Genomic DNA, 41699 nt, shown 5'->3' with positions numbered 1-41699 from the left:
ACATCTATCAGCTCTAAACCTATAAAAACATTGTATAGATATACTAGTTAGAGCACTTTTAAGGCTTCATCTGCCTATTAAAAGAATTATATGGTGAAAATAAGTTTATGTTTTGAATGCTAAATTAAGTATATGTTGGTGAATAAAACGTAACTTATTTTTGACTGTGTGAGAGAGTGTAAACGGGTAGGCATCTTCTAATCCCATACTACGATTTAAGGCATTTAAGTTAAAGGTAAGGGTAATCCAGCTGTTTAAAATTTTCTCAAAATCTTTTGCACCAATTGGACATTCATCTATAGTAAGATCGGCAAGTTGCCCTTGCGAAGCATTGACTGCAATGCCGGCATAAAATGCTGTTTCTAATGTTTCCATCATATGTAAATAATGTGCCCAAGTTTCGGCCCAATCTTCCCATGGGTGTGCTGTAGCATAGGTGCTAATATAATCTTGCTGCCAATTTAAAGGCGGGCCATTTTCATAATGGTATTTGAGTGCTGTGCTATAGTCTTGGCGTTCATCACCAAATATCTGTCTAAATTCATTAATTAGTTTTGGATGCAATATCTCAATCAAGTGCAAATAATAATGACCACTCTCATGGCGAAAATGCCCCAATAGGGTTCGGTAATTTTCACCCATATTTATTCGTGTGGTTTCCCGATAAATCACATTGGCTTCTTGTGCATTTAAAGTAATTGTGCCACGACTATGACCTGTTATCACATGTTGATCATTGAATGGTACGAGAAAGTTAAATCGTAAGCCAATCAGATCGTTATTGTGGTTTTTAGGTCTAGGCATAATATTCAGGCGTTGTGCGAGATACAAAAAGCGCTGTTTGGCTTGTTCCAACTGGCGCCAATACTCAATATTTTCAGCTTGATTTAATGGGGGGATAATATGAGTCAGTTGGCAAGATTCACAGTAAATTTGTTCACTTTTTATATCTAAGATCCAGTTGCAAATTTGATAATTTTTATTGTTATAGCAAGGTTTAAATTGTTGTTGGTTAAAGAATCTATCTTGATGTTTTACCTGCCAAAATTCATGGGTAATTTCATCTAAACATAATAATTCTTGGTGCTGTGCAGAATAGCCAATTCGGCAATGACATGTATCACAATGGGTTTTTGCATAGAAGATTTGATGATGACATTGACTGCATGAAAAATAGCGCATGGCTGATCCAGAATAATGTGAAAAACTGCATGATTTATTGTGGTGTAAAGTCATGCATAATTCACTTAATTTTTTGTGGTTAAATTGCATAAATCTCTATTTAAGCTGTTATTGTTGATTCAATGGGTATTTTTAATCTATATCTGAGTTGAAGGTGGTTATTTATAGTGGTATTTTTATTGGTTAATTATTTCAATTAATTTATAAATATTTTTTTAATTATCAATGGTTTACATTTTTATATGATGCGCTATATACGCATCATATAAAATACATACTACTTAAATATTAAGGTTGTTTGTATATTCTAACCTATGCTGAATAAAAAAATATTTTTAAATTTTTAGCCTTTAGGTTGATGGGTTCTTTTGATTAAAAAACTAATATTAATAAAAGGGATTTAATTAGTAATGGATTTACTGGCTTATGAGTAAATAATAGATTTTTCTTAAGGGGAATTTTGAGTTTGCTTCAATAGGTAACTCTTAAAGCTTTTTGATAAACATTGGAATAATGGTTTTATTTTTCCATGATCTTTCACCAACCAATATATCGCCCAAAGGGTGTATACTTCTCTTATGCTCACTATTTAACATAATGCACATTATACGAAATTCTGTTGTTAGAACCCAATCAAAGTGTCTATATCCTCACCAATCAAAATGTGTAGTTTATGATGGTTTCACCATCATGGACTGGATATGAAATATAGATACTGATCACTATGTCTGACAAAGAAATTCAATACCTTGCCATTCTACAACACGTTTTAGATCGTCTGTGCTGCAGAAATTCTTAATCTTTCAACCTGGTCATTGGCGCCATGATGAATCCTTAAAGTCCAAATTCCTTTTTATTATCTCTAAATACTTAGTGGGATTTGGTTCATGAGAAGCTTAGAAGCATGTTTGGTTTAAATATTCCTGTTGAAACGTTGGACGCTGGATAACAGCCAATGAACTCTGGATTTCGAGATCGAATCGCCTGAAAAGCCCAGATCAGCCGCGCTATAATCGTGATTGTTTCGGTGAGTTGATTCATATTATGATTGGTTTGAAGGTCAAGCCTCTAAATGCTGTTTACTGGTTTTATATTGATGATGCCCCCCTTTGACTACATGCTTTCGACCAGAACCTATATTGAGCAATGCGGTAAGCCTTTAGTATTTTATAGTCATAAACATTCAGTCTTCAGAGTAAACCAGAAATTCGCCAAGTGTGCGAGAAACCTAAAGAACTTGCATCGCTCTTTAACGGGATCTGATGCTGAGCTAGATGATATTTTTACCTGGCAGGAATCGCGTAAAGTCATGAAGAACCTGACCATCACCTATGACAAGTGCATTTATATGCTTGAGCCAATAGCATTGAATCATAAGCTTGTTGGGCAATACATTTTATTTCTAGAGTATCCAGATGGCACTGTGGCCATCATGTACGAAGGACGGAAGATCAACTATAGTATTTTCAATAAATTAGCAGGACTACAGCAAAATGCAGTGGTTGAGAATAAAAGATTAACTTCGGTTCTGGCCCATATGCAGCAACAGCATGAAGAGTTGGAACAACAGAATAAACGTTCCCGTCTCAAGAAAAGTATGCCGAGTCGTAAAGCTCAAAAAGCAATCATTGAACAAAGAAATTTAAACCCAGTTCTTGACTCTTGTGGTTAAAAAACAGGACATTTTAAATGGTTTTTCGCATAGACATTTTAAGTAGTGAATAACACCATCAAAAATCCAAAATATTTTAGAAACCAAGTTGCCTATATAAAAGCTCTATAAAATTTTATAGAGCTTTTATATAGGTGTTCAGAATGATACTTAATATGATGATTTAAGCTTATTGAATTGCCAAGTAAGTTTGGATTTCATCTAAAACCTGCTGCGGCTTTTCACCATGTAACCAATGACCTGCATCCTCAATCATAGAAATTCTGGCTTGTGGAAACTGTTGCTCAATTACCATAAAGTGCTCAGGTTTAGCAATATAGTCGGAAAGCTCACCACGCAAAAATAGTATTGGTTTATGCCATGCTGCTTGCTGTCGCCAATCCAAAATATTGGCATAGTTATTTTGTAGCGACAATACATTAAACAACCACTGCCCTTTATTAAAAGATTTTAATAAAAACTGAATCACCATAGGTTCATCAATAAATGTCTGCATAATTTCTGTGGCTTGTTGTCGTGTTGTAATATTCGCTTGCTCTACTGCTATTAGCGCTTTAAAAATTTCACTATGATGATAGTCTCTTGATGCAATTGGTGTGATGTCCAAAACCACAAGTTTATCCAAACGCTCTGCCGCTAAATCTGCCAAACGCATGGCTACTTTTCCGCCCATAGAATGACCAATCACATGAAAGTTTTTAATATTTAAGTGATTTAATGTGTCCAAAACATCTTGCGCTAACACATCATAATCATGCTGATCTGAATGTGCTGACAAACCATGATTTCTTAAATCAATTTGCAAAGTGGCATATTGATCTTGTAAAACACGCGCCAACATTCCTAAATTACTTAAACTACCAAATAATCCATGGATAAAAACCAGAGTTTCGGTCTGCGCCTCTTGGGTGTGATATTGATAATGAAGTTGCATATTTTTGATTAACTTATAAAAACAAAATATATAGTGGTTGGATTTGTAAATTTAAGCAAGTGCCTTAAATATCCGACATGTGCGCATTTGGTGATTTTATATAAATTGTTTTGGCAGATTTGATGGTGTACTCCCTTAAGCAAAAAAGTGAACATATTGGTCACTCCCCTGTTCTTTTTTTAGCGCGAATTATTAATAGCTAGATAATCTTATTTTTTGTCTTAGCAAGGTTTTTTCTAATTTTTTGATCTTATTTCTTTAATAAGTTGACTGTTTTTAAATCATTTATAAAAGAATGACATATCTTGCCATAGTATTCATAGCATTAAAAGTTTATAAATACTGCCAAAATACCAAGCTAAGTATAAATAAAATATAGTTTTTTGACCTCAAAAAAATGAATATTTTTGTCTATTTATAGATGTAATTTAACCTGCGTATAGCAAAAAAATGCACAGAACCAAGACGAAAAAAATTAAAAAATGGAAGTTTTTAACATTGTTAAATACCGGCAAAATTTACAATATATGACCTGTAAAACGCACTCAGTATTTTTCCAAAAATTAACAAGTTAAATACTAGGTGTCTTAAAATATGCAATAATATCGCAAACTTTGTAGCGATCTTACATAAACATATTGCAGATTTAATCTTGGAGTAATTTGAATGAGTTCAACCATTTTGGTCATTCACGGCCCAAATCTAAATTTACTTGGACAACGTGAACCAGAGGTTTATGGTTACTTAACATTAGAAGACATTAACCAACAACTTATTCAGCAAGCTCAACAACACAACATTCAATTAGAGACTTTTCAAAGCAATTGGGAAGGTGCCATTGTAGATCGCATTCATGCCGCAAAACAGCAAGGGGTGGCTTTTATTGTGATTAACCCTGCAGCTTTGACGCATACCTCTGTGGCATTAAGAGATGCCTTATTAGGTGTGGATCTTCCATTTATTGAAGTGCACTTGTCTAACGTACATGCACGTGAAAGTTTTAGACATCATTCTTATTTATCAGACAAAGCAGTGGGCGTAATTTGTGGTTTAGGTGCCAAAGGTTACTCTGCTGCTGTCGATTTTGTTATTCAACATCTTCAACCATCTCATTAATACTCAGGAACTTGAACCATGGATATTCGTAAAATTAAAAAACTCATCGACCTGATGATTGAATCTGATCTCCAAGCTATTGAAGTAAAAGAAGGTGATCAATCAATCGCGTTAACACGCCGCGTACCTGTGGTTGCAGCCCCTGTTGCTGCAATGCCAACTCCGGGCGCTGTAGCTCCTGCAGCAGCAAAATCTGCACCACGCGGTGCTGTTGAAACTTCACCTATGGTAGGTGTGTTTTATGCAGCATCAAGCCCAGGCGAAGCACCTTTTGTAAAAGTGGGCCAAACTGTTACTGCGGGTGAAACTTTGGGTATTATTGAAGCCATGAAAATCATGAACCCGATTGAAGCCACTCAAAGCGGTGTCGTTGAAGAAATCTTAGTCAAAAATGGTGAAGTGATTCAGTTTGGTCAACCACTTTTCCGTTATCGCGCTTAAGTCATCACCACGAGGAACGATAATGTTGCAAAAAGTATTAATTGCAAACCGTGGTGAGATTGCGCTTCGCATCACCCGCGCATGCAAATCATTGGGCATTAAAACGGTTGGTATCTATTCAGATGCCGACAAAGATTTAATGCACTTACGCTTTTGTGATGAAGCCGTGTGTATTGGTCCGGGTGCAAGTAGTGAAAGCTATTTAAATATTCCCGCCATTATTACTGCAGCAGAAATTACAGGTGCTGATGCGATTCATCCAGGTTATGGCTTTTTATCTGAAAATGCTGAGTTTGCGGAAATTGTAGAAAACTCAGGTTTTATCTTTATTGGCCCACGTCCTGAACACATTCGCTTGATGGGGAATAAAGTTTCTGCTATCACTGCAATGCGTAAAGCCGGCGTACCTACTGTACCGGGTTCAGCACATGCTGTGACCACGCAAAATGCTTTAGACGAAGCCAAAAAAATCGGTTTTCCGCTGATTGTCAAAGCAGCTTCTGGTGGCGGCGGTCGTGGTATGCGTATTGTTGAGCGTGTAGATACATTGCTTGAATCAGTACAAGCGGCACAGCGTGATGCAGAAATGTGGTTTGGTGATGATACAGTCTACATGGAACGTTTCTTACAAAAGCCACGCCATGTTGAAGTGCAAGTTTTAGCGGATGGTCATGGCCATGCGATTCACCTATTTGATCGTGACTGCTCATTGCAACGTCGTCATCAAAAAGTATTAGAAGAAGCTCCAGCACCCAACCTGCCTGAAGAAGCACGCGCAGATATTTTACAAGCATGTGTGAATGCCTGTCAGTTAATGCAGTATCGTGGTGCAGGTACATTCGAATTTTTATTTGAAGATGGCGAATTCTTCTTTATTGAGATGAATACCCGCGTTCAAGTTGAACATCCTGTGACAGAACAAGTGACCGGTATTGATATCATTGAACAGCAGTTACGTATTGCGGCAGGCTTAGGTCTAGACATTCAACAAGAAGATGTGATCTGTAAAGGTCACGCCATTGAATGTCGTATCAATGCTGAAGATCCAACCACCTTTATTCCATCACCAGGTAAAATTGAGCAATTTTATGCCCCAGGTGGTGCAGGTATTCGTCTAGATTCACATATCTATCAAGGTTATAGCATTCCACCTTATTATGATTCAATGATTGCCAAAATCATTTCACATGGTAAGGATCGTGACACAGCGATTGCACGTATGAAGCAAGCCTTAGACGAAACCATTTTAAGTGGTATTAAAACTAACATTCCACTACATCGCGAGTTGATTTTAGAAGATGAAAACTTCTGTAAACAAGCGATGGATATTCACTATCTTGAAAAACATTTACTCAAAAAACTTGAAGCTTACGCTGAAAAAGTGGTGTAAATGCTAAAAAAGCCGCTCAAATGAGCGGCTTTTTTATGTTTATGGTAGAACCCGTTTTAAACTTGCAAAACATTGTTTAGGTTGGTCTTCTGCACAAAAGGAGATTTGATTGGAGTTTTTCCATGTCACGGCAAAACGTGAGATGTCACCGCTTTGATCTTCTTGTATACCTGAACAGTCGGCTTGATTATTGTCGTAGAGAATATGTAGCATCAATAAAGCAGGTGCAGCATCTTGATCAAGGCTCGGTTGATAATTGTAATTACCATAAGACCACTCCTTGGCACTTTGAATCAAGACTGAATGATTGCTTCTGAAATTGTAGTATTCATGACATTTTTTATTCTCAGGAATTTGCATCGCCCATAGTCCCACCAAAGCATTGCGATTTTTAATCTGAATGGTATTTTCGCTTATGGGGGCTGTGTGAGCTAGGGTTAAGCCAAATAAACTTAAAATAGTAATAAGGACTTTGATTTTCATAAATTTTTAAGCTTTATTTCTCTTATACAACATCATACTCACAATTATTTGGCTAAACTAGTCTTTCTTTATTACGCTTAAGTGCTGAGGTAACCTGCGAACCCATAATAAGCCTAACAATGTAGCAAAGCCTGCAATTATAAAAATGATCTCACCACCTAACACTTGCCAATATTGACCTGCCAAAATACTGCCCAAAGCCACCCCAATTCCCCACATGGTACTATATAAAGCCTGTGCTCTACCTTGTTGTTGTTGTGAGAAATAATGAAAAATAATACGCATGGCAATTAAATGAAATAAACCAAAACTAAAAGCATGAATACATTGTGCCAATGCCTGTGCAATAAAAGAATCAGCGAATAACCCAACCACAATCCAACGGATCGCCGTGAGGATTAAACAGCAACTGACTAAGGTGCGTATCCCCCAACGACCAAAGAAAAATTTTGCGCAAGCAAACATAATAATTTCAGCAATAACCCCAATAGCCCACAAGCCACCAATAATCGTGGTGCTAAAACCATATAGTTGTAAGTAATTACTATAAAAGCTATAAAAAGGTGCATGCGAGAAGAGCAAAATTAATTCGATACAGAAAAATGCGCTGACTACAGGATGCTTTAAGATCGGCCAAATCGATTCAAGTTTTTTTTGTGCGCTAGGTGCATGTGTAGGTTCTTGAATGCTAAATGACCAAATAAATGCCAACAATGCAATACACAACAATAAAATCGGTAAATGTTGAATATGAATAAAATCTAATAGCGCACCAATCCCAAATACAGCCACAATAAAACCAATAGATCCCCATTGGCGCACTTTTCCATATAACTCGGCACGTTTATCTCCCAACCAAAACAAAGTTACACCTTCAAACTGTGCAAGAATTGCATTTTGGAAAAAGCTAAAAATTAGCATCAATAAGGCAATTGATTGGAAATCATTAGGAATAATAAAAATAATAAGCCAAATAAAGGCTTCCACCCAAGTGGCAATACGTACTAGGAGCATACGCTTGCCTGATTTGTCTGCAATCCAACCCCAAATAAAAGGCGCAAAGAATCGAGTAATAATCGCCACGGAAGCTAAATAGCCAATTTCGGCATAACTAAAACCTTGATCTTCTAAATACAGACTCCAATATGGCATGAATGTGCCAACAATCGCATAGTAAAAAAAGTAAAATCCAGCTAGACGATTTTGAATTTGCATCATGCCACTACATATACACAGGTGTAACTATGATATGTTGAAAATGAACGTTCTGTTGAGAGAATTTCAATAAATGATGCAAAAATGAGCTTTATTGGGGGTTAATTAAATAAAAATAAACCAACAACAATACTAAAAAGAGCGTGGATAAAAACAAATATGTTGTTAAGTTATTGAAACTTAAGATGAATCTTCTAATTTCCATAGAACAAAAAACTCAATACGATTTTGGTTTGTTTAGTTATTATAAATAATAGTCAAGGCAATTTTATAAAAATTCAACATAAAATAAAAAAATTATGATTTATGTCACATTTTTTCATCAATTTTTTACACTCAGATACATTATTGTAGCTAAGACGACAAATACAACATACTTTCAATTCACAAAAAAGGTATTGCATAAACAATACCTTTTTCTTAGTCAATTTATGAATTACTGCAGTGGTAGATGCTGTAATTCATTCAACTCTTTACGGCTATAGCCACGAGATGCTAAAACTTTCTTAATGCCAAGAATCACATCTTCATCAGTTGCCTGAGTTAATGCTTGGATGAGTTGCTCATTTGATTTACATGCACAATCATTTTCCACACAAGCAGTCTGATTTTTATGTACGTTCAGCTGTTGATCAGCGAACAGTTTTTGCCAAAAACTCATAGAGCCTTCATTGATAACCTAACATAGTTCGAAATATAGCCAATATTTAAAATAAAGCAAGGGGTGGTCAGTGATAAAAGCAGCACTTACGCTACCCTTTTTTTCGATCAAGACTGCCTATATAAACGATATAATTAAGATAATAGCACTTGCTTTTTTATAACTGTTTATTTTAATTATAAATAAAGGGGGCTCTATAAGAGCCCCCTTTGTAAATCAAATTATCTAGCCTGTATAGCGCTGTGATTATTTTTGCTCCAACAATACCCCAGATTCTACATGATGGGTATATGGGAACTGATCAAACAAGGCAAATTGAGTGACTTGATGAGTGAGGCCTAATGTCTGTAAGTTTTCATATAAAGTGTCGGGATTACATGAAATATAAATAATGCGTTTAAAACGTTGTAGTAATTTTAAGGTTTCATCGTCAATACCAGCGCGTGGTGGATCCACAAATACTGTATCAAAGTCGTAGCTTGTAATATCAATATTGGCTTCTTGCAAGCGACGGAATTCACGCTCGCCATTGTATGCTTGGGTAAATTCTTCAGCAGATAAACGCGCCACCTGAATATTGTCAATGTGGTTTTGTTCAATATTCCACTGTGCAGCATATACTGATGATTTGGCTAATTCTGTAGCTAAAACACGACGAAAACGGGTTGAAAGTGGCAAAGTAAAGTTGCCATTACCACAATATAGCTCAAGTAAGTCTTTTTCAGACTCACCTGCTACATCACATGCCCACTGCAACATTTTTTGGCACACTTTAGCATTGGGCTGAGTAAAACTACTTTCAATTTGTTTGTAGATATATTGACGGTCAAACACGTTGAGTTTTTCAACCACAAATTCATTGTCTAAAACAAATTTTTGTCCGCGGCAACGTCCAACCAATTGCACATTTAATTTTTGAGCTAAGGCTTGAGCTGCAGGCAGCCAATCTTGTTCTAATTTACGATGGTAGATTAAAGACACCAACACTTCACCACTGAGCGTGGCTAAGAAATGCACTTCAAATAAACGCTGTGACAAAATAGGATCAGCTTTCATTTCTGCCAAAAGTTTTGGCATGAGTTGATTGATACTTTGATCGGCTACTTCAAATTGGTCAATGCGAATGACTTTTTTCTGCCCTTCTGCATCACGTTCAAACATGGCATAAAACATGTCATCTTCAGTATGCCAAACACGAAACTCAGCACGCATACGATAATGTTGTTCTGGTGAGGCGAACACCGTTAAGGCAGGCGGATTAAATTCTGCAAATTGCGCCGTGATACGAGCAACTTTGGCATCGAGTTGTTGTTGATAAGATGAAGTCATATGCAAATATGTAAACAGCTATGAAAGGTGCTTCATAGTAACAAAATTTGTAGTTGTTACCTAAAAAACTTGAATATAAAGCTTAAAATTTAAGAAGATCTACATTTTGGCAGTCTTCTTAAATTTTAGTTTGACTTAGGCTATTTTAGTCAGCAGAAATATCTTCAAAAAGTACTGAAGATAAATAACGCTCGCCTGCATCGGGTAAAATCACCACAATGTTTTTACCGGCATTTTCAGGGCGTGCTGCAAGTTGCGCTGCGGCTGCAATCGCTGCACCGCTTGAAATTCCAACCAATATCCCCTCATGCGTTGCCGTTTTACGTGCCCAATCAATGGCGTCTTGGCTTGCGATGGTGATCACTTCATCCACTAAATCTAAATCCAAGTTTTTCGGGATAAAGTTAGCGCCAATACCTTGAATTTTATGTGGTGCAGGAGTCAAATCTTCACCGCGTTTAGCTTGGCTAATAATAGGTGATTCTGCAGGTTCAACCGCAACTGAATAAATTGGCTGCTTTTGGACGTGTTCAAAATAGCGTGAAATACCTGAGATCGTGCCACCTGTGCCCACCCCTGCAACCAAGATATCCACTTGACCGCCTGTAGCTTGCCAAATTTCAGGACCTGTCGTGGTTTCATGAATTTGAGGGTTGGCTGGGTTTTCAAACTGCTGCGGTAAGTAGTACAGTTCTGGTTGTTCTTGGCTTAAACGTAGTGCTTCATCCACGGCGCCTTTCATGCCCTTAGCAGGTTCAGTCAGTACTAAATGTGCACCTAAGGCTTTGAGTACTTTACGACGTTCGATACTCATACTTGCAGGCATGGTGAGAGTAATTGGATAACCTTTTGCCGCCGCCACAAAAGCCAATGCAATACCAGTATTACCACTGGTAGGTTCTACAATATTCATGCCTGATTTGAGCACACCACGTTGTTCTGCATCTTTAATCAGTGCTGCGCCTACACGACATTTTACTGAAAATGCAGGGTTACGTGCTTCTATTTTAGCCAATACAGTGGCTTGGGATTGAATGGCACGATTAATACGTACCAATGGTGTATTGCCAATTGCTTCAGCGTTATTTTCATAAACCGCAATGCCTAAATTATTTGGCGTTGGAAAAGCAGCATCTGTCATGTGTCGATCCTTCATGCTATTGAAATTTTCGTATTTATCATACGTTAATTCTGAATGATTTTGCTTCTAAACCGCTCACAAGCAAGGATTTATTTAAGCAAATTACATAAATCTATATTTACGATTAAAGTGTCTATAAATTGATCAAAAATGGCATATTTAAGTTGATTTAAAATCGAATTTAACAATTGAATTTCAAATATCATTCGGTTTGTTAAAAAATTGTGCGTAGATATATCCAACATGCGACACACCAACAGGCTTTTCTTATTCGGTTTTTCCGATGAATGATTTTTAGATTTTAATCCAAAATTAATATCAATTTCCCTCAACTCATCATCAAACAAAAGTCATTTTAGCAATATAAAACCTTAAATCTTGTTCAAACAGATCATATCTAAAAATGCTTTTTTCATGATTTAAAGTGACCTAAGCAATAAATTACGCTTTTATTGACTTATGATCTTGTTAAATATCAAAAATAATACCGATTCCGTATGCATTTCATGCAAATATGATGTGCCAAAATTAGAGTGAATAGACTAAATAGTTAAAATAACTGCATGAAATCTCAACAATCTGATTTGTAATCGCTTAAATTATTAACGACAATAGCCCGATATGACACGTCTACTCAGGGAATGTAATGTCTAACGCTCGCTCTAGCCGCTGGTATCGCAATTTTACCCAGTCGATTTTAACCAAGATGGTCTCGCCACAGTTGTTAGGCTCTACCGCAGAACTCAGCCAACGTCTACAAACTGAGCCACATGTTCCTGTGTGTTACGTGGTTGAAGACGAATATGTCAGCAACAATGTTTTAATTGATCAACAAGCACAACAACAAAATTTACCATCGGCACTCAAGCCCATTCACATTGGTCAACACCAAGAACGTGATGCCTTATTAATATTAAATGAAAAAAATCCACAAGATGTGTCTTATCACTATGCCTCAAAATTAATTCGTTTAATTGAAGTATTAGAGCAAGATCCCGAAAGCGATGTACAATTGGTGCCTGTCACAGTGTTATGGGGACGTGCGCCAGATTATGAAGATTCGTGGGTCAAAGCCTTATTTTCTGATGCATGGGCTAAACCCTCGCATTTAAAACAAATGTTGAATGTGTCTTTATATGGCAAAGACAACTACATTGAGTTTCATAAGCCATTGTCATTACGGGCGTTGCTCAATGACGCTAAAATTCAACAGCCGAACTATTCGCCGGCACACTTTATTGCCTCGTACTTGGTGAATGATTTAAATAAATCCAAAGAAGCCATTTTAGGACCCGACTTATCGGATCGTCGTAATTTGATTCAACAATTGCTACACAGTGAAGCCATTCAAAAGGCAGTCACCCAAGAAAGTATTCATAAAAAAATCAGCATGTTTGAAGCTGAAAATCGTGCCAAAAGCTATTTAAATGAAATCACCTCTGATTTTTCCTATTCAACTTTACGTTTTGCCGCGTTGAGTTTAGAAAAATTATGGACACAGCTTTACGATGGCATTGAAGTGCATAATTTTGACACAGTGCGTGAACTGGCTAAAGATTATGAAATTGTCTATACCCCATGCCACCGCAGCCACATTGATTATTTACTATTGTCTTATGTCATTTTCAATCGCGGTTTAATGGTGCCACATATTGCAGCGGGTATTAATTTAAATTTGCCTGTCGTGGGTAATATTTTACGAGGTGCGGGCGCTTATTTTATTCGTCGTAGTTTTAATGGCAATATGCTCTACACTGCGGTGTTTAAAGAGTATGTACATAGTCTATTGTCACGTAATAGCCCGATTGAATACTTTATTGAAGGTGGTCGCTCTCGTACGGGTCTATTACTGCCTCCGAAAAAAGGTATGCTGTCTATGACCGTACATAGCTACTTACGTGGTTCAAGCAAACCAATTGCTTTTATTCCAACCTATTTTGGCTATGAAAAACTGTTTGAAGGCAGCTCATACATTCATGAGTTGAATGGTAAGCCTAAAGAGGCTGAATCGGTTTGGGGATTACTCAGCTCGGTACGTAAAATTGAAAAAGTCTTTGGCTTAGTGCATGTCAATTTTGGTGATCCCATTTATCTAGATGATATTTTAAGCCAAAACGAGGTAAAAGACTTACAGTTAAGTATTGATGATGACTTACCAAAATCAGTCATCACTAGCGTCAATCAAACTGCTCAAGCCATTTTAGAAAACATCAATAAAGCTGCGGTGATTAATCCAATTGCGTTATTGTCTTTACTTTTGTTAAAAGCCCCTGAGCATCGTATTGAACAAGATACTTTGATTCAACAACTCGATGATTATCGTCAGATCTTAAAATTAAGCCCTTATGACGCACGTACGATGATGACCGAGTTATCTGGCAGTGCCATTATTGACTATGCTTTAAAGCTTAAACAAATTGATCAGCATCAAATTGATGGTACTGGCTTTATTCAAGTCAGTGATAAACAAAAAGGCTTACTCAATTACTTTAGCAACAACATTTTACATAGCTTTGTTTTACCGGCTTTGGTTGCCACAGCGTTAATCAATGATCAGAAAAACAGCGCTGATATTCAAAATTATGTGGCGAAGCTATATCCATTTTTTAAAGAAGAGTTATTCTTAAAATGGCACACAGATGAAGTAGAGCAAGTGGTTGAGCAGCTATTACAAGCGTTTGCCCAATTAAATTGGATTGGACTAGAAAACACAAGTATTGATATTAAACAACCACTTGCTGTTCAAGCCTTGTCTGACATTATTGCATCTAGCCTCAGCAACTTTCGCTTAATGGCAGAAATCTTATCGCAATTTGCACACACCAATAGCTTAGGTGTCAGTAAATTAGAAAAGCTCACCAAAGTTGCCCTGAAAAATCTTTTGGCATCCGGTCATTTGGCCAATAGTTTTTATTTTGATAAATCCACAGTTAAAACTTTTAGCCAAGGCTTAAAACTTACCCAATTGGCACAGGTACAAGGTGGTAGCATACAGCTTGTTCAAAGTAATACCTTGGATTTTTTCAAAGCTCAACAGCCCATTTTGCAACAAGCCTTAACCGAAGCCACACGCTTTAATGATAAAATCTTAAAAGATTTTGAATTAGAGTAATCTTAGCTGATTTATCAGGCACTCTCATACGAGTGCCTGACATTTATCAAAATAACTAATAACAATCTTCATTAAAAACCATTGTCTTTTCGCTAGATTAAATAATTCTCATTCTCTAACTGCTTTATAATAAGCGTCTTTTTTATATGTATTCAATGAGACCTGCTCCATGAACAATGCGCTTGAGATTAAAGCCATGCGTGATGCCTCTGAACACGTGGTCACGGTTTTAAAATCCCTTGCCAATACTGACCGCCTCATGATTTTGTGCCATTTGGCTCAATATGAATTAAATGTTTCGCAAATTGAGCAGATGACCCAAATTCACCAACCGACTTTATCACAACAACTGATGATGTTGCGTAAAAGCAATGTGGTCAGCACACGTCGTGAAGGCAAACAAATTTTTTATTCCATTAAAGATGAAAAATTAGTTACGGTTTTGCAAACCTTACATGGTTTATATTGCCCTAACTAATGTCAGCACCGTGACTCTTTAGCACAAATTATGCATAATATATCTAAAATTATGATTTAGATGAATGGTATGTTTTCGCTTCCTGCATGGCAATGGTTAAAGCACTATAACCACACTCAGTTTCGTTCAGATCTGTTGGCCGCTTTGATTGTTGTTGCCATGTTGGTACCCCAAGGCATGGCATATGCCATGCTTGCAGGGCTTCCGCCCATGATGGGCCTATATGCCAGTATCATTCCCATGATGCTATATGCCATGCTCGGCAGCAGCCCAACGTTATCGATTGGTCCTGTGGCCATCATCTCCATGATGACCTTTGCCACTTTAAACCCATTGTTTGACATTGGTTCGGTGGCGTATATTGAAGCCGCTTGTTTACTAGCGCTGATGGTGGGTTTAATTTCGCTATTTTTAGGGGTATTGCGCTTTGGCTTTTTAATTCAACTGATTAGCCATCCGGTAATCCAAAGCTTTATTATTGCATCAGCCTTATTAATTGCTTTAGGGCAAGTCAAGTTTTTATTAGATTTACCCTTAAAAGCCAATAATATTGTGGAGTTTTTAAATAGCCTGTGGCATTACCTTCCACAACTGCACTGGCCAAGTCTAGGCTTAGGCATCATTGCCATTTTGGCACTCATTTATTTGCCTGATGTGCTGAAACGTTTGGCATTGAATCCATTTTATATTCGTGCAGTGCCCCTGCTTGTGGTGGCATTGTCGATTAGTTTGGTATTTGCTTTAGATTTAAACCAATTTGGGATTCAAACGGTTGGAGAAATTCCATCCGGCTTTCCTGCACTTCAATTGCCCAATTGGAATATGGACTTGGTTTTAAGTTTGTTACCCGGTGCCGCCATGATTGCCATGGTCAGTTTTGTAGAGTCTTTATCTATTGCTCAAGCCACAGCCTTACAGCAACGTAGCCAACTCAATAGCAATCAAGAATTAATTGCGCTGGGTGTGGCGAATATCAGCGCGGGTTTAAGCTCGGCTTTTCCGGTGACAGGCAGTTTATCACGTACTGTTGTCAATGCTGATGCCGGCGCTAAAACCCCAATGGCAGGCGTAATTTCCTCTATATTTATTGTGGTGGTCAGTTTATATTTCACGGGATTTTTTCGGGATTTACCACTGGCGATTTTAGCGGCCACCATTATGGTCTCCATTTGGAGATTAGTTGACTTCAAGCCTTTTTTACAGACATGGCGTTATTCTAAAGCCGATGGCTTAGCCATGTGGATTACTTTTTTTGCCGTGATTTGTATTGATATCAGCCGCGGTTTAATGATTGGAATTATGTCCACCTTTGTGCTGATGCTGTGGAGAATTAGCCGACCGCATATTGCTCAAATTGGTTTAGTGGCAGGCACACAACATTTTCGCAATGTTCAGCGGCACGACGTAATGACATTTAAGCATCTGTTATCGATAAGGATTGATGAAAATTTAAGTTTTTTAAATGCACACAGCTTAAAAGGTTTTATGGTCAATGCCATCAGTGAGCAGCCTGAGCTTAAACATGTGATTGTCAATTGCTCAAGTATTAGCAGTATTGATTACAGTGCGCTTGAAATGTTAGAAGATTTAAATCGAGAGTTAATTAAACTCAATATTCAGCTGCATTTTTCCGAAGTCAAAGGACCGGTGATGGATAATCTTTGCCACTCAGACTTTATGCAACATTTAAGTGGTCAAATTTATTTAACTCATTATCAAGCTATAGATGATCTACGCGAGTAATGAGCTGATATGTTTAGGCTTTTTAAATCCAACATCACACTAAAAAGCCTTAAAAAACTAATTCGCCACCAAGATCTTTTGTTTTTTAATGTGGAAAAACATAGGCTTAAGTTTTATATCAAAATATCTTTTAAGCCTCAATGCTTTTCGGTATAAAATAAGCAACTATTTGATATGTTTCTCCCCCGTAATTCCTGACAAGGCCTTTTGCTATGTTTTCAGCTTTTACGCGTTTGAGTTTGGTCACACGTATTGTGATCGCCATTATTTTAGGTGTGCTTGTGGCTGTTGTAGCGCCACAATATACGCCTTATTTAACGATTCTTGGTGATCTCTTTATTAAAGCCCTCAAATCCGTTGCCCCTATTCTTGTGTTTGTGTTGGTTTTGTCATCTATTGCGAATTTTAAAGTTGGCAGTAGTAATGCTGCCATTAAACCCATTATGTTGATGTATGCTGCTGGCATGTTCTTAGCTGCATTAAGTGCAGTTATTGCAAGCATGCTGTTTCCAAGCACCCTGTTTTTAGATTTACCAGCCGACAACACCCTCATACCACCGGGTAGCTTACCAGAAATCTTTAAAAACTTACTTTTAAGTTTTATTGCCAACCCTGTAAGTGCCATTGCTGAAGCCAACTTTATTGGTATTTTGGCGTGGTCTGTGGCATTGGGTCTTGCATTTCGTCATGCATCAGAGACCACAAAAAATGTTCTCAATGATGCAGCCAATGCGGTTAACTCAGTGATTCGCTTAGTCATTAGCTTTGCACCTTTTGGTGTTTTTGGTTTGGTGGCAGTGACCTTTGCCGATGCCGGACTTAGCACACTGATGAGTTATGCACAGTTACTTGCAGTATTGCTTGGTACCATGGCATTTGTAGCCTTGGTAATTAACCCCATTATGGTGGCGTTTGTTACCCATAAAAACCCCTACCCATTGGTGTTGCAGTGCTTACGTGAAAGTGGCATCACGGCGTTTTTTACCCGTAGTTCTGCTGCTAACATTCCGGTGAACTTAGACTTAGCCAAGCGTTTAGGGATTCCTGAATCTACTGCAAGTGTGGCGATTCCTTTAGGTGCTGCCATTAATATGGCCGGTGCTTCGGTGACCATTACCGTCTTATCTTTAGCAACAGTGAATACCCTTGATATTCCGGTGAGTTTTACCACGATGCTGATTTTATCGGTCGTGGCAACGGTATCCGCCTGTGGTGCCTCTGGTGTGGCGGGTGGTTCATTGCTTCTCATTCCTGTGGCATGTGGTTTATTTGGTATTTCATCTGATATTGCAATGCAAGTGGTTGCCATTGGTATGGTCATCAGCGTGCTACAAGATTCAACCGAAACTGCCTTAAACTCATCTACAGATGTGTTATTTACCGCAGCAGTTGATCGCGGAATGCGCTAATATACGCCTGATTTGTATATTGATTCTAACATTATGCCTTTTCAGAATTTACCGATTTGGGTGCAATTGGGCGCGTTCTTTCTTGCAGTCAATGCAGGAATGATAAATGTACTTGGCTTGCTGACCGTCTTGAATCAAGCCATTTCACATATGACAGGCAATGTGAGTCTCTTGGCTATTCATTTACTGCATGGTAATTTGGACAGTTTGCTCTATGCCTTGTGCATTGTGGTCAGTTATGTTTTAGGGTCAATGTATAGCGGGCTAATTTTAGCCAATAGCCACTTTCGCTTAGGACGCCGTTATGGTATTCCTTTGAGTTTAGTGGCTTTTTTTATTGTACTGTGTTGGGTGTTTTTGCCTTATTGGCCGCGTTATGCGCTGTTATGGGCGGCGGTTGCTATGGGCTTACAAAACGCCATGGTGAGTCATTACCAAGGTGCGATTATTCGAACTACGCATTTATCTGGTGTACTCACCGATTTAGGTTTAGCCTTAGGCTATTTATTACGTGGTTTAAGTGCAGGTCGGCGCCGTGTAATCTTACATCTTTTGATTTTATTTGGCTTTTTGGTCGGTGGAATCATTGCAACATGGATTTATCCTTTATTACAATTCAACGCATTCTTAGTCCCTGCCAGCTTAAGCCTGCTCATGAGCGTGATCTATTGGGTGGTTTACTGGTCTTATCGACACGATTAATTTTGGAAACGTTATGAAAAATGCATTACAAGCCCAGTTGCTTAAAGCTGGTTTAGTCGATAATAAAAAAGCGAAAAAGCTCTCTAAACAAGCTGTGCACGAACAACGCACTGGTCAAAGCGATGAAGCTGCCATCAAAGCTAAAATTGCCCAAGACCAACAAGCCAAATTGGAAAAAGACTTGGCTTTAGCTGCCACGCAAAAAGCCGCTTTGCAAGAAAAAGAGCTTAAAGCGGCAATTATTCAAATGATTAAGCAGCACAAAATTGGGCAAACTGATGGCGATTTAAGCTACCAATTTATTGATGGCACCATTAAGAAAATCTATATCAATCAACAAATTTATAATGCACTTGTGGCAGGTTCTTTAGTGATTGCCAAAGATGTAGAAAGTTATGCGGTGTTGCCTAAAGCCTTAGCGGATCGTATTGATGCTAAAATGGAAGGCTTTATTTTAGTTAACAATTCACAGCAAGATGCCGATACTACGGATGAAGAAGATCCGTATGCAGCCTATGTGATTCCTGATGACCTCATGTGGTAAGTTGTTAAAAAACCGCCTTGTGCGGTTTTTTTATGTTAAGCATAGTCATAAACTTCACATGCAATTGCAGCCAATCACAGTATAATTGCAGTTTTTTAAGCTGAGTGGTTGGTCTATGTTAAAGTGGTTTGAAAAGCGCGTAAATCCTTATCCCAACGAGGGTTTAAACCAACCACTACCCACCACCTTTTTTGCCTTTGTTTGGCAAGCCTCTCAAGGCGTGCGTCCGTATTTATTGTTTTTAGTGCTGTGTACCGCAGGGGCTGCCAGCTTTGAAGCATTGCTCTATTCCAAAATTGGAGATTTGGTCACATGGCTTAGCCAAAGCCAACCCGATACATTTTTGGCACAACATCAAACCAATCTTACTATTTTAAGCTGTATTTTATTGGCCAATGTGTTGTTTGCTAGCATGCAATCCATCATTAAGCACCAAATTTTATACAGCACGTTTCCCATGCGTTTACGCTGGCGCTTTCACAATTTACTGTTGCAACAAAGTTTAGACTTTTTCCACAATGACTTTGCCGGACGTTTATCAGCAAAAGTCATGCAAACTGCGCTTGCGGTGCGTGAATTTTGGGTCATTTTGGGTGACATGTTGGCCTACGTCACGATTTACTTTATCACCGTAAGTTTGGTGCTTGGTGCAATTTCACCCTTATTGTTGTTACCGCTTTTAGTGTGGCTTGTGTTGTTTATTTTGGCGGCTTGCTATTTTATTCCACGTTTAAGCCGCATTTCCAATGAACAAGCCGACGCTCGCGCCGTGATGACCGGACGTGTCACCGATGCCTATACCAATATTCAAACCGTAAAACTGTTTGCCCATGCCGGACGTGAAAGCCAGTACGCCAAAGCTTCCATGCAGACCTTTATGGTGACGGTATATAAACAAATGCGCTTAGGCACCGGCTATGAGGTGAGTATTAAAGTCTTAAGCTTAGTGCTGTATGTGGGAGTTTTAGGTACTGCTATTTGGTTATGGGTTAATGGTCGTGCAGAATTGGGGGTTATTGCAGCCACCACAGCCATGATTTTAAAGCTCAATAGCATTGCTGAATTTATGATGTGGCAAACTTCCGCTTTATTTGAAAATGTCGGCACCATTCAAGATGGTATGAAAACCTTAGGCAAACCCATCCACATTCAAGACCAACCGCATGCTCAAGCCTTAAATTTAAGTCACGGCGAAATTGAGTTTAAAAACTTAGGCTTTGCTTACAACGAACGCCCTGTGATTGATGGGTTAAACTTAAAAATTCGTGCTGGTGAAAAGATTGGTATTGTTGGACGCTCAGGTGCGGGTAAATCCACTTTAATTCAATTATTACTGCGTTTTTACCAACCGCAACAAGGTCAAATTTGTATTGATGGACAAGATATTCAACACATCACCCAAGACAGCTTAAGAAAAAACATTGCACTTGTGACCCAAGACACCTCATTGCTGCATCGCTCTGTGGCAGAAAACATTAAATATGGCCGCCCCGATGCTACCGATGCCGAAATGTATGCCGCTGTGGCAAAAGCCAAGGCAGAAGATTTTATTCCTGAGCTGACCGATCTGTATGGTCAAACAGGTTATGAGGCTTATGTTGGTGAACGTGGCGTGAAACTCTCAGGTGGACAACGCCAACGTATTGCCATTGCACGGGTATTTTTAAAAGATGCACCGATTTTAATTTTAGATGAAGCCACCTCTGCTTTAGATTCAGAAGTTGAAGCTGCCATTCAAAGCAGTTTAGATGAGCTGATGCACGGCAAAACCGTGATTGCCATTGCCCATCGTTTATCGACCATTGCACAAATGGATCGCTTAATTGTACTTGATCAAGGTCGAATTGCTGAACAAGGCAGTCATGCCGAGTTGCTGGCTTTCAATGGAATTTATGCTAAGTTATGGCAGCGACAAACTGGCGGATTTATCGCCGACCAAGAACAAGCATGATAAGGAAAACTATGTTGTATTTAGATGATTTAAGTGTGGGACAGCGTTTTATCAGTCAAAGCTATCCCATGCAATTAGAAGAAATTTTACAATTTGCCGCTCAATTTGACCCACAAAGCTTTCATACAGATGCAAAAGCTGCCGAGCAGCATCCTATTTTTAAAGGCTTAGCTGCAAGTGGTTGGCATACGTCAGCGGTGTGTATGCGTCTTTGGGCTGAATGTATGCCCATTGCCAATGGTTTAGTCGGTACAGATTCACATGTACGTTGGCTCAAACCCACCCGGGCGGGTGATGAATTGCATGTTGAAGTTGAAATTACCCATATTCGTCGTTCAAAATCTAAACCCAATCAAGCGATTGTGAGTTATCACACCCAAGCCTTAAATCAACATGGGGATGTACTAATGACTTCAGATACCAATATTGTGGTATTTTCCCAACCTGACAAGGCTGCATAATCTTGTGAGTTTGGACTTTTGTTTTACTGCAAAAGCATGTATAACACAGCATAAAAACACGTTGTAAGTTGTAAGGAGTTATCCATGAATCACCCTTCAGAATTAAAATATGCACGTACGCATGAATGGATTAAAGTTGAAGGTGATCTTGTTGTTACCGGTATTTCTGACCATGCACAAGATGCCTTAGGCGATTTAGTCTATGTTGAAGCACCGGAAGTGGGACAACGTGTCACAGCAGGCGAACAAGCAGGTGTAGTCGAGTCGGTCAAAACTGCCTCTGATATTCACGCTCCTGTGTCAGGTGTTGTAGTTGAAGTTAATCCAGATCTTGAAGATGACCCTGATTTCATTAACGATGCGCCTTATGGCAAAGGTTGGATTTATAAAATTAATCCAGATCATTTAAGTGATGTAGACAGCTTACTTTCAAGTACTGATTACGAAGCGGGTTTATAAGCTTTATCAAGAATCAGCCTCAGGGCTGATTCTTTTTATTAATACAAAAAAACAATTAATATCATCACTTAAAACTATACCAATTCAACAAAAATAATATCAAAACCCATAGAATCAAGCCATTAAAACAAGGCACTATACATTTGATTACTTTTTAATTAATATGCAGCATGTATTTATATTTGCTGTCTTGCTTAAGTGCACCTGTATCATAATTTTAAATATCAATTGCTCTGCCTTAGTACAAACAGCTGTTCTCATTGATCATCTAGGTTTGTTATGTCTGCTGTTACGCCTGTGTTGTGGAATAAATCATTTATATTTTGTTTACTGAACAATCTATTTTTATTTATCTTCTATTTTGCCCAAATCACCATTTTACCCATTTATATTTTGAATGATTTGGGGGGTACACTCACCGATGCCGGTTTGGCCATGACCTTGTTTATGGTGTCATCCATTGCAGTACGTCCGTTTAGTGGTTTAATTATTGAGAAATTTGGGCGTAAGAAAACCTTATATGTCTCTGAAACTTTGTTTTGTTTATGCGCGGTTGCCTATATTTTTGCAGATAACTTAATGGCACTGCTGGTGATTCGATTTTTACATGGGATTTGGTTTAGTATTTTAACCACCGTGACCGTTCCAATTGCCAATGACTTTATTCCACCTGAACGCAAAGGTGAAGGCATGGGTTATTTTGTCATGTCGGTAAATTTAGGCATTGTGCTTGGTCCGCTGTTAGGCTTGACCTTATTACAAGATTTTTCCTATTTATTGATTAGTAGTCTATTGGCTGGGATCATTTTTTTAGGTTTTATTTTTTGCTTTATGATTCCAATTGCAAACGATGTTCCCATACAACGTGCTACACGACGTTTAAGTGTGCATGATTTTATTGAGAAAAAAGCTTTATCAGTTTCTATCTTGGCAATGCTCATTTCAATTTCATACGCCAGTATTATGTCGTATATTTCACCTTTTGCAGATGCACAAGGCTTACTTGAATATGCCAGTGTGTTTTTTGTGGTGTTTGCAATTTCAATGATGAGTCTACGTCCCATCACGGGTAAAATTTATGACCGTAAAGGTGCCAGCTATGTGATTTATCCTGCCATCACCCTCTTTGCAATCGGTTTAGCGCTATTAAGTCAAACACAAAGTGTCATGGGATTGATGTTATCAGCGGTGTGTGTCGGGATGGGCTTTGGCTCTTTGCAACCTTGCTTACAAACACTTGCCATTCAACGTGCACCAAAAGCACGTATTGGTCATGCCACCTCTACTTTTTTCACCTGTTATGACATTGGGATTGCACTGGGTTCCTTACTCTTAGGCTTAATCATTTCTCAATATAGTTATAGTTTGGCTTATTTACTGTGTGCCATACTCACTTTATCCACTTTAGCATTTTATGCCTTAGTGGTTAACCGTAGAACTACAGCTTAAACAAGGGAGCGATTACTCCCTTTTTTTAATAAGCTCTATTAACTCATTTCTGTCATCTTGCTGCTTTGTTCAGGTTCGTCGTCTTGAATTAAGCCTAGACCTTTTAAACCATTTTCTACAGGGCGATTTTGATCAACACGGGTACTTTTGAGTTTAATTTGTAAACGTAGTTCATTCATTGAGTCAGCGTTACGAATCGCTTCATCATAACCAATTGAATCTTCGTTATATAAGTCAAATAAAGCTTGGTCAAAGGTTTGCATACCCAGTTCACGCGATTTGGTCATAATTTCTTTGAGCATATGAAAATTACCCTTTAAGATATTTTCACTAATCAAAGGCGTATTGAGTAAAATTTCTACCGCAGCACGGCGCCCTGTGCCATCTTGCGTACGAATTAAGCGCTGCGACACAATTGCCTTCATATTGGAAGATAAATCCATCAAAACTTGATTGCGACGTTCTTCAGGGAAAAAATTAATAATCCGATCAAGCGCTTGGTTGGCATTGTTAGCGTGTAGTGTACCCAAACACAAATGTCCGGTTTCAGCAAAAGCTAGCGCATGTTCCATGGTTTCGGTATCGCGAATCTCACCAATTAAAATCACATCAGGTGCCTGACGTAAAGTATTTTTTAAGGCATTGTGCCAAGAGTGACTATCTACACCCACTTCACGATGGGTAATCATAGACTGTTTATGTTTATGCACATATTCCACCGGATCTTCAACAGTAATAATATGCCCTGCTGAATGTTCATTACGATGGTCAATCATGGCAGCCAATGAAGTGGATTTACCAGAACCTGTTGCACCCACCACTAAAATTAAGCCGCGCTTTTCCATCATCACGTCTTTGAGCTTGAGCGGTAATTTCAGCTTATCAAAATTCGGGATATCTGCGGTGATGGTACGAATCACCATACCCACTTGATGCTGCTGCTGAAAAATGTTGACCCGAAAGCGTGACACATTCGGCACAAAGATTGCAAAGTTACATTCTAGATTTTCTTCAAACTCAGCGCGTTGTTTGTCATTCATTAAACTATAGGCAAATAGCTTGGTTTTTTCTGCCGACAATTCTTGTTGCGAGAGTTTTTTCATCATGCCTTGATGCTTCATACTCGGCGGAAAATCGGCAGTAATGAATAAATCTGAACCACCAAATTCAAATACTTTCCCCAACATATGAAACATAAAACGTTGTGCTTCATCTAAGAGTTCTGCGTTATACATGCTATTTTGCCTGTTTTTTAAATCCTGAGTAATTTAATAAGAATTTCTTATTAAACATCAACTTAAAATTATTAAGCTTATCCTCATCATGACAAAGACGCCTTTAAAAAACAAATCTTCACTTTGCCAAGTAATCGCCATTTTTTTTCATTTTTTTTAGCTAAGACATAAAAAAAAGACGCTTTATATCGCGTCTTTTTCAAGTGTCTAAGTTTTAGGCGGTTTTTGCCAAGTGCTGTGCTGCAAGTGCATCTGCAACTTGTAAAAATAAGCGTTCGGTTTTCTGCCAACCTAAACAACCATCGGTAATTGATTGACCATATTCCATGTCACTAGAAATTTTTTGTGCACCATCTTGTAAATGACTCTCTAGCATCACACCACGTACCGCCGTGTGCGCACGCTCAGCCACAATGGTCATTAACACATCAGGCTGTAACAATGGATTCTTTGCACTGTTGCCATGACTACAATCAATCACTAAAGCAGGTAGATGAGCAGATTTAAGCTTAATTTTCTCAATTTCAGCCAAGCTATAATTGGGTCCGCTATTGCTGCCACGTAAAATTAAATGTGCTTTAGGATTGCCTTGAGAACTCACTAAACACGGTAAACCATTTTGCCCCAAACCTAAAAACTGATGTGGCTGACTAGCAGATTGAATCGCATCTAAAGCAATTTGAATCGAGCCATCTGTGCCATTTTTAAAGCCTACTGCAAATGGCATATGACTTGAAATTTCACGGTGAATTTGCGACTCACTGGTACGTGCTCCAATGGCACCCCATGCCAACAGATCATCAAAATATGCCGTTGCCATTGGACTTAAAATCTCAGATGCGATCGGCAAACCCATTTCAATGATTTTTAAATACAAAGCACGCGATTTTTCTAAACCCAATGGCATATTGTTAGAACCGTCTAACTGTGGATCGTACAAAAATCCTTTCCAACCGACTGTAGTTCTTGGCTTTTCAATATAAGCACGCATCACAAATACAATGTGCTGATCAAGCTGTTGTTGTAGTTTTTGTAATTTTTCAGCGTATTCAAGCACTGCTGTTTCGTCATGGATTGAACAAGGACCTGTCACAATCATCAAACGTGAATCTTGACCATTTAATATCTGTTGAATGGTTTGACGTTGCTTTGCCACTTGACGTGCTAAAGCGTCATTCAGCGGTAATTTTTGTTTAAGTTGTTGTGGCAATACCAAAGTGGTTTCTTGAGTCGGTTGTTGCAAAGCCGTATTTAAAGCATTCATGATGAGTATTCCTATGGACCAGACGTCCTATCTTTTTATTTGAGCGTTATGGGTCTAAGCGTATGATTGCGTACTGACATTAAGTAAAACCAATACACGTTGCTAAAATATGACTTGTTGAATGTACGCATGAAATTTCTCCAAAAATGACTGACATAAAAAAACCTGAGCGGGTTGCCGCTCAGGTATAAACTGGTGGGCAACCTTTTTATGCCCGAACGCCTTCAGGCAACTATCTAAATTGCCAAAAATAAAAATAAGCGTGAACGGATACAGATTGCCAAAGCATAATGACTGTCTAATAAAATATTGACTTAAGCTTTAACATACGCATTGTTGTTAACTTTGACAATAGTTTTTTTAAAAATATTTCTTGTTCATAGACTTATTTTTATTGCGATGACATTTTAATGGGTGAATAAATCTTATAAATTTTGCTGCAAATAGTAATTGTAAAATGGCATAAAAAAACGGGCATCATGCCCGTTTTTGTAAATAAAATCTTAATCTTGGAAATTAACCACAGAACGGATCGATTTACCTTCATGCATTAAATCAAAAGCATCATTGATTTTATCTAGCCCCATGGTATGGGTGACAAATGGTTCAAGTTGAATCTCACCTTTCATAGCTTCTTCAACCATGCCGGGTAATTCTGAACGACCTTTTACGCCACCAAAGGCTGTACCTTTCCAAGTACGACCAGTCACCAATTGGAATGGGCGTGTTGAAATTTCTTGACCTGAACCTGCCACACCAATGATCACAGATTGCCCCCAACCACGATGCGCACATTCTAAAGCCGAACGCATTACATTGACATTACCAATACATTCAAACGAATGGTCCACGCCCCAACCGGTCATGTCTACAATCACTTCTTGTACAGGTTTGTCATAGTCTTTTGGATTGACAAAGTCTGTTGCACCAAATTCTTCAGCCAACTTAAATTTTTCAGGATTGGTGTCTACAGCAATAATACGACCAGCTTGGGCTTTTTTAGCGCCTTGTACCACAGCCAAACCAATACCGCCTAAGCCAAATACAGCTACGGTATCGCCTTGTTGTACTTTGGCGGTGTTTTTGACTGCACCTAAACCTGTGGTCACGCCACAACCCAATAAGCAAACATGTTCAGGATTTGCATCCGGATTGACTTTTGCCAAAGATACTTCAGCCACCACGGTATATTCAGAAAAGGTTGAGCAGCCCATATAATGATAAATTGGCTCGCCATTATATGAAAAACGCGTGGTGCCATCTGGCATTAAACCTTTACCTTGTGTGGCACGCACTGCAGTACACAGGTTAGTTTTGCCTGATTGACAGAATAAGCATTCACCACATTCAGCCGTATAAAGCGGAATCACATGATCGCCTGGTTGCACAGAGGTGACACTTTCACCCACTTCAACCACAATTCCTGCACCTTCATGCCCAAGCACCGCGGGGAATACCCCTTCAGGATCATCGCCCGACAAAGTAAAAGCATCGGTATGGCAAACACCAGTATGGGTAATTTTAACTAAAACTTCACCTTTTTGAGGTGGTGCCACATCAATTTCTACGATCTGTAGAGGTTGACCTGGCGCAAACGCAACCGCAGCACGAGATTTCATCAAAGAGATTCCTTAAATATTGCGATGATTTAACAGTTTACTAACAGTAACCGCTTTTTATTCTGGGTTTCAAGCGCTAACATCATTTGATTATCTGAATAACATCTAACAGTAGCTTAGTCGCATGAAAGATACGCAAATAATAAAAATAACCAGCTTGATACTCACCACTAGTATACTCATGGGCTGTGATCTTGCACCTAATTTAGCCAAATCTGATCCAACGCTACAGTTACCTCCGCAACATTGGCTAAATGATGAACATAGCGCTCAACAGCTTGAAAAGGGTTTAACAGCTTATCTTGCTTTAGATGATGCCTTTTTAAGTCTTGCTTCACGTTTGTATTTAATTCGCCAAGCCAAACATCATCTGGATTTGCAGTATTACATGTGGAACGATGACGAAATTGGTCGCATGATGTTGGCTGAGCTGTTAAAAGCAGCAGATCGTGGGGTAAAAATTCGTCTTTTGCTTGATGATCAAAATGGTACGCAACTCGATCCCCAATTACAGGCTTTAAGCCAACATCCCAACTTTGCCATTAAACTGTTTAACCCGTATAAATTTCGCAACTTTCGCGTTTTAGATTACACCTTACGTCTGCAACAGGTGAATCATCGCATGCATAATAAATTAATTATTGCCGATGGCAGTATTGCCGTGACCGGTGGACGCAATATTAGTCGAGAGTACTTTGATGCCAGTGATGATTTTCAGTTTACCGATTTAGATATTTTGTTTTATGGCACGGCGCTAAAAGCGGCCAACCAATTGTTTTTAGACTTTTGGAATGATGAGTTAAGTTATAGCAGCAAACAAATTTTGCCTCACTCTAATTCAAATGCTTTAAATGACTTACGTCGTGCATATCAAAGTGAGATTTTTGCTCAAGCCACTACACAGCAAAAAATACAAACAGCCGAAGTTGATATTCAACAGCAACTTAAACAGCATCCCATTCAATGGGCGAAAGCACATTTTGTTGGTGATCACCCTGATAAAATTCGTGGTCAAGCCAGTGACCATCAATTAATTTCAAAACAAATGACTCATTTGATGGGACAACCCAAACAACAGCTTGAATTGGTTTCGGCTTACTTTGTACCCACCCCAAGGGGCACGCATTATTTAAGCCAATTGGCCAAACAAAATGTAAGGGTCAGAATATTAACCAATTCTTTAGTAGCCAATGACGTGGCATTGGTACATGCATTTTATCAAAAATACCGCTACCCACTGCTCAAAAGCGGTGTAGAGCTGTATGAATTTAAACCCTATATTGAGCGGTTGGATCGAACTTGGTATGAGCGCCTGACGGGTAATTTAATTCCAGCCAAAGGTAAAAATCATTCGAGTTTACATGCTAAATTTTTTGATATGGATGGCAAAGTTTTTATTGGTTCATTTAATTTTGATCCACGCTCAGCGCATTTAAATAGCGAAGTGGGTTTGGTGGTGGAATCTAGTATATTACAGCAACAAATTACCCAAAGTTTAGAACAGTACTTACCGCATGTTGCTTATCAACTTAAACTCAATCAAGATGATCAAATTGTATGGCATGAACAAAAGTCAGACGGCTCAGTCATACAACATACTCACGACCCTGAAACCACCGCTTTTCAGCGTATGGCAATTTATGCCGTGTCATTTTTACCCATTGAATGGTTAATGTAACCACATAAGATAAAAAATATCTGAGCTGAGTGTTGTTTTAGCTTAAAGTAGCCAACAAATTTACTCACCTGCTGATTTGTTTTAAGATGCGGTTTTTATTATCCCATCTCCTTGTATGCAATTTTTAGATCTTCAGCGTCAATTTAATTTCAATGATCTGCTCACGCCTTACACAACACTTGCTCAACTTGGCGGTCAAGATTGGGTATTAGCAAAGGTGCGTGTTGAACACGATTGTCTGCATGAAAGCGCGCATTTAAATGGTCAAGTGGTACTACAGTCCGATCAAGCGATTCATATTGAACTCGATTGGGTGATTGTTGATACCGGTCATGAGCTACAGGTCTTATTTAAAGGCATTGAAACTCAAGATTTTGGTGCAAGTCGTTTAATGGTCAGTGGTGCTCAAGTGGTAGATGCCGAGCAACAAGTGATTTCAGCCGAAGCGCTTAGTCTGTGGTTAGATGCTACTTTGTTGCCTATGTTGCCGACTTTACGCCGTGATATTAAAGCGCGTTTAAATTTATGGGATTATGTTGAATATGATGTTTAATTAACTTAGGCTATTTTAATAAACCTATAGCCTGAAAAACATCAGCATATGCAGCAGCTTTTTTCTCAAGAGCTAAGGGATAAGCTCTTGAGGAAGATGGCAAACGGTAGAGCTTTAACTCACGTTGTGCAAAATACGTTTCACTCATTTCACCTATTTTAGGCTTTATCGTGCCTACAGGCATAGCCTCTAGCAACGTGTCTGTGGCTTTATCACCTGTGGTCATAATATGCTGACAATGCGGGATTTGAGCCAATAATGCATTTAAATCTGTCGGCGTATAAATCTGTAAAAACTTATCTGCCGCGTTATTGTTTAAACGAATCACTTGATAAGCTGTATCATAAATCGCGATGCCAATTTCAGTTAAAAAATCACGTATTTTTTGTTCATAAAAACATGTATTGACCACATCTAAAAAATAATAAGCGTCTTTAAAAAAGATCAGCCCAAAGATTTTCCACATATCATTTTGATAATTAGGATAGTAAAACTGCATTTTCCAGCGATGTGGTTGCGGAGGAAATGAGCCTAACATCAATAATTTAGCATTATGGGGTAAAAAAGGTGGCAAAGGATGGGTTTCGATGCGCATAGTGGTTACCTTTAATCTGCAAGTGACTGTTAAGACGGATGAGTCATTAATCTATGTTTAATGTTTTTGGCCATTTTATCTGCCCAAAACGCATAAATTTCAGCACTTGGATGAAAACCATCACTGGCCATCTGCAGATTCATGGCTTGATACTCTGCCAAATCATACGCTAAGCCAAGCATGTTAGGCTGTGATGTCATATAACGCTGTAAAGATTGGTTCATTTCTTTGGCATATTGCCCAAGTAACCATGCCATGGGCTGTGGCAAGGCAGGAAAAAGATGCATTGGGGGCACACTTGCCACCACAATCAATTTTGGATTAAATTTATGTTGAATAATGCGATATAACCGCTGTTGCTGTGCCAACCATGCTTGAGGTGAAATGAGGCGAGTCACATCATTCACGCCAATTGAACTGATCACCACGTCAAAATGTTGTATGGGTAATTTTTGAACGGCTTTTCTGAGTTGCGCTGTAGTACACCCACTTTTGGCTTCTAATTGATAGCTAATCTGATAATCAGCTTGTAAACGCTGCAATAACTGCCCAAGCAAAGCCTGACTTTGTTGCTCAACCCCTACTCCTGCTGCGGCAGAATCCCCCACAATCAAGATTGATAATGCATCTCCTTGCCCACATTTTCCTTGACGGGCGCCACTCGGCTCGGCTAAACGTGGGGTATTTTTCTTCACATATTTGGCTTGCATGGCAAGGATTGGTAATAAGCCCAAAGTGGCAATTTTTAATTTCATAGATCATTTCACTTTTATGGTCGCTTGAGCTTAAAAACAATACACGCTAGAGGCAAGCATTTAGACATAAAAAAAGCCAGACCTCAGTCTAGCTTTTGATGATCAAATTGAATATTAAGCTTTATTCCAACGATTGACACGCTTAAACGTACCATAATCATTAAAACGTACACCCACCTCACGCATGACTTTATGTGCAGTTTTTGACGTCATTTGGCGAATATAAAACGGTTCTTTTACCACAAAATGATGGATCGCATGGGTGGAACCAAAGTTACAGCAGAAAATTTGGAATGGTACTAACCACCACGGCGTCAACACTTGGGTTTGTTTAATCACATCACGTGGGTCAATGTCGCCATAATAATGCATATTTGAGCTCACAAACTGTAGGCTAAATGAGCGAATAAAGTTTGGAATCACCCAGACCACAGCTAAGAAATTCACCACTTTCATGGCAGCTAAAGTATTCGTTGACCATTCTACTGCCGAACCAAACCAAACCGCCATATGATCGACCACGTGGAAAATCACAAAACAGTACCATAAACCGTAGTACATTAAACCCAACGGAATAAAGCCCAAAATTTGTGAAATCACGGTACGACGACGCTCATTTTCAGGCTGTTTTGAGATAAACAGTTTCAGCATCTTCAACATTTGTATAGGACGTAAATATACCGTCATTAACTGATCACTGGTGATTAAAATACGGCGCAGACCCCACGGCATGCCATTACCAATACCACGTTCTTCTAGGTCGTGTTCTGTGCCTGAAAACTTGTGGTGATGCAAATGCATGCGTCGACGTGTCCATGGGCTAATTGTATTTGGACGCGCTAACCACACCAAGCTCATCATAATATGATGCGCAACTTTGTTCTTTTTAAAATACATATAATGAATCAGATCATGCTCTAATTCATGCGTCAAAGATGCAAAGATCGCAATTAATGGAATACATGCCCACGCAGGCAAAATCCCAAATGCGTACAATGCAGCACAGCCAAGCATACCTGATAACGCAAATACCAAAATGCTCGCACCAATAAAGTCTTGATGCTTTAAAATGGGATGACGTTCACGTAGCTCCTCTCCTGCTTGAGTAACCACAGTTCGAACCTTTTGAATCCGTTGTTGGTCTGTCATCTCTGAGGAAATTGACATATGCAAAACCTTTAATTTATGGACAGTTGTACATTAAATCAAATTTATAAAAAAAGAATCGGCTAATGTGTTTTTTTTAGCGGGTTTGCTTAAATTTTAATCAATTTTAACTTTTGCTTGCCATTTTCTTTAAATTTGTGACCATTTTAAATAAATAGTTAGAAATAAGAATCATTCTACTTATTTACATTTTCATGTGAATTTGCCTGTTTATTACTTAAAGCCAAGTTAGTAAATCAGGCTGCTGCTCAAGCAAATAATGATGTTCATTTAAACTACACAAATTAAGCTGACCATCTACATAGGTGAGTGTGGTAAAACTTGCGTTGGTAATTTGCCAATTAACTGCAAAAGTCTGTTGTGCCGATAAACCAAGCACCTGTGCCGCGGCCACCGAAATTACTCCGCCGGAGGTAAACACCACAACTACAGGTGGCGCATGCATTGTAATCTCATGGCAGAGTGCCTCCAAACCTTGTTTGACACGCTGCTGAAAATCCAACCATGTTTCTTGATACTGATGCTCGGGATTGCCCTCACTCCAACGCTGCATGGCTGGATAAAACAGTTGGGCTAAATAATCGCGTGGCTGTTTTACCTGTTTTAATTGTTGCTGTAACCACTGCAGCTCGGCCAAGCGTGAATCATATTGCGCCAATACATGTTGGTGGTCAAACTCATTCCACAGCGTAGAGGTATGAATATCTGCCTGAGCAAATGAAGCTGCTAAGGCCAACTGTGCAGTTTGCTGATGACGCTGTAAAGCGCCTGCCACGACATAAGGTTGCTGTTGAATCACGCGTTTAAAGTACTGCCCTAAAACTTTGGCCTGCATCTGACCACGTTCAGATAGCTGATCATAGTTGGCTGCACCAAACGACGCTTGTCCGTGGCGGACCAAATAAATTTTTGTCATTTTCAATAACCTTGTGATTTGTTCATAGGCGATTTAAACATCTTTACTAAGTGCTAGATTTTAAGTACATATTGCATAAAAAAGCAGCCGAAGCTGCTCACTACTGATTTGAGTTTAGGCACTCATTTTGTGTAGCATTTCTTGTTGATGCTTATACACCGTGTCACTAAATTCACCTAATACCGAAACTTTTTCAAACACATGTTCGCCATACATCAAATCATCAATAAAGCGCTCGGCATCTGTACGCGATAAATCGCATAATTTGGCAATTAAAGGCGAGTTGTCATAGGCAATTTGTTGACTGACCTGTGCCAAAGCTTCATCTTTACGTTTCCAAAATAGCTTCTTGGTTTGTATGTCGGTTAATTCAATAGCACTAAAGCTTGAGCAGATCTCAAAAATTTCTACAGCGTAGTACGCCATGAACTGTTGTTTAAGTTCGGCAATTAATTGTTGCTGACCTAAAGTCACAATGGTTTTGGCATTTGGATCAAGTAAGGCTTGTAACAGACTGGCCACATAAAACTCAGTTGGGCTGAGTTGAGTTTCACTTAAAGCCAAACAAAGCTGCATATTGTTTAACGATTGTGCTTTGGCTGAGGCTAAAGCGTCAATACGGAAATAATGTTGATAAAAGTCAGTTAACCAAGCTTCAGCTTGTGCAACATAATGTGTGCTGTGATCTAACACACTGCATAATAGTGGCGCAATAGCATAGCTAATCGATGGGGTTTGTTCACTTTGTTGCAGCACATACAATTGGGTTACAGGTTGTAAGGCACGCTTTTCAGCAGCTTGGTTTAAACCTCGTTGCAATGTCTCTACATCTTTACAGTCCAAATACAGCAAAATATGTTTAAGCTGTTGTTCACTCAGCGCGAAGGCATGAAAGAGGTTTTGCAATTCTAAGGACATAGCACTCAACTGATCGCCAATAAAGCGCAGTATTTTAGCAAAAAATCTGCTGCTTTTCTGTACTTTTTATCATAAAAATGGCTCGTTTAACGAGCCATTTTAGAATACATTTCACTTAATAAGCCAATTGCACCAACATCCTAAATGCTCCTGCAATCAAGGCCAATGCGATAAAACCTGTCAGCCACAGCACAATAAACCACTGTGTTTGCGATAGTTTCATGGTTGACTCCTAGTGATAACCGTCATCGCCTATACGTACTTTGTCACGAAATACCCAATACGATGCAATGGTATACATTAAGATAATTGGAATTAGAACTAAAGCACCAATTAAGGCAAACAACTGACTACTCTCAGGTGCTGCCGCCTGCCAAATAGTAAGCGACGGCGGAATGATATAAGGCCATAGACTAATCATAAAGCCTGTATATGCTAAAAACATCAGCGCCAGCGTATACATAAATGGACGTAACTCATAACCCTGACGACAAGCACGAATCGCCAAAAAGGTAAATAACACCACCAATAATGGCACAGGACTTAAATACATCACTAAATCAGGATTAAACCAACGTGCAGCAATATCGGGATGCGCCATTGGGGTATAAATACTGACCGCTGCAAAAATCACAAACAACGCTATGAGTAATTTTGGCATCAAGTGGTACATGTCTTTTTGCAAACGTTCTACAGTTTTAAAAATTAACCAACCACAGCCCAATGCGGCATACAATACCACCACGCCGACACCCGTAAATAAAGAAAACGGCGTTAACCAATCCCAACCATCTCCGGTATATATCCCTAAAGCATTGGTTGGAATACCTTGAATATATGCCCCTAAAATCACCCCTTGACAGAAACTTGCAAAAACAGACCCCCCAATAAAGGCACGATCCCACCAATGTTGTGAACGCTGTGATTTAAAACGAAATTCAAAAGCCACCCCACGAAAAATGAGTGCAATCACCATGAAAGTAATAGGTAAATATAAAGCCGATAGTACTGTGGCATATACCACAGGAAAAGCAGCAAACAAGGCAGCACCACCTAGCACCATCCATGTTTCATTGCCATCCCAAACTGGTGCAACGGTATTCATCATGACATCGCGTTCTTGTTTGTCTTTGATAAATGGAAATAAAATCCCAATCCCTAAATCAAAACCATCTAGCATTACATAAATAAAGACACCTATGGCGATGATGACCACCCAAATCAAAGATAAATCAATCATTGTTTGTGCTCCTCATCGGCTAAACCTTCTTTGATGCTGCTCAGTGGACGTTTAGATGCCAAGATAATGTCTTGTTCGTTGGCCGGTTGTGAATGGATAAATTCAGGCCCTTTATGCAGCAGACGCAACATATAGTAAATGCCAATTCCAAACACCACACAGTACACCAGTACAAATAAGATTAAGGTAAAGCCGACTTGCTCAGCAGATACCGCAGATAGAGCATCTTTGGTTCGCATAACCCCATAAATTACCCAAGGCTGACGGCCCACTTCTGTGGTAAACCAACCGGCAAGCACGGCAATAAAACCCGATGGACCCATAATTAAAGCAAAGCGTTGTAAATTTTTATTGTCATATAAAGCTTCTTTACGGCGTGACCATAGACCCCAAAGTGCCAATAGAATCATCAAGACACCTAAGCCCACCATAATACGGAAACTCCAAAACACCACAGGTGAATTTGGACGATCTTCAGGTGCAAACTCTTTTAAGCCTGTCACTTTACCATCTAGGGTGTGGGTCATAATCAAGCTACCCAAGTTTGGAATACCAATGGCATATTTGGTTTCTTCGGCTTGCATATCCGGCATACCAAATAAATACAGTGGCATACCATGATCATGGTTGGTGTCCCAATGTCCCTCAATGGCTGCTAATTTGGCAGGTTGATATTTCAGGGTATTTAAACCATGGAAGTCACCAATCACTGCTTGCAGCGGCGCAAGTATTAAAATTAACCAAAGTGCCATCGAAAAAGAGGTTTTGACTAAACGGTCACGGCGACCCTTTAATAAATGCCAAGCAGCAGTTGCTGCAACCAATAATGCGGACACTAAAAAGGCAGCGGCTGCCATATGTAACAAACGATACGGAAACGATGGATTAAACACAATCGCAAACCAATCTTCAGGCACAATCAGACCATTTTGAATACTAAAGCCTTGTGGTGTTTGCATCCAACTATTGGATGATAAAATCCAAAACATGGAAATACAGGTACCAATAGCGACCATCAGTGTGGCAAAAAAATGCGCACGCGGTCCAACCCGTCCCCAACCAAACAACATAATGCCCAAAAAGCCAGCTTCTAAGAAGAAAGCACTTAACACTTCATAGGTGAGTAAAGGTCCAGTGACACTACCTGCCACACGGGAAAATTCACTCCAATTGGTGCCAAATTGGTAACTCATGACCACACCTGACACCACCCCCATCCCAAAAGCCACAGCAAAGATTTTGACCCAAAATTTAAATAAATCTTGATAGACCGGATCTTTGGTTTTGAGCCAACGGTATTCTAATACCGCCAAGAAACTGGCTAAGCCAATCGAAATCGCTGGAAAAATAATATGGAACGAGACAGTAAATGCAAACTGAATACGCGCCAATTCTAAAGCAGTTAGACCTAAATTCATGCTACCACCTCAAATATCGGCTGATTTTTGGCAATACGTTGCCCATCCCACAACATGTAGGAAAATTGAAAAAATGACATGTAAATTACTCAATAAAAACTTAAAAAAAAGAATTCAAGTTACAGAGCAATTGGGGGCGCACGACCTTGTGGCATGAGAAAGAGGCGTTGCAGAGCAAAATAGATCTGCTTATGATTTTGAATAAATGCCAAATAACGAACTTGAATCCGATCAATAACTTGATCAACATTTAAATTTAAAGGCAATACAGTATCTGCATGCACGGTACAATATTGGCAATGATGATTATTCAAATCATGAACATGTTCATGGTGATAAACGAGAAGTCGCTTAAAATCAAACTCATCAGATTGATCAGCATGATCATGCGTGTCGATTGGAGTAAGAAGACGATGTGTCAAAGCATGGCAAGCCGGAGCAATGTGATACTGCTCTGGCAATAACGGCTGTAAGTGTACCGCTAACTGTAATAACACTGCGGCAAACACCAGCAGTAAACCACCACGTCTTAGCATTTCTGCATCCCACCACAAACGGATAAGAAGATTGCTAAACCTTTGATATGAAATACACAAAAGTTTACATAAACCCAATATAGATTATAAAAACATATTTTAAAAGCATTTTTTGCTTTTTTATTCACCAATATGAAGATTAGTTGCTTGTGTTATTTTTAATCTGATTTTATTTGTAAAAGAATGAGGCTTGTTATATTTTAACCAAATTGGTGTGGCTTTTTAGCCTATAAAAAAAGCCTCGCGATTGCGAGGCTTTTGATTTTAAGCACCAAAGACTTTAAAACGTTCAGCGTCATCCATATAGGTTTTGTCGTTTGGCTCGCCTTCAACTGAACCAAACACCAATTGGGCACGCAGTTTCCATGTTACAGGTATATTCCACTGTGCATGAACTTGTTGATCTACAATCGGATTATAGTGCTGTAAAGATGCACCTAGGCCTTCAATGGATAGAGCCGTCCATGTAGCAAACTGCGCAATTGCAGTAGAATGTTCTGCCCAAACAGGAAAATTGTCTGCATACGATGGGAAATTGGTTTGTAAACCTGTCACCACCTCTTGATCTTCAAAAAATAAAACCGTACCAAGACCTGCTGCAAAACTATCTATTTTGGCATCAGTTTTTGCGGCACTTTCAGCATCTTTGGCATAAGCTTTTAACTGCTCTTTCACCAAATCCCAAAATTTTTCATGTTCTGCATTAAATAAAATCACTGCACGTGAAGATTGTGAGTTAAATGATGATGGGCTTTGTTTAATGGTATTTTGAATCAAATCAGTTAAGTAAGTAGGCGTTTGCTCAACATTTTTACCAATGGCATAAATACTACGTCGTTTTTCAATAAGTTGTAAAAACTGATTTGACATCTAAATTTCCTCACATGGATGGGCAGAAAGTATTTTAAGTCACAATTGTAACAAGATCATTAAGTTCAACAATTGAAGTTTTGTGATTTTAAGTGAAAAATAATGCAATTTCATGCTAAAAAAATCCTCCGCTTGGGAGGATTTTACTTGATTTAAATTTGCGCATTCAGTACCGGTTGTGGCACATAACCTTTCCAAAGATCACGTAAAGTAGGTAAATAGAATTTTTCACCCAACTCAACCAACTCTGCATCAATTAAAGTATGCATATGATGTAGTAATAAATAATCAAGTTGCATATTCGAAAGCTTTTGGTTTTTGTGTGACCATTGTTTACGTTGTTGTTGCGCGTTTTTCACCAATTGGTCAGCAAAGTTTTTATTTTTAAACTGTGCAATGGCACTCAAACGTAATTCAACCACACCCCACCCTGTCAGTAATAACTTAAAGATTTCAAAATCTTTGGTGGTGGATTCCCAAGTCATTTCTTCTAAGTCTTCACTCTCTGGTAATACAGGTAAAATTAATTCCATGACGCTTGGAAATATTTTTTTAAAATTAAGAATAAATTTAACAGGATGTTCACCCGGATAATCCTTAAATTGCACCTGTTTTCGAACATCTGTTAAATAAATAGAAAGCATTGAGATAACCTGTAAGTAAGATGCTGTTTTTATTATGTTTATTTTAATGGTTGCAAAATTGATGCAAAATAAACACAAAACAGCAGTAAAAAACGAAGTATATTTTAGCAATTATGCCATCTTATTCAATGTTTTTAAGATCTGAATGATTTTATTCAGAAAAGGCCAAAATAGCCCTTAATTAAAAGCCCTCATTTGAGGGCTTTTTTGTTTTAAGGCTTCAAAAACAACGTACGCTCAGCTGCACGACGATTCACTAAGCCATTTAAGACTTTGCCTTTAGATTTATTCCATACTAAAAATTGATCTGCTACTCCGTTGTAGTCAGCCGCATTCAATTTTTTAAGTAATGTTGAGCTTTTAAACGCAGCTTCGCCAATGTTGTAGGTTAGAGAGACGAGTGCATCAAACTGGTTTTGATTGATCGGCACAGTCACAGCATCGCTCACGCACTTTTGAAAGCGCTGCAGATCGTGATTTTTGTAAGCCTTGGCTTGTTCAACTGTGCATGTATCGCCTTTTTTAACTCGTTGACCATGTGGGTAAACCGTAGTTCCCCACCCGATCGTCCAAACGTTTGCCGGGCATAAATAAGCTTTGAGCTGCAAACTTTCAAAGCCTGCAATAAATTCGACACCTTTTGAGCTGATTGTTTTTTGCAAATCTTCAGCAATGCCAACCTCATTCAATGCACGATCCAACACATCAACTTGTGATTGAGAAAGTTTGCCTAATACGCCACGAATAAGATCAAAAATTTGTTTCTTCATTTCATGCCCCAACCAGTTGCCCGACGTTTCAACCAAGATTCAACAAATGTACTTCCTAAAATACCAAGTGCTGATGCTGCTGCAATCAGTACCAGTGGATTTACATCTGGTATTTGCAATACGATTGCCCCTGCGATCGTAGAAGTCGCTGCGCCTAAAATTGTCCGACCAATAATTAAACGCCATGTTAGCTTTTCATCGGATACAAGCAAATTTGCAAAGCCAATCAGTGCTCCGATTACAATAATAAAAAGTAAGTTTTTTTCATGTTCCTGCATAGCAGTCCCTATATTTTGGTAATAAAAAACCCGCCGTGGCGGGTGTGATTTATACTTTGATCCAGTTCGGTGCTGTTGCTTTTAAAATCACTAATCCGTTTGGACTTGATTCCGGCTGAATTACAGTAATAATGTTACCTTGCGCTGTTGGACCAAGTGCTGCCCACATCCGCACGGATGTCGGATGTTCATACATAAAATGCGCTTTTCTGCCATCCACAGTCGCAATAATTTGTGGCTTATAGTTTGTGCCCTCAGTTTTATCAGCAACAAAGTACGTTGGGGTGGTTGGGTGCCAGTCTTTTTTGAACGGCAACCCAAAAACATTCGTCAATTCTTCTGAATCATTGATGATGAATAAAGGCTGAATGATTGGATGCTTATCTTTGCCGTTTCGATAATAAACATAGACACCATTTGGAGCTCGATCAGATCCAAAGATTACACAATCAGGAAGTGCTTGAATTCCTGTGTATTGAACTTCCTCAGAACCTTGAATAAATGTCCACGTTTGTCCCAAATCATCACTGAAATAAGATGCCGTATTTGGTCTATCACCAACGGCAACCCAAATTCTATTGTAGTAAGGATCGTATGCTGCGGTGTGCGTATGAGCTGAATCAGTTAGTAGTGGTCTACCTGCAACTTCTTGCGTATACAAGTTAAAGATTAAGTTAAATGTTTCACCATAATCTGTTGATAAATAGACATGCTTTGCACCGTTAGCGCCACGCAATCCATACTCATTTGCCACTACAACATTTTGATAGACACTTAGTCCCCATGTGTTATTGATATCAGCTTGTGTAGAAAGTATTTCAAATACTTCTTTAAAAGTCGCAACACTCGGATCGTTGCGATCATAGCCAACGGTTTTATATAATTTACCTTTAATACTTTGAGCTTCATTTCTTGAGCAGTAAATTAATAGCTCACCATCTGCCAATGTCCTAATTGCTAAGATGGTTTGTGGTAAAGACACAGTGCCGACCTGAACTTTTGTAGTCCACTCATCTTTACTTTGAATCAACTGTGCACCATACGCACCATATATCACAGCACCATCTTCTGACATCCAGTACGGGCGGCGCCATGTTTGCTCAATTTCAACAAAATTAAGTGTTGGGAAAGATGGTTCATACGCTTGCTCAAAAAGAGGTCTTGTTACTGTATTTTCTTCATTGCCCTCATTGTTGCTTTCTGATTTTTGAATATAGCTAGGTTTTAAGAAAATCCCAAAATCCTCATACTGAAGTAAATTTTCACCCTTATTCATCATTATTTCATTTACATCATTTGTTCCTGAAATTCGAAAGTATTTAGCTAATGAGATAGCTGAATTTGTATATGTCGCATTACCAGCTTCATTAT

The 41699-nt window shown here is 38.8% G+C and carries 40 protein-coding genes and 1 pseudogene; 16 read left to right on the top strand and 25 right to left on the bottom strand.

Translation table 11 applies throughout. The annotated features are described in order from the left end of the window. Nucleotides 1-105: 105 nt before the first annotated feature. Nucleotides 106-1182, bottom strand: coding sequence for a putative zinc-binding metallopeptidase (locus tag Q0017_RS06950; RefSeq protein WP_298144511.1), 1077 nt, complete (start codon nt 1180-1182; stop codon nt 106-108). A gap of 712 nt (nt 1183-1894) precedes the next feature. Here Q0017_RS06950 and Q0017_RS06945 point away from each other — a divergent pair. After that, nucleotides 1895-2854: pseudogene (locus Q0017_RS06945) on the top strand (ISNCY family transposase). Nucleotides 2855-3023: 169 nt separating this feature from the next. Here Q0017_RS06945 and Q0017_RS06940 read toward each other — a convergent pair. Further along, entirely contained in the window at nt 3024-3788 is a 765-nt protein-coding gene (locus Q0017_RS06940) for an alpha/beta fold hydrolase (RefSeq protein WP_298144508.1), read from the bottom strand. Between the two features lie 666 nt (nt 3789-4454). Here Q0017_RS06940 and aroQ point away from each other — a divergent pair. Genes aroQ through accC form a run of 3 tightly spaced genes read left to right on the top strand, consistent with a single transcriptional unit; the run spans nt 4455 to nt 6735 of the window. Then, nucleotides 4455-4904, top strand: a complete 450-nt coding sequence (gene aroQ / locus Q0017_RS06935; RefSeq protein WP_298144505.1) for a type II 3-dehydroquinate dehydratase — start codon at nt 4455-4457, stop codon at nt 4902-4904. Between the two features lie 18 nt (nt 4905-4922). Next, nucleotides 4923-5345 (top strand): acetyl-CoA carboxylase biotin carboxyl carrier protein, encoded by a 423-nt coding sequence (gene accB / locus Q0017_RS06930; protein ID WP_298144502.1) that lies wholly within the window; start codon nt 4923-4925, stop codon nt 5343-5345. Nucleotides 5346-5367: 22 nt separating this feature from the next. Then, a complete protein-coding gene (accC, locus tag Q0017_RS06925; RefSeq protein ID WP_298144500.1) occupies nt 5368-6735 on the top strand; it encodes an acetyl-CoA carboxylase biotin carboxylase subunit in 1368 nt (455 codons plus the stop codon). 39 nt (nt 6736-6774) lie between these two features. Here accC and Q0017_RS06920 read toward each other — a convergent pair whose 3' ends face one another. From Q0017_RS06920 to cysK, 6 genes are all read right to left on the bottom strand, one after another. Continuing rightward, nucleotides 6775-7218 (bottom strand): hypothetical protein, encoded by a 444-nt coding sequence (locus Q0017_RS06920; protein ID WP_298144497.1) that lies wholly within the window; start codon nt 7216-7218, stop codon nt 6775-6777. A gap of 57 nt (nt 7219-7275) precedes the next feature. Then, complete coding sequence (locus Q0017_RS06915; RefSeq protein ID WP_298144494.1) at nt 7276-8436, bottom strand: MFS transporter; 1161 nt, start codon at nt 8434-8436, stop codon at nt 7276-7278. 88 nt (nt 8437-8524) lie between these two features. Further along, the gene (locus Q0017_RS06910) at nt 8525-8638 is read right to left on the bottom strand and encodes a hypothetical protein (RefSeq protein ID WP_298144492.1); all 114 of its coding nucleotides are present in this window, start codon (nt 8636-8638) and stop codon (nt 8525-8527) included. A gap of 231 nt (nt 8639-8869) precedes the next feature. Next, nucleotides 8870-9094, bottom strand: coding sequence for a hypothetical protein (locus Q0017_RS06905; RefSeq protein ID WP_297425003.1), 225 nt, complete (start codon nt 9092-9094; stop codon nt 8870-8872). Nucleotides 9095-9340: 246 nt separating this feature from the next. Beyond that, the gene (gene trmA, locus Q0017_RS06900) at nt 9341-10423 is read right to left on the bottom strand and encodes a tRNA (uridine(54)-C5)-methyltransferase TrmA (RefSeq protein ID WP_298144489.1); all 1083 of its coding nucleotides are present in this window, start codon (nt 10421-10423) and stop codon (nt 9341-9343) included. Between the two features lie 145 nt (nt 10424-10568). Continuing rightward, nucleotides 10569-11564, bottom strand: coding sequence for a cysteine synthase A (gene cysK / locus Q0017_RS06895; protein WP_298144486.1), 996 nt, complete (start codon nt 11562-11564; stop codon nt 10569-10571). A 646-nt stretch (nt 11565-12210) separates the two neighbouring features. On the opposite strand from cysK, the gene plsB reads away from it, so the two are divergent. From plsB to Q0017_RS06845, 10 genes are all read left to right on the top strand, one after another. Continuing rightward, nucleotides 12211-14676 (top strand): glycerol-3-phosphate 1-O-acyltransferase PlsB, encoded by a 2466-nt coding sequence (gene plsB / locus Q0017_RS06890; RefSeq protein WP_298144483.1) that lies wholly within the window; start codon nt 12211-12213, stop codon nt 14674-14676. A gap of 169 nt (nt 14677-14845) precedes the next feature. After that, nucleotides 14846-15154 (top strand): metalloregulator ArsR/SmtB family transcription factor, encoded by a 309-nt coding sequence (locus Q0017_RS06885; protein WP_298144480.1) that lies wholly within the window; start codon nt 14846-14848, stop codon nt 15152-15154. Nucleotides 15155-15223: 69 nt separating this feature from the next. Continuing rightward, nucleotides 15224-16897, top strand: a complete 1674-nt coding sequence (locus Q0017_RS06880) for a SulP family inorganic anion transporter (RefSeq protein WP_298144477.1) — start codon at nt 15224-15226, stop codon at nt 16895-16897. 212 nt (nt 16898-17109) lie between these two features. After that, the gene (gene sstT / locus Q0017_RS06875; RefSeq protein WP_298144474.1) at nt 17110-18306 is read left to right on the top strand and encodes a serine/threonine transporter SstT; all 1197 of its coding nucleotides are present in this window, start codon (nt 17110-17112) and stop codon (nt 18304-18306) included. Between the two features lie 33 nt (nt 18307-18339). After that, entirely contained in the window at nt 18340-19008 is a 669-nt protein-coding gene (locus Q0017_RS06870; RefSeq protein WP_298144471.1) for a YoaK family protein, read from the top strand. A 13-nt stretch (nt 19009-19021) separates the two neighbouring features. Further along, nucleotides 19022-19552, top strand: coding sequence for a DUF2058 domain-containing protein (locus tag Q0017_RS06865; protein WP_298144468.1), 531 nt, complete (start codon nt 19022-19024; stop codon nt 19550-19552). A gap of 115 nt (nt 19553-19667) precedes the next feature. After that, nucleotides 19668-21503, top strand: coding sequence for an ABC transporter ATP-binding protein (locus Q0017_RS06860; RefSeq protein WP_298144466.1), 1836 nt, complete (start codon nt 19668-19670; stop codon nt 21501-21503). 11 nt (nt 21504-21514) lie between these two features. Next, on the top strand, nt 21515-21964 hold the full coding sequence (locus Q0017_RS06855; protein ID WP_298144463.1) for a MaoC family dehydratase: 450 nt from the start codon (nt 21515-21517) through the stop codon (nt 21962-21964). 84 nt (nt 21965-22048) lie between these two features. Next, nucleotides 22049-22423: a glycine cleavage system protein GcvH gene (gcvH, locus tag Q0017_RS06850; protein WP_298144461.1), complete on the top strand. Its 375-nt coding sequence runs from the start codon at nt 22049-22051 to the stop codon at nt 22421-22423. A gap of 279 nt (nt 22424-22702) precedes the next feature. Next, nucleotides 22703-23872 carry an MFS transporter gene (locus Q0017_RS06845; protein WP_298144459.1) on the top strand — a complete coding sequence of 390 codons (1170 nt, stop codon included), beginning with the start codon at nt 22703-22705 and terminating at the stop codon, nt 23870-23872. A gap of 38 nt (nt 23873-23910) precedes the next feature. Here Q0017_RS06845 and Q0017_RS06840 read toward each other — a convergent pair whose 3' ends face one another. The 3 genes from Q0017_RS06840 to Q0017_RS06830 all read right to left on the bottom strand — a co-directional run bounded on the left by Q0017_RS06840 (nt 23911) and on the right by Q0017_RS06830 (nt 27990). Continuing rightward, the gene (locus tag Q0017_RS06840) at nt 23911-25107 is read right to left on the bottom strand and encodes a PilT/PilU family type 4a pilus ATPase (protein ID WP_298144456.1); all 1197 of its coding nucleotides are present in this window, start codon (nt 25105-25107) and stop codon (nt 23911-23913) included. 214 nt (nt 25108-25321) lie between these two features. Beyond that, the gene (locus Q0017_RS06835) at nt 25322-26371 is read right to left on the bottom strand and encodes a 3-deoxy-7-phosphoheptulonate synthase (RefSeq protein WP_298144453.1); all 1050 of its coding nucleotides are present in this window, start codon (nt 26369-26371) and stop codon (nt 25322-25324) included. Between the two features lie 503 nt (nt 26372-26874). Continuing rightward, complete coding sequence (locus tag Q0017_RS06830; protein ID WP_298144450.1) at nt 26875-27990, bottom strand: S-(hydroxymethyl)glutathione dehydrogenase/class III alcohol dehydrogenase; 1116 nt, start codon at nt 27988-27990, stop codon at nt 26875-26877. A 181-nt stretch (nt 27991-28171) separates the two neighbouring features. Here Q0017_RS06830 and Q0017_RS06825 point away from each other — a divergent pair, with 181 nt between their 5' ends. Beyond that, nucleotides 28172-29668: a phospholipase D family protein gene (locus Q0017_RS06825; protein WP_298144447.1), complete on the top strand. Its 1497-nt coding sequence runs from the start codon at nt 28172-28174 to the stop codon at nt 29666-29668. 115 nt (nt 29669-29783) lie between these two features. Continuing rightward, on the top strand, nt 29784-30221 hold the full coding sequence (locus tag Q0017_RS06820; protein ID WP_298144444.1) for a hypothetical protein: 438 nt from the start codon (nt 29784-29786) through the stop codon (nt 30219-30221). A 10-nt stretch (nt 30222-30231) separates the two neighbouring features. Here the strand turns inward: Q0017_RS06820 and Q0017_RS06815 are convergent, their stop codons facing one another. The 14 genes from Q0017_RS06815 to Q0017_RS06750 form a co-directional block, all read right to left on the bottom strand. Then, nucleotides 30232-30816: a uracil-DNA glycosylase family protein gene (locus Q0017_RS06815; protein ID WP_298144441.1), complete on the bottom strand. Its 585-nt coding sequence runs from the start codon at nt 30814-30816 to the stop codon at nt 30232-30234. Between the two features lie 29 nt (nt 30817-30845). Continuing rightward, nucleotides 30846-31571: an SGNH/GDSL hydrolase family protein gene (locus Q0017_RS06810; protein ID WP_298144438.1), complete on the bottom strand. Its 726-nt coding sequence runs from the start codon at nt 31569-31571 to the stop codon at nt 30846-30848. Between the two features lie 114 nt (nt 31572-31685). Further along, nucleotides 31686-32738, bottom strand: a complete 1053-nt coding sequence (locus Q0017_RS06805; RefSeq protein WP_298144436.1) for a fatty acid desaturase — start codon at nt 32736-32738, stop codon at nt 31686-31688. Nucleotides 32739-32955: 217 nt separating this feature from the next. Continuing rightward, nucleotides 32956-33654: a histidine phosphatase family protein gene (locus Q0017_RS06800; RefSeq protein WP_298144434.1), complete on the bottom strand. Its 699-nt coding sequence runs from the start codon at nt 33652-33654 to the stop codon at nt 32956-32958. A gap of 114 nt (nt 33655-33768) precedes the next feature. Continuing rightward, the gene (locus Q0017_RS06795; protein ID WP_298144431.1) at nt 33769-34572 is read right to left on the bottom strand and encodes a hypothetical protein; all 804 of its coding nucleotides are present in this window, start codon (nt 34570-34572) and stop codon (nt 33769-33771) included. Nucleotides 34573-34687: 115 nt separating this feature from the next. Continuing rightward, nucleotides 34688-34795, bottom strand: a complete 108-nt coding sequence (locus Q0017_RS06790; protein WP_298144429.1) for a DUF2474 domain-containing protein — start codon at nt 34793-34795, stop codon at nt 34688-34690. A 9-nt stretch (nt 34796-34804) separates the two neighbouring features. Then, nucleotides 34805-35812 (bottom strand): cytochrome d ubiquinol oxidase subunit II, encoded by a 1008-nt coding sequence (gene cydB, locus Q0017_RS06785; RefSeq protein ID WP_298144426.1) that lies wholly within the window; start codon nt 35810-35812, stop codon nt 34805-34807. Further along, the gene (locus Q0017_RS06780; RefSeq protein WP_298144424.1) at nt 35809-37230 is read right to left on the bottom strand and encodes a cytochrome ubiquinol oxidase subunit I; all 1422 of its coding nucleotides are present in this window, start codon (nt 37228-37230) and stop codon (nt 35809-35811) included. Before Q0017_RS06780 ends, cydB begins: the two co-directional genes overlap by 4 nt. 119 nt (nt 37231-37349) lie before the next feature. Further along, nucleotides 37350-37766 carry a DUF2946 domain-containing protein gene (locus Q0017_RS06775; protein WP_298144421.1) on the bottom strand — a complete coding sequence of 139 codons (417 nt, stop codon included), beginning with the start codon at nt 37764-37766 and terminating at the stop codon, nt 37350-37352. A 264-nt stretch (nt 37767-38030) separates the two neighbouring features. Then, nucleotides 38031-38636 carry a nitroreductase family protein gene (locus Q0017_RS06770; protein WP_298144418.1) on the bottom strand — a complete coding sequence of 202 codons (606 nt, stop codon included), beginning with the start codon at nt 38634-38636 and terminating at the stop codon, nt 38031-38033. Nucleotides 38637-38788: 152 nt separating this feature from the next. Next, on the bottom strand, nt 38789-39280 hold the full coding sequence (locus Q0017_RS06765; protein ID WP_298144415.1) for a hypothetical protein: 492 nt from the start codon (nt 39278-39280) through the stop codon (nt 38789-38791). 212 nt (nt 39281-39492) lie between these two features. Further along, nucleotides 39493-40050, bottom strand: a complete 558-nt coding sequence (locus Q0017_RS06760) for a lysozyme (protein ID WP_298144413.1) — start codon at nt 40048-40050, stop codon at nt 39493-39495. Further along, complete coding sequence (locus Q0017_RS06755) at nt 40047-40328, bottom strand: holin (RefSeq protein ID WP_298144410.1); 282 nt, start codon at nt 40326-40328, stop codon at nt 40047-40049. Before Q0017_RS06755 ends, Q0017_RS06760 begins: the two co-directional genes overlap by 4 nt. A 49-nt stretch (nt 40329-40377) precedes the next feature. Continuing rightward, nucleotides 40378-41699: hypothetical protein (locus Q0017_RS06750; RefSeq protein ID WP_298144408.1), on the bottom strand; the 1322-nt coding region annotated here is incomplete at its 5' end.

The sequence above is a fragment of the uncultured Acinetobacter sp. genome (genome assembly GCF_947624825.1).
Taxonomy (GTDB): domain Bacteria; phylum Pseudomonadota; class Gammaproteobacteria; order Pseudomonadales; family Moraxellaceae; genus Acinetobacter.
This window is presented reverse-complemented; position numbering and strand designations above follow the sequence as displayed.

What these genes read in the sequence shown, in the direction of transcription:
- Q0017_RS06950 (WP_298144511.1), bottom strand. Translation starts at nt 1,182, where the DNA reads ATGCGCTATTTTTCATGCAGTCAATGTCATCATCAAATCTTCTATGCA.
- Q0017_RS06940 (WP_298144508.1), bottom strand. Translation starts at nt 3,788, where the DNA reads ATGCAACTTCATTATCAATATCACACCCAAGAGGCGCAGACCGAAACT.
- aroQ (WP_298144505.1), top strand. Translation starts at nt 4,455, where the DNA reads ATGAGTTCAACCATTTTGGTCATTCACGGCCCAAATCTAAATTTACTT.
- accB (WP_298144502.1), top strand. Translation starts at nt 4,923, where the DNA reads ATGGATATTCGTAAAATTAAAAAACTCATCGACCTGATGATTGAATCT.
- accC (WP_298144500.1), top strand. Translation starts at nt 5,368, where the DNA reads ATGTTGCAAAAAGTATTAATTGCAAACCGTGGTGAGATTGCGCTTCGC.
- Q0017_RS06920 (WP_298144497.1), bottom strand. Translation starts at nt 7,218, where the DNA reads ATGAAAATCAAAGTCCTTATTACTATTTTAAGTTTATTTGGCTTAACC.
- Q0017_RS06915 (WP_298144494.1), bottom strand. Translation starts at nt 8,436, where the DNA reads ATGATGCAAATTCAAAATCGTCTAGCTGGATTTTACTTTTTTTACTAT.
- Q0017_RS06910 (WP_298144492.1), bottom strand. Translation starts at nt 8,638, where the DNA reads ATGGAAATTAGAAGATTCATCTTAAGTTTCAATAACTTAACAACATAT.
- Q0017_RS06905 (WP_297425003.1), bottom strand. Translation starts at nt 9,094, where the DNA reads ATGAGTTTTTGGCAAAAACTGTTCGCTGATCAACAGCTGAACGTACAT.
- trmA (WP_298144489.1), bottom strand. Translation starts at nt 10,423, where the DNA reads ATGACTTCATCTTATCAACAACAACTCGATGCCAAAGTTGCTCGTATC.
- cysK (WP_298144486.1), bottom strand. Translation starts at nt 11,564, where the DNA reads ATGACAGATGCTGCTTTTCCAACGCCAAATAATTTAGGCATTGCGGTT.
- plsB (WP_298144483.1), top strand. Translation starts at nt 12,211, where the DNA reads ATGTCTAACGCTCGCTCTAGCCGCTGGTATCGCAATTTTACCCAGTCG.
- Q0017_RS06885 (WP_298144480.1), top strand. Translation starts at nt 14,846, where the DNA reads ATGAACAATGCGCTTGAGATTAAAGCCATGCGTGATGCCTCTGAACAC.
- Q0017_RS06880 (WP_298144477.1), top strand. Translation starts at nt 15,224, where the DNA reads ATGTTTTCGCTTCCTGCATGGCAATGGTTAAAGCACTATAACCACACT.
- sstT (WP_298144474.1), top strand. Translation starts at nt 17,110, where the DNA reads ATGTTTTCAGCTTTTACGCGTTTGAGTTTGGTCACACGTATTGTGATC.
- Q0017_RS06870 (WP_298144471.1), top strand. Translation starts at nt 18,340, where the DNA reads ATGCCTTTTCAGAATTTACCGATTTGGGTGCAATTGGGCGCGTTCTTT.
- Q0017_RS06865 (WP_298144468.1), top strand. Translation starts at nt 19,022, where the DNA reads ATGAAAAATGCATTACAAGCCCAGTTGCTTAAAGCTGGTTTAGTCGAT.
- Q0017_RS06860 (WP_298144466.1), top strand. Translation starts at nt 19,668, where the DNA reads ATGTTAAAGTGGTTTGAAAAGCGCGTAAATCCTTATCCCAACGAGGGT.
- Q0017_RS06855 (WP_298144463.1), top strand. Translation starts at nt 21,515, where the DNA reads ATGTTGTATTTAGATGATTTAAGTGTGGGACAGCGTTTTATCAGTCAA.
- gcvH (WP_298144461.1), top strand. Translation starts at nt 22,049, where the DNA reads ATGAATCACCCTTCAGAATTAAAATATGCACGTACGCATGAATGGATT.
- Q0017_RS06845 (WP_298144459.1), top strand. Translation starts at nt 22,703, where the DNA reads ATGTCTGCTGTTACGCCTGTGTTGTGGAATAAATCATTTATATTTTGT.
- Q0017_RS06840 (WP_298144456.1), bottom strand. Translation starts at nt 25,107, where the DNA reads ATGTATAACGCAGAACTCTTAGATGAAGCACAACGTTTTATGTTTCAT.
- Q0017_RS06835 (WP_298144453.1), bottom strand. Translation starts at nt 26,371, where the DNA reads ATGAATGCTTTAAATACGGCTTTGCAACAACCGACTCAAGAAACCACT.
- Q0017_RS06830 (WP_298144450.1), bottom strand. Translation starts at nt 27,990, where the DNA reads ATGAAATCTCGTGCTGCGGTTGCGTTTGCGCCAGGTCAACCTCTACAG.
- Q0017_RS06825 (WP_298144447.1), top strand. Translation starts at nt 28,172, where the DNA reads ATGGGCTGTGATCTTGCACCTAATTTAGCCAAATCTGATCCAACGCTA.
- Q0017_RS06820 (WP_298144444.1), top strand. Translation starts at nt 29,784, where the DNA reads ATGCAATTTTTAGATCTTCAGCGTCAATTTAATTTCAATGATCTGCTC.
- Q0017_RS06815 (WP_298144441.1), bottom strand. Translation starts at nt 30,816, where the DNA reads ATGCGCATCGAAACCCATCCTTTGCCACCTTTTTTACCCCATAATGCT.
- Q0017_RS06810 (WP_298144438.1), bottom strand. Translation starts at nt 31,571, where the DNA reads ATGAAATTAAAAATTGCCACTTTGGGCTTATTACCAATCCTTGCCATG.
- Q0017_RS06805 (WP_298144436.1), bottom strand. Translation starts at nt 32,738, where the DNA reads ATGTCAATTTCCTCAGAGATGACAGACCAACAACGGATTCAAAAGGTT.
- Q0017_RS06800 (WP_298144434.1), bottom strand. Translation starts at nt 33,654, where the DNA reads ATGACAAAAATTTATTTGGTCCGCCACGGACAAGCGTCGTTTGGTGCA.
- Q0017_RS06795 (WP_298144431.1), bottom strand. Translation starts at nt 34,572, where the DNA reads ATGTCCTTAGAATTGCAAAACCTCTTTCATGCCTTCGCGCTGAGTGAA.
- Q0017_RS06790 (WP_298144429.1), bottom strand. Translation starts at nt 34,795, where the DNA reads ATGAAACTATCGCAAACACAGTGGTTTATTGTGCTGTGGCTGACAGGT.
- cydB (WP_298144426.1), bottom strand. Translation starts at nt 35,812, where the DNA reads ATGATTGATTTATCTTTGATTTGGGTGGTCATCATCGCCATAGGTGTC.
- Q0017_RS06780 (WP_298144424.1), bottom strand. Translation starts at nt 37,230, where the DNA reads ATGAATTTAGGTCTAACTGCTTTAGAATTGGCGCGTATTCAGTTTGCA.
- Q0017_RS06775 (WP_298144421.1), bottom strand. Translation starts at nt 37,766, where the DNA reads ATGCTAAGACGTGGTGGTTTACTGCTGGTGTTTGCCGCAGTGTTATTA.
- Q0017_RS06770 (WP_298144418.1), bottom strand. Translation starts at nt 38,636, where the DNA reads ATGTCAAATCAGTTTTTACAACTTATTGAAAAACGACGTAGTATTTAT.
- Q0017_RS06765 (WP_298144415.1), bottom strand. Translation starts at nt 39,280, where the DNA reads ATGCTTTCTATTTATTTAACAGATGTTCGAAAACAGGTGCAATTTAAG.
- Q0017_RS06760 (WP_298144413.1), bottom strand. Translation starts at nt 40,050, where the DNA reads ATGAAGAAACAAATTTTTGATCTTATTCGTGGCGTATTAGGCAAACTT.
- Q0017_RS06755 (WP_298144410.1), bottom strand. Translation starts at nt 40,328, where the DNA reads ATGCAGGAACATGAAAAAAACTTACTTTTTATTATTGTAATCGGAGCA.